Source organism: Delftia sp. WSY_10 (assembly GCF_043104705.1).
Taxonomy (GTDB): domain Bacteria; phylum Pseudomonadota; class Gammaproteobacteria; order Burkholderiales; family Burkholderiaceae_C; genus Comamonas; species Comamonas tsuruhatensis.
Map to the genome: position 1 here is coordinate 1 of NZ_JBICKY010000050.1, position 56,055 is coordinate 56,055.

The 56,055-nt window shown below is 64.6% G+C and carries 53 protein-coding genes and 1 pseudogene (1 of these 54 only partly in view); 27 read left to right on the forward strand and 27 right to left on the reverse strand.

Translation table 11 applies throughout. The features are described from left to right. Positions 1–519 (forward strand): HD-GYP domain-containing protein (locus ACF8ML_RS19375; protein WP_392407694.1); only part of this gene is annotated, 519 nt, incomplete at its 5' end. 42 nt (positions 520–561) lie between these two features. Here ACF8ML_RS19375 and ACF8ML_RS19380 read toward each other — a convergent pair. Further along, on the reverse strand, positions 562–1,089 hold the full coding sequence (locus ACF8ML_RS19380; protein ID WP_392419712.1) for a hypothetical protein: 528 nt from the start codon (positions 1,087–1,089) through the stop codon (positions 562–564). A gap of 130 nt (positions 1,090–1,219) precedes the next feature. On the opposite strand from ACF8ML_RS19380, the gene ACF8ML_RS19385 reads away from it, so the two are divergent. After that, entirely contained in the window at positions 1,220–1,498 is a 279-nt protein-coding gene (locus ACF8ML_RS19385; RefSeq protein ID WP_047327777.1) for a hypothetical protein, read from the forward strand. 60 nt (positions 1,499–1,558) lie between these two features. Here the strand turns inward: ACF8ML_RS19385 and ACF8ML_RS19390 are convergent, their stop codons facing one another. After that, a complete protein-coding gene (locus ACF8ML_RS19390; RefSeq protein WP_392407714.1) occupies positions 1,559–3,025 on the reverse strand; it encodes an IPTL-CTERM sorting domain-containing protein in 1,467 nt (488 codons plus the stop codon). 57 nt (positions 3,026–3,082) lie between these two features. Further along, positions 3,083–3,493 (reverse strand): annotated as a pseudogene (locus ACF8ML_RS19395) (hypothetical protein); the annotation flags it as partial. 188 nt (positions 3,494–3,681) lie between these two features. On the opposite strand from ACF8ML_RS19395, the gene ACF8ML_RS19400 reads away from it, so the two are divergent. After that, positions 3,682–3,813 carry a hypothetical protein gene (locus ACF8ML_RS19400; protein WP_392407697.1) on the forward strand — a complete coding sequence of 44 codons (132 nt, stop codon included), beginning with the start codon at positions 3,682–3,684 and terminating at the stop codon, positions 3,811–3,813. Between the two features lie 413 nt (positions 3,814–4,226). Then, the gene (locus ACF8ML_RS19405; protein WP_392407698.1) at positions 4,227–5,366 is read left to right on the forward strand and encodes a hypothetical protein; all 1,140 of its coding nucleotides are present in this window, start codon (positions 4,227–4,229) and stop codon (positions 5,364–5,366) included. A gap of 212 nt (positions 5,367–5,578) precedes the next feature. Here the strand turns inward: ACF8ML_RS19405 and ACF8ML_RS19410 are convergent, their stop codons facing one another. From ACF8ML_RS19410 to ACF8ML_RS19440, 7 genes are all read right to left on the reverse strand, one after another. Further along, on the reverse strand, positions 5,579–6,268 hold the full coding sequence (locus ACF8ML_RS19410) for an ANTAR domain-containing response regulator (RefSeq protein WP_017405053.1): 690 nt from the start codon (positions 6,266–6,268) through the stop codon (positions 5,579–5,581). Positions 6,269–6,270: 2 nt separating this feature from the next. Beyond that, positions 6,271–7,419 carry a transporter substrate-binding domain-containing protein gene (locus ACF8ML_RS19415; RefSeq protein ID WP_017405054.1) on the reverse strand — a complete coding sequence of 383 codons (1,149 nt, stop codon included), beginning with the start codon at positions 7,417–7,419 and terminating at the stop codon, positions 6,271–6,273. Between the two features lie 80 nt (positions 7,420–7,499). Beyond that, a complete protein-coding gene (locus ACF8ML_RS19420) occupies positions 7,500–9,230 on the reverse strand; it encodes a nitric oxide reductase activation protein NorD (RefSeq protein ID WP_392407699.1) in 1,731 nt (576 codons plus the stop codon). 12 nt (positions 9,231–9,242) lie between these two features. Beyond that, positions 9,243–10,100 (reverse strand): CbbQ/NirQ/NorQ/GpvN family protein, encoded by an 858-nt coding sequence (locus tag ACF8ML_RS19425; RefSeq protein ID WP_392407700.1) that lies wholly within the window; start codon positions 10,098–10,100, stop codon positions 9,243–9,245. Positions 10,101–10,172: 72 nt separating this feature from the next. Then, positions 10,173–11,210 (reverse strand): aliphatic amidase, encoded by a 1,038-nt coding sequence (locus ACF8ML_RS19430; RefSeq protein WP_012205469.1) that lies wholly within the window; start codon positions 11,208–11,210, stop codon positions 10,173–10,175. 307 nt (positions 11,211–11,517) lie between these two features. Next, positions 11,518–12,927 carry a GntP family permease gene (locus ACF8ML_RS19435; RefSeq protein ID WP_016445958.1) on the reverse strand — a complete coding sequence of 470 codons (1,410 nt, stop codon included), beginning with the start codon at positions 12,925–12,927 and terminating at the stop codon, positions 11,518–11,520. 21 nt (positions 12,928–12,948) lie between these two features. Further along, the gene (locus ACF8ML_RS19440) at positions 12,949–13,461 is read right to left on the reverse strand and encodes a hypothetical protein (RefSeq protein WP_212645778.1); all 513 of its coding nucleotides are present in this window, start codon (positions 13,459–13,461) and stop codon (positions 12,949–12,951) included. A 110-nt stretch (positions 13,462–13,571) separates the two neighbouring features. Between ACF8ML_RS19440 and ACF8ML_RS19445 the strand changes: the two genes are divergently transcribed. Beyond that, on the forward strand, positions 13,572–15,806 hold the full coding sequence (locus ACF8ML_RS19445) for an NADP-dependent isocitrate dehydrogenase (protein ID WP_016454629.1): 2,235 nt from the start codon (positions 13,572–13,574) through the stop codon (positions 15,804–15,806). Positions 15,807–15,961: 155 nt separating this feature from the next. Here ACF8ML_RS19445 and ACF8ML_RS19450 read toward each other — a convergent pair whose 3' ends face one another. Continuing rightward, positions 15,962–16,309 carry an RNA-binding protein gene (locus ACF8ML_RS19450; RefSeq protein WP_016445960.1) on the reverse strand — a complete coding sequence of 116 codons (348 nt, stop codon included), beginning with the start codon at positions 16,307–16,309 and terminating at the stop codon, positions 15,962–15,964. Positions 16,310–16,420: 111 nt separating this feature from the next. Beyond that, a complete protein-coding gene (locus tag ACF8ML_RS19455; protein WP_016445961.1) occupies positions 16,421–16,630 on the reverse strand; it encodes a hypothetical protein in 210 nt (69 codons plus the stop codon). Positions 16,631–16,945: 315 nt separating this feature from the next. Between ACF8ML_RS19455 and ACF8ML_RS19460 the strand changes: the two genes are divergently transcribed. The 6 genes from ACF8ML_RS19460 (at position 16,946) to fur (ending at position 20,831) form a co-directional block, all read left to right on the forward strand. Continuing rightward, positions 16,946–17,389, forward strand: coding sequence for a Fur family transcriptional regulator (locus ACF8ML_RS19460; RefSeq protein ID WP_017405058.1), 444 nt, complete (start codon positions 16,946–16,948; stop codon positions 17,387–17,389). Between the two features lie 66 nt (positions 17,390–17,455). Beyond that, the gene (gene zigA, locus ACF8ML_RS19465) at positions 17,456–18,676 is read left to right on the forward strand and encodes a zinc metallochaperone GTPase ZigA (RefSeq protein ID WP_392407701.1); all 1,221 of its coding nucleotides are present in this window, start codon (positions 17,456–17,458) and stop codon (positions 18,674–18,676) included. A 46-nt stretch (positions 18,677–18,722) separates the two neighbouring features. After that, positions 18,723–19,613, forward strand: a complete 891-nt coding sequence (gene folE2 / locus ACF8ML_RS19470; RefSeq protein ID WP_047327783.1) for a GTP cyclohydrolase FolE2 — start codon at positions 18,723–18,725, stop codon at positions 19,611–19,613. A gap of 44 nt (positions 19,614–19,657) precedes the next feature. Further along, positions 19,658–19,807 (forward strand): type B 50S ribosomal protein L36, encoded by a 150-nt coding sequence (gene ykgO / locus ACF8ML_RS19475; RefSeq protein ID WP_013802515.1) that lies wholly within the window; start codon positions 19,658–19,660, stop codon positions 19,805–19,807. Further along, on the forward strand, positions 19,804–20,364 hold the full coding sequence (locus ACF8ML_RS19480; RefSeq protein ID WP_016445965.1) for a hypothetical protein: 561 nt from the start codon (positions 19,804–19,806) through the stop codon (positions 20,362–20,364). Before ykgO ends, ACF8ML_RS19480 begins: the two co-directional genes overlap by 4 nt. A gap of 17 nt (positions 20,365–20,381) precedes the next feature. After that, the gene (gene fur, locus ACF8ML_RS19485; protein WP_016445966.1) at positions 20,382–20,831 is read left to right on the forward strand and encodes a ferric iron uptake transcriptional regulator; all 450 of its coding nucleotides are present in this window, start codon (positions 20,382–20,384) and stop codon (positions 20,829–20,831) included. Here fur and ACF8ML_RS19490 read toward each other — a convergent pair. The 7 genes from ACF8ML_RS19490 to ACF8ML_RS19520 all read right to left on the reverse strand — a co-directional run bounded on the left by ACF8ML_RS19490 (position 20,818) and on the right by ACF8ML_RS19520 (position 27,241). Beyond that, a complete protein-coding gene (locus ACF8ML_RS19490) occupies positions 20,818–21,603 on the reverse strand; it encodes a DNA alkylation repair protein (RefSeq protein ID WP_016445967.1) in 786 nt (261 codons plus the stop codon). The genes fur and ACF8ML_RS19490 overlap by 14 nt on opposite strands. Next, the gene (locus ACF8ML_RS19495) at positions 21,600–22,091 is read right to left on the reverse strand and encodes a MarR family winged helix-turn-helix transcriptional regulator (protein WP_012205483.1); all 492 of its coding nucleotides are present in this window, start codon (positions 22,089–22,091) and stop codon (positions 21,600–21,602) included. Before ACF8ML_RS19495 ends, ACF8ML_RS19490 begins: the two co-directional genes overlap by 4 nt. Before the next feature lie 23 nt (positions 22,092–22,114). Continuing rightward, positions 22,115–23,647 (reverse strand): PepSY domain-containing protein, encoded by a 1,533-nt coding sequence (locus ACF8ML_RS19500; RefSeq protein WP_392407703.1) that lies wholly within the window; start codon positions 23,645–23,647, stop codon positions 22,115–22,117. 14 nt (positions 23,648–23,661) lie between these two features. Then, the gene (locus ACF8ML_RS19505; protein ID WP_392407716.1) at positions 23,662–25,875 is read right to left on the reverse strand and encodes a TonB-dependent receptor; all 2,214 of its coding nucleotides are present in this window, start codon (positions 25,873–25,875) and stop codon (positions 23,662–23,664) included. Positions 25,876–25,973: 98 nt separating this feature from the next. Continuing rightward, complete coding sequence (locus tag ACF8ML_RS19510; RefSeq protein ID WP_013802509.1) at positions 25,974–26,345, reverse strand: DUF2946 family protein; 372 nt, start codon at positions 26,343–26,345, stop codon at positions 25,974–25,976. A 9-nt stretch (positions 26,346–26,354) separates the two neighbouring features. Then, a complete protein-coding gene (locus ACF8ML_RS19515; RefSeq protein WP_392407717.1) occupies positions 26,355–26,804 on the reverse strand; it encodes a DUF192 domain-containing protein in 450 nt (149 codons plus the stop codon). A 215-nt stretch (positions 26,805–27,019) separates the two neighbouring features. Then, a complete protein-coding gene (locus ACF8ML_RS19520; RefSeq protein ID WP_016445972.1) occupies positions 27,020–27,241 on the reverse strand; it encodes a hypothetical protein in 222 nt (73 codons plus the stop codon). A gap of 209 nt (positions 27,242–27,450) precedes the next feature. Between ACF8ML_RS19520 and icd the strand changes: the two genes are divergently transcribed. Beyond that, positions 27,451–28,713 (forward strand): NADP-dependent isocitrate dehydrogenase, encoded by a 1,263-nt coding sequence (icd, locus tag ACF8ML_RS19525; protein ID WP_012205489.1) that lies wholly within the window; start codon positions 27,451–27,453, stop codon positions 28,711–28,713. Between the two features lie 66 nt (positions 28,714–28,779). Here icd and ACF8ML_RS19530 read toward each other — a convergent pair whose 3' ends face one another. After that, positions 28,780–29,547 (reverse strand): DsbA family protein, encoded by a 768-nt coding sequence (locus tag ACF8ML_RS19530; RefSeq protein WP_016445973.1) that lies wholly within the window; start codon positions 29,545–29,547, stop codon positions 28,780–28,782. A gap of 137 nt (positions 29,548–29,684) precedes the next feature. Between ACF8ML_RS19530 and ACF8ML_RS19535 the strand changes: the two genes are divergently transcribed. The 3 genes from ACF8ML_RS19535 to mnmH all read left to right on the forward strand — a co-directional run bounded on the left by ACF8ML_RS19535 (position 29,685) and on the right by mnmH (position 32,727). Continuing rightward, positions 29,685–30,272, forward strand: a complete 588-nt coding sequence (locus ACF8ML_RS19535; protein ID WP_392407704.1) for a TIGR02281 family clan AA aspartic protease — start codon at positions 29,685–29,687, stop codon at positions 30,270–30,272. A gap of 39 nt (positions 30,273–30,311) precedes the next feature. Further along, entirely contained in the window at positions 30,312–31,436 is a 1,125-nt protein-coding gene (locus ACF8ML_RS19540) for a serine hydrolase domain-containing protein (protein WP_392407705.1), read from the forward strand. 226 nt (positions 31,437–31,662) lie between these two features. Beyond that, positions 31,663–32,727: a tRNA 2-selenouridine(34) synthase MnmH gene (mnmH, locus tag ACF8ML_RS19545; protein ID WP_392407719.1), complete on the forward strand. Its 1,065-nt coding sequence runs from the start codon at positions 31,663–31,665 to the stop codon at positions 32,725–32,727. 27 nt (positions 32,728–32,754) lie between these two features. Here mnmH and ACF8ML_RS19550 read toward each other — a convergent pair whose 3' ends face one another. Further along, positions 32,755–33,390: a LysE family translocator gene (locus ACF8ML_RS19550; protein WP_016445977.1), complete on the reverse strand. Its 636-nt coding sequence runs from the start codon at positions 33,388–33,390 to the stop codon at positions 32,755–32,757. A gap of 126 nt (positions 33,391–33,516) precedes the next feature. Between ACF8ML_RS19550 and ACF8ML_RS19555 the strand changes: the two genes are divergently transcribed. Next, on the forward strand, positions 33,517–35,046 hold the full coding sequence (locus ACF8ML_RS19555; RefSeq protein ID WP_047327791.1) for a PLP-dependent aminotransferase family protein: 1,530 nt from the start codon (positions 33,517–33,519) through the stop codon (positions 35,044–35,046). Between the two features lie 112 nt (positions 35,047–35,158). Next, positions 35,159–35,956, forward strand: coding sequence for a hypothetical protein (locus ACF8ML_RS19560; protein ID WP_373681058.1), 798 nt, complete (start codon positions 35,159–35,161; stop codon positions 35,954–35,956). A gap of 11 nt (positions 35,957–35,967) precedes the next feature. Here the strand turns inward: ACF8ML_RS19560 and ACF8ML_RS19565 are convergent, their stop codons facing one another. Continuing rightward, complete coding sequence (locus tag ACF8ML_RS19565) at positions 35,968–36,303, reverse strand: cupin domain-containing protein (RefSeq protein WP_016445980.1); 336 nt, start codon at positions 36,301–36,303, stop codon at positions 35,968–35,970. 100 nt (positions 36,304–36,403) lie between these two features. Continuing rightward, positions 36,404–36,856: an SRPBCC family protein gene (locus ACF8ML_RS19570; RefSeq protein ID WP_126312245.1), complete on the reverse strand. Its 453-nt coding sequence runs from the start codon at positions 36,854–36,856 to the stop codon at positions 36,404–36,406. A gap of 221 nt (positions 36,857–37,077) precedes the next feature. Here ACF8ML_RS19570 and ACF8ML_RS19575 point away from each other — a divergent pair, with 221 nt between their 5' ends. The 7 genes from ACF8ML_RS19575 to ACF8ML_RS19605 all read left to right on the forward strand — a co-directional run bounded on the left by ACF8ML_RS19575 (position 37,078) and on the right by ACF8ML_RS19605 (position 44,683). Next, the gene (locus ACF8ML_RS19575; RefSeq protein ID WP_183017983.1) at positions 37,078–38,061 is read left to right on the forward strand and encodes a tripartite tricarboxylate transporter substrate binding protein; all 984 of its coding nucleotides are present in this window, start codon (positions 37,078–37,080) and stop codon (positions 38,059–38,061) included. A gap of 11 nt (positions 38,062–38,072) precedes the next feature. Beyond that, positions 38,073–39,377 carry a CaiB/BaiF CoA transferase family protein gene (locus ACF8ML_RS19580; protein ID WP_392407707.1) on the forward strand — a complete coding sequence of 435 codons (1,305 nt, stop codon included), beginning with the start codon at positions 38,073–38,075 and terminating at the stop codon, positions 39,375–39,377. Next, the gene (locus ACF8ML_RS19585; protein WP_392407708.1) at positions 39,362–39,757 is read left to right on the forward strand and encodes a cupin domain-containing protein; all 396 of its coding nucleotides are present in this window, start codon (positions 39,362–39,364) and stop codon (positions 39,755–39,757) included. The genes ACF8ML_RS19580 and ACF8ML_RS19585 overlap by 16 nt, the downstream gene beginning before the upstream one ends. Before the next feature lie 57 nt (positions 39,758–39,814). Next, positions 39,815–40,978 carry an acyl-CoA dehydrogenase family protein gene (locus ACF8ML_RS19590; RefSeq protein ID WP_013802491.1) on the forward strand — a complete coding sequence of 388 codons (1,164 nt, stop codon included), beginning with the start codon at positions 39,815–39,817 and terminating at the stop codon, positions 40,976–40,978. A 167-nt stretch (positions 40,979–41,145) separates the two neighbouring features. Then, positions 41,146–42,078 (forward strand): LysR substrate-binding domain-containing protein, encoded by a 933-nt coding sequence (locus ACF8ML_RS19595; protein ID WP_209672935.1) that lies wholly within the window; start codon positions 41,146–41,148, stop codon positions 42,076–42,078. A gap of 186 nt (positions 42,079–42,264) precedes the next feature. Continuing rightward, positions 42,265–42,759 (forward strand): discoidin domain-containing protein, encoded by a 495-nt coding sequence (locus tag ACF8ML_RS19600; RefSeq protein ID WP_152683574.1) that lies wholly within the window; start codon positions 42,265–42,267, stop codon positions 42,757–42,759. Positions 42,760–42,904: 145 nt separating this feature from the next. Continuing rightward, positions 42,905–44,683, forward strand: coding sequence for a hypothetical protein (locus tag ACF8ML_RS19605; RefSeq protein ID WP_392407709.1), 1,779 nt, complete (start codon positions 42,905–42,907; stop codon positions 44,681–44,683). 108 nt (positions 44,684–44,791) lie between these two features. Here the strand turns inward: ACF8ML_RS19605 and ACF8ML_RS19610 are convergent, their stop codons facing one another. Next, positions 44,792–47,284, reverse strand: coding sequence for a PAS domain S-box protein (locus ACF8ML_RS19610; RefSeq protein WP_392407710.1), 2,493 nt, complete (start codon positions 47,282–47,284; stop codon positions 44,792–44,794). 598 nt (positions 47,285–47,882) lie between these two features. Here ACF8ML_RS19610 and ACF8ML_RS19615 point away from each other — a divergent pair. The 3 genes from ACF8ML_RS19615 to ACF8ML_RS19625 all read left to right on the forward strand — a co-directional run bounded on the left by ACF8ML_RS19615 (position 47,883) and on the right by ACF8ML_RS19625 (position 52,966). Next, positions 47,883–48,983: a porin gene (locus ACF8ML_RS19615; RefSeq protein WP_392407720.1), complete on the forward strand. Its 1,101-nt coding sequence runs from the start codon at positions 47,883–47,885 to the stop codon at positions 48,981–48,983. A gap of 133 nt (positions 48,984–49,116) precedes the next feature. After that, entirely contained in the window at positions 49,117–50,697 is a 1,581-nt protein-coding gene (locus tag ACF8ML_RS19620) for an esterase-like activity of phytase family protein (RefSeq protein WP_392407711.1), read from the forward strand. A gap of 505 nt (positions 50,698–51,202) precedes the next feature. Next, positions 51,203–52,966, forward strand: a complete 1,764-nt coding sequence (locus ACF8ML_RS19625) for a DEAD/DEAH box helicase (RefSeq protein ID WP_392407721.1) — start codon at positions 51,203–51,205, stop codon at positions 52,964–52,966. Positions 52,967–53,115: 149 nt separating this feature from the next. Here ACF8ML_RS19625 and ACF8ML_RS19630 read toward each other — a convergent pair whose 3' ends face one another. From ACF8ML_RS19630 to ACF8ML_RS19640, 3 genes are all read right to left on the reverse strand, one after another. Then, complete coding sequence (locus tag ACF8ML_RS19630; protein ID WP_047327797.1) at positions 53,116–53,574, reverse strand: sel1 repeat family protein; 459 nt, start codon at positions 53,572–53,574, stop codon at positions 53,116–53,118. Between the two features lie 136 nt (positions 53,575–53,710). Next, complete coding sequence (locus tag ACF8ML_RS19635; protein WP_126312249.1) at positions 53,711–55,159, reverse strand: DUF1501 domain-containing protein; 1,449 nt, start codon at positions 55,157–55,159, stop codon at positions 53,711–53,713. Between the two features lie 43 nt (positions 55,160–55,202). Beyond that, positions 55,203–56,055, reverse strand: partial view of a DUF1800 family protein gene (locus ACF8ML_RS19640; RefSeq protein WP_392407712.1) — the 3' end only. 1,037 nt of this gene lie beyond the right edge of the window; 853 of the gene's 1,890 nt are visible here — the last part of the coding sequence; its start codon lies off the right edge, out of view — the gene reads right to left on this strand; its stop codon occupies positions 55,203–55,205.

A 56,055-nucleotide genomic window follows, 5' to 3' on the forward strand; every position in this document is an offset into this window, starting at 1 on the left:
TATAGAAACCATAGCAGTTTGGGAGAGCAACTGCTTCTGTCGATAGATGATGCGCATCTTGTCGCTACTCTCGTCAGGTCTCACCATGAGCGATTCGATGGAGCAGGTTACCCTGATGGCCTAAAGGGGAAGGATATTCCAATAGGTGCTCGCATAATTGCGGTTGCTGATTTTTACGATGACCTGATGGTGGGGCATTTGAGCAGTAAGCCGCTAACTTGCGCAGAGGCAAGAACGCTCATTTCGCATAGTAGAGGAGCACAATTTGATCCAGAGGTTGTGGATGCTTTCTTGCAAATTGTGATTCAGGCGACCCCTGCTCCCGACCCGGCTCCAATTAATGTCCCCTGTTCGGAACTGAGGCCAGGGATGACTTTAGCTCAAGACTTCGTATCGAGGGAAGGCTTGGTCTTGCTTACAGCAGGTCGAGTTTTGACGCCAGAGTTGATACGCAGAATGCAATTGCGTGTTGATCTTGGTCGAAAGTTTCCAATTCGTGCTGTAGCGACGGCTGTTTGATTGGATTGAATAATTATTTTGGTCTGGACTTGATCCAGTTTTTTATAGCCTTCGCTCTCTGGTTGTTTTTGAGAATTTGAGTAGAATTTCTCCATTGGTTGTAATTGCTTGTTTTTCTGATATGTCAGCTATAAGTGAAGGCGGTACTTCTGTTGAATACAGCTTGTTTTTGCTTATTCTATATAAAATCCTCGTTTTTCCGACTATGAATTCATCTCCTTCGATTATTCCTATATACCGGCCATTTTTTGTATAGGCTTTCCACCATCCGCCTTCGATCATTTTATGCCTCGCTGTGCTGTGATTTATTATTGGCGCCACCATGCCAATTCTTGAGCATGAAATGTTATTATGAAAGCCGCCCGATATTTCAATTGATGCAAAATTTGACAAAGTAATTGATTTTGATAATTTATTATCAAAATCGCGCCTGGCAAGAGTAATATCTGGATATACGTGGAAACACGGATGGTCACTTGGCGTAAATCTCGACGTCGTGCCTACCAAGGCTGCCACCTCCGGCAGGATGAGCAAGGAACACATGCAGGCGCCGCAGTGGGAGCGCATCAAGCGGGATTGCTGGGGCCGGTCCTCGCTGCGCGTCCGTAGGACTCTCGCCACCGGAATCTTGCCCAGGGACCGACAGCCTGCAGCCTGTTGCTGGCACACCATGACAGCTCTGAAGCAACAGGAGCAATGAATGGCGATTTCAGAAAAGATCCAGGACCTGCGCAAGTGGGATGCCTCTCGCAAGGGATTCACGGGAGAGCATTGGCTGGTGCTCGGTGCCGGCCTCTTGGCGCTGCGCCATGCCCGGCGCGCGGAAAGTGGCATGGGCCGCCTTGTGAGTGGTGCGCTGGGCACGGCATTGATAGCGCGCGCGGCCACGGGCCGCGACGGTGTATTGGGAACGGCAGGACGATTGGCTGCAAAGCCCACCCTGGCCGAGCGCCTGCTGATCGCCGCGCGCCGCCTGTAGACGCCCGGACAAAGGAAAGGCCTGCAGTTGCGGGCCTTGCTTTTTCAGGTCAGGCCTGCATCAGCGCTGGCGGCGCATGCGGCGCAGGCCGAATATTGCCAGCAGGGCAGACATCAGAATGGCGCCCCATTCGCTGAGCGTGGGAACGGCTGCTGCGCCGCCTGCTGGGGCTGCTGCCATCACGGGCACGAGCGGATCGGCGATCACGCCCACGGCAGGGTTGGTGTCACCAGGGCCGTTGTCCGTGATGGTGTAGGTCACCGTGGTGCGCGCGCTGTCCACGATCACGTTCAGCGCGGTCGCAGGGTCAAACCAGCCGCCGACACCATCGGGCTTGCGGAACTGCACGCCTTCGGGGAGAGCGCTGGGATAGGTGAGAGTCATCGTCACAGATCCGGTGCAGTTTTCGGCGCTGAAAGCGAATTGTCCGCTGGGCGCTTGCAGGTTCGGTGGGGTGGAGGTCACAGGTCCGAAGCCGCCGCCAGGTTGCAGCGTGCAAGTGGTGCCGCCGCCGGACATCGTGGCAGACGGTATGCCGGTCATGCCAGGCACGCTGCCGGGCGCGCTCACCAGTTGCAGTTTGCGTGGCGTGGCTTGTGTGCTTGCAGAGGCTGCACCGGTTGTCCCGTTGGAGGCTGCGACCGTGAAGTTATAGGTGAAGCCATTGCTCAGGCCAGCCACGACGATGGGGGATGTCGTTCCTTGCTGAGTGATCACGCCAGGCGCACCGGGCACGGCCACGGGGGTCGCGATCACGGTATAGCCTGTGATGGGCGCGCCGCCATTGGAAGCAGGTGCAGTGAAGGTTACCGTAGCCTGCCCGTCGTCTGCAGCGATGTTGCCGATGGTGGGGGCTCCGGGTGCCGCTGCATTCACCATGAAGGTTTGAGACGCCTGTGATGCAGGCAGGTAGCTTGCGTTACCACTTTGGTTCGCATCAACGGTGCAAGAGCCTGTGTTCACAAAAGTCAGCGTGCCGCCCGTGGTGACCGTGCACACCGCAGTTGTGTTTGCGCTGAAGGCCACCGGCAGGCTGGAGCTGGCCGTCGCGGTCAGTGTTGGCGTTGTGCCGAAAGTTTGGTCGCCGGGGTTTGGGAACGTGATGTTCTGGTTTTGCTGTCCATTCACCAGTACGCCGGTCGTGGCGCCTACGTTCGCCAAATTCAGCACAACGTTGGCGCCACCGCTCGTCATCGTGCTCCCGTTGAGATCGATAGCGGTTCCTAACGACACTCCATTTGCGTCAACATCACCTGGCTGCACGGTATATATGAAGGTCAGGGCGGAGCTGTTGCTGCCACCGACGAAGTTCGCTTGCCGCAGAGTTGAACCAATCGTCAAAGGAATTGAGGGCGTGCCGCCAGCTGTGACGGCCACGGGAGCGCTGTAGGTCACAGTGAACTGCAGGTTCTGTCCAGCACTATAGGTTCCGTCGGGGGGGACGCTTACTGATTGCACTGAGGCGGCAGGAGCTACAAGCGTGTAGCTCAGCGTGGTTTCGCAGGCTTTGGAGTCTGTGATGGTCACCGAATATTGACCGGGAGCCAGTCCTGTCGCGGTTGCCGCTGCGCCACCGGAGGGGGTCCATGAGTAAGCGTAGCCAGGAGTCCCCCCTGTCGCGACAACTGTTGCGCTACCGTTGTTGCCTCCAACGGGATTGATCTGCGACTGTGTGCCTGACAATGTTTCAGGCTGTCCAACGGTCGTAGAAGCTGTTCCTTGCAGGCCGTTATTGTCAGTAACCGTAACTGTATAGGTGCCTGCTGTGAGCCCTGTTGCGGTAGCGTTTGTGCCTCCAGAGGGGCTCCATGAGTAGCTGAAGGGCGCAACACCGTTCTGGGTGATTTGGGCAGTGGCCGTGCCGTTGTTTGCCCCGTTACAAGAGGCATCGGTGTGGGACACGGACAAGGTCAGCTGTGCGCTTGCAGAGCCGGTGTAGGTGACAAGAGCAAAGATGCCGCCTAGCACCCATGTGCGGAAAACCCCAGAAGACATGTTGTTCCCTTACTTTGGAGATCGGCGCAATCTCTCTAGCTCTGTTTGCTGAACTTTTGTTTGATGACCAAACGCGCTGCAAATTGTATGAATTTGTGTATATTGTGTCTATCACTGAAACTTGGTAGTTACTCCGGCTAGGCGGCCTGGCCCTGCGGTGGTCGTCCCAAGCCTGCCAGCTTCGAGGGATGAGCACGGAATACAGGCAGTTTCCGCAGTGGGAACGCATCAAGCTGGACTACAGGGCCGGCATCAAGGGCCTGAGGCAGATCGCAGCAGAGGAGGACATCAGCCAGGGGGGCGATACGCAAGCGCGCTAAGCGTGATGACTGGAGCTGGGTGCTGTCGGAGCGCATCCAGGACAAGGCCGAGCAGTCGGTACGCAAGGAGGCGGTACGCAGCGAGGTCTGCGCGGAACGCAGGGCGTCCGAGCGGCCCACGGCCCTTGTGCGCTCACTGCGACGGCCAAGAAATACGGCAGGACTGAGAGCCATTATTCGAACTCTTCGGCGCCCGAGGAATGATCGTTTCTGAATGGCAGGCTTCGCTTGAGAATAGATCCGCAGGTGGTGATGACTGGACAAAGCGTCAACTTCCGGAGGATGCTCTGAGGCTATATTCCGTCTGCGGGAAGCTGCGTTCGTAACTTGAACGCATGCGCCTGGGAGGGGGTTTCATGCGTGCGCCTGAAGCTGTGTCAAGGCTTGCGATAAATATTCAGAGGAAATTGGCAATGGGTATCGCTTTTCGTCAGACTGAAATCAACATCAAGATTGCCAAGAAGCAAGGCAAGGAGATTTCCAAGCTTCTGCAGGACAAGGGATGGATTGCAGAGGATATGCCGTTGGATGCCGCAATGGCAGCTATTGGCTGGCATGGAAAATATCAAAAAACTCTGCTGATAATTGATGGGATTGATGTTGATAAAATAACCAAACAGGTATCCGAACAGTTCGAGGCTCTGGCTTCTTTTGTGCGAGATGGAAGCTTCGTCCGTTTTGAATCAGAGGAGAGCAGTAAAGACTACGCTCTATGTGTTTTCGAAGGGGGCAAGGCTCATGGCTATGGATGGTTGGGAACCCATGAAAAGACCGCAGTGGTTGCCGCCATCGGAACTGTGCCCAGCGGTCCATGGAATGAGTATATTCATGACGAATCGCCTTCCCGAGAGAAGCTGACAGATCATCGCTATTGGGCAGTGGTGGCTTGGGAAATGGCAGAAAATATTCAGTTCATTGCCCGGAGTTCCACGAGCTTCAGTGCCAAAGACAAGGATCAATCTTACTGGATCATCCGGGCTTGTGAGGAGGCAAAAACCTCCCTGATAGGGAAACGCCCTCTCCTTGTTCAGGATATCCAGATGTATGAGAAAGGTGTGAGCCAGGTTCCGCAGCGCATTACGAGCGATGTACATGAAATGAAGCTGCGCTGGCTAAAAGTGCCGCGCAAGAAGTTGGCAGCGCTGGATTTTGACATCAATGCTGATGAGCTACAGGAGCTTCTCCGTTATCGTGATACTTTTGCGCCTGGGAAAGAGTTTTTGGTTGATGGGCAGGAGGGTGTATATCAACCTGAAGTACTTGAATTCCTAGAATACCTGCGTCGAGCATCTTGGTTTCAGCAGCTTTGCAAGCTGGCGAAGGATGGCGAGAAACGTATGGAGATCATTACGGAATTTCATGGGCTGATGTCTGATGTAATGGAGTCTGCCGATATGAAGGAGCTTTTGTTTAATCTGCATTGGAGCGCTTCCGCTGAGAAGGGAAGCGCTGCCCTCGTTCCTGGCGTGAGCAGTCAAGTGATTTCTTCGTATATGGCTGGCGAAATCTACAACGCAATGCAGAGAATCAGCCAGCTGGCCGCGACAAAGTAAGGTTGCTGAGAGGCTTCTCTTGTAGGCGAAAGCACTCTGCTATCAACCGACCATGTAAAGCCTCAGTTAGCGGGCATCAGCACGTCGTGCCGAGCCCGACAGCCTCGGCGTCGGGGGCACTTTTCTTGACACGTTGCATGCGTTCAAAAGAAAGAGGGCCCTGGTTCCCCGGGGTCAAGCCATGGCTGCTGGCGGCAGGAGTCCTGCGTGATTTACCCGCCCACGCCCTTGCCCAGCGACAGTATTTCGCTCGCATGCACGATGGCTTGGGCAATCTCCTCCACCGAGCTGCGCCGGCTCATGGCCTGGGCGCGGATCATGTCGTAGGCCTGGTCTTCGTTGATCTGGTGGGTCTGCATGAGGATGGCCTTGGCTTCGGCCACGCGGCGCTGGCCCAGCAGCTTGGCCTGGAGCTTGGCGATGCGCTGCTGCTGCTGGCGTGATTCCTTGTGGTTTCTGCGCGCCAGCACCAGGGTGGACAGCAGGCCGAAGGAGCGGATGGGCGTGGGCAGGATGGCCTGCACTTGCAGTTCCAGCACGGCGGAGACGATGGTGGGGTTCTCGTAGTTGACCACGGCGATGGCGGTGGGCGGGCTCTCTCCCTCGCCCTGGGTCCAGGTGTAGTTCAACTGCAGGTGGTCGGGGCGAACGGCCAGGAAGACCACGTCCGTGCCTTCGGGCAGGCTGGGCTGGGGCGGCCAGATGGCCTGGACCTGGCAGCCTATGCGCTGCAGTTGCTGGGCCAGCAGTCGGCCGTCCGCGTCGTCGGGGTGGACGACGGCAATGCGCAGCTGGCGCAGTTCCTTGAGCTGGGGCGAGGTGGCGCGCAGCAGCGGCTTTCTTTCCAGCAGCGGCCGGCCTGTGGCAGCGCTGCCGGTTTCCTTGTTCGGTGCGGCATCCACGCTCAGTTCTCCAGGGCACCGAGGCTGGCAGTCCAGTCGCCCAGTGAATGGGTCACCAAATAGGGGTCGGGCGAGACGGCCCGGGTGGCTTGGCGCACGATGGTGAAGCCGCCTTGGGCATTGGCGCGGCCCACGCGCGGGTACAGCCAGGTGTGGTGGTTGCCGGGATCGAGCCGGATGCGGCCCTGGGGCGCGTCGAACTCGCTGCCCAGCAGATGGGGCAGCAGATCGCCGATGCGGTCGCTGCCGGCCTGGCGGAAGGCGTTGGCGAACAGGTGCATCTGAAAGTAGGCGGCTTCCCAACACAGGTTGGGCCGGCAGTCGTCGCCCAGGCGCTGGCGCAGCCGGGCCAGGCAGCGCGCATTGGCCGGTGAATCGATGGACTGGAAGTAGGGCGCGGCCGTGAAGTGGCCGGCCGCCACGTCGGCACCCATCTGGGCGATCTCGGCCTCGGAGGTGGTGAGGCTGGCAATCGGCATGGTCTGCGGATTGAAGCCTGCCTCTGCATAGGCGCGGTAGAGGCTGGCCGTGGAGTCGCCGACCACGGTGGAGAAGATGAAGTCCGGCTGCCTTGCGCGGATGTCCTGCATGATGGCCGCGTAGTCGCGCTCGGTGGCGTCCAGCGGCAGGTAGTGTTCGCCCAGCTTGTCGCTGCCCGGGTGCTGCATGACCAGCTCGCCCATGATGCGGTTGGACTCGTAGGGATAGATGTAGTCCGAGCCGATGAGGTAGACCCGCGCGCCGAAGCTGCTGGTCATGTAGTCGGCCAGTTGCACGCTGTTCTGGTTGGGCGCGGCGCCCGTGTAGATGACATTGCCCGAGAACTCGAAGCCTTCGTAGAGCGTCGGATAGAACAGCAGCCGGTTCCACTTCTCGACGATGGGGATGACGGCCTTGCGGCTGCTGGACATGTAGCAGCCGAAGATGACGTTGATGCCGTCGCGCACGATGAGCTGCTCGGCCAGGGCCGCATAGCGGGCCGGCGTGGAGGCCGGGTCGTAGCGCACGGCGACCAGTTCACGCCCCAGCAGGCCGCCCGACTCGTTGATTTCGTCGATGGCCAGCTGCGCGCCCTGCAGCTGGGACTGGCCGATGGTCGATGTGGTGCCGGTGGCCGAGTAAAGAATGCCGACTCTGACGGGGTCGTTCATGGGTTCCTTGTATGCCAGGTGCTGGCGTGCGTTCGTTGCAGGCTTCAGGTTAATCGAGATTTCCGTGGCGCTTGCCGTGGTCAGCGGCCGGCTGCGAGCCTTGCGCCCATCTGGGACAGCCGCCTTGGCAGATGCCGCGCGTCGTCGGCAATGCCGTAGTTGCGCCCGCCAAAGATGTGGCGCACATAGCCGTCGGCCTGGCTGTCCACGGCCAGGCAACTGATGCGTATGCCTGCGGCGCGGGCCTGCTGCACGGCATGGCGCGCGTCTTCGATCAGGTAGCGGTCGTCATGCACGTCGATGTCGGCGGGTGCTCCATCGGTGATCACCAGCAGATGGCGCTGGCCGGCAGGCTCGGCCGCCAGCAGGCTGCTGGCGTGGCGCAGGGCGGCGCCCAGGCGGGTGGAATGGCGCCCCTGCAGTGCCTGCAACCGGGTGGCCGCTGCTGCGGCAAAGGGTTGGCCGAAGTCCAGCAGGCGCAGGTAGCGGACTTCGGCGCGCGTGTTGGACGAGAAGGCGTGGATGGCCAGGCGGTCCACGCCGGTCCTGCGGCCTGCGCGGGACTCGGCCAGCATGAGGGCCGCCTGTTTCTCCAGCTCCAGCAGGCTGGCGCCGTGGAGGCCGGGCGTGTTGACCGATTCGGAAGCGTCCATCAGCACGAGCACGCTGGTGGGGCGCGGGCCTTTGCCGGCCCGCATGAAAAGGCGAGGTTCCGGTCGCAGGTTCAGGCGGCGGTCCACCTGGACCTCGATGGCGGCATTGAAGTCCAGGTCGTCGCCCTCCCACTGGCGGCGCAGGCGCTGGCGCCGGTCCAGCTGGCGTGCGGGCGGCAGCGGCAGGGGCGGCAGTGTCTGTCTACCGGCCTGGGAGCCTTTGCCGGCCAGAGCCTCGGCCTGCCATGCGGGCAGGGTGTCGATGACGGTGCACCAGTCCGTCTTCAGGCGCTCCGACCTGCGGTCCCATTCGGGATAGCTGTGGCGCGACAGTTCCAGGCCTAGGTCCAGCGACTGGCCTTCCTGTGCATCGGACTGCTGTCCTGCGCCGGCCGATGGAGGAGGGGCCGCGCGCGCAGCGGACTGCTGCAGCGCGAGTGTGTCTTCCTCGCCCTGAGGCGGCTCCGGATGCTGCCAGAGATAGCTGTTGTCATCACGGTAGGTGCTGGGCACGGCATGGTGCTGAGGGTCCATGCGCACGCGCATCTGTCCCAGGTCGTTGGCCAGGATGGAGGCAATGGCCCGGAATGCGGCGTAGTCCTCCAGCCCGTGGCGCGTGGCGGTGTCCTCGAACAGGTCACGGGCCTTGTGGATCCAGTGGTTGCCGTCCATGCGCTCTGGCCACAGCAGCATGCGGTCCAGCCGGGCCATGAAGGCGGCAAAGCCCAGGTCGGATGGGTCGGGCTCGGGGGCGATGCAGGCCTCAAACCAACGGCGCACGCCGGGGTGCTGCAGGCACAGCAGCCGCTCCACGCGCGCATCTTCCAGTGCGCCCACCACGGCCTGGCCCATGGGCTTGAGGGCGCTGCTGTCCTGGCGGGCGGGCGAAAAGCGCAGGTGGGCTGCGGCATGGGCCATCGTCGCTGCGTGCAGGTGTGCCTGAATGGGCAAGTTGGCGGGAATCAGCAGCCGGGCAGGCTGGCTGATCAGCACGGCGCGCGGCGGCAGGGCGTGGGCCTGGCCCGGCGCCGGGGCACTGGCCGGCGCCCTGGCCAGCGCCTGCACGGCGACAGGCTGGCGCGCGAGGCCGCTGGCCAGCAGGCCCAGCGTGTGCAGCAGACGGGACTCTTCGGGCAAGGCAGCGGAGACGATGGCCATGGCGCGCGGCCCTCAGGCGCCGAACTCGGCTTCGACCAGCTGGCGCAGCGCGGCGGCGGTGTCGGGGTCGTCGGTCAGGGCGCTGGTGATGGTCATGTCGCAGCTGTCATGCACCGAGACGCCGTCGCGCATCAGCAGGCCCGCGTAGATCAGCATGCGGGTGGAGGCGCCTTCATCCAGGCCCCGGTGGCGCAGTTCGCGCGTGCTGCGCGCCAGACTGACCAGGCTGCGAGCGGTGGCCGGGGCAATGCCGGTCTCGTGGGCCACGATGTCGGCCTCGATCTCGGGCGCCGGGTAGTCGAAGTCCAGCGCCGCGAAGCGTTGGCGCGTCGATGGCTTCATGTCCTTGGCGCTGCTCTGGTAGCCGGGGTTGTAGGAAACCACCAGCTGGAAGTCGGGGTGCGCGTGGACCACCTCGCCCTTCTTGTCCAGCGGCAGGGTGCGGCGCGCGTCGGTCAGCGGGTGGATGACGACGGTGGTGTCCTGGCGGGCCTCCACCACTTCGTCCAGGTAGCAGATGCCGCCGTGGCGCACGGCCAGGGTCAGCGGGCCGTCGTGCCAGGCCGTGCCGTCGGCATCCAGCAGGTAGCGGCCCACCAGGTCGGAAGCCGTCATGTCCTCGTTGCAGGCCAACGTGACCAGGGGGCGCTTGAGCGCCCACGCCATGTACTCCACAAAGCGCGTCTTGCCGCAGCCCGTGGGGCCCTTGAGGATGAGCGGCATGCGGTGCTGGTAGGCCTGCCGGTACAGCTGCACTTCGCGGCCCGAAGGGCGGTAGAAGGGCTCTTCCTCGATGCGGTAGGCCGCCAGCGGGTCGGCGGCCTGGCTGGCAGGAGCGTGCAGCGGGCCTGTGGTTGTTGTCGTGCTCATCTTCACTCTTCACCTTTCCGTGTTCATGGGCGGGCCTGCCCCCGGGCCTGCAGGCTCGGAGGCAGGACGCTGTCAGCGGTGTTTGGGCGCCTCGTGCGGAATGCCTTCGATGGGGCATTCGGGCGTGCCTACGGTGGTGCGCGTGAAGGACTCCACCATCTCGCGCGTGCCCTCGGGATCGTTGACCCACTGGCTGTAGAAGTTGTAGGGGCAGGCGGCCACGCCCTTGTCGCCGTCGCCGGAGTTGATGGTGCCGGTGTAGCCGCGGTGCACGAGCTTGAACAGATGGTTCTGAGACTGGCCGTTCTTGCGCGCATCGCGGATCAGGTGCTTGGACAGTTCGGCGTACTGGATGCCCATCTCCTCCTCGCCGGTCTCGCCCAGGGTGCGGCCGTCGAAGCCGATGATGGCCGAGTGCCCGAAGTACGAGTACACGCCGTCGAAGCCCGCCGCATTGGCCACGGCCACGTAGCAGTTGTTCATGAAGGCCATGGCCTTGGAGACCATGATCTGCTGCTCCTTGGCCGGGTACATGTAGCCCTGGCAGCGCACGACGAGCTCGGCGCCGCGCATGGCGCAGTCGCGCCAGATCTCGGGGTAGTTGCCGTCGTCGCAGATGATGAGGCTGATCTTCAGGCCCTTGGGGCCCTCGCTCACATAGGTGCAGTCGCCCGGGTACCAGCCCTCGATGGGCACCCAGGGCATGATCTTGCGGTACTTCTGCACGATCTCGCCCTGGTTGTTCATGAGGATCAGGGTGTTGTAGGGCGCCTTGTTGGGGTGCTCCTCATGGCGCTCGCCGGTCAGCGAGAACACGCCCCAGACATTGGCCCTGCGGCAGGCGTCGGCGAAGATTTCTGTCTCTTCGCCCGGGATGGCGCTGGCCGTGTCGTACATCTCCTTGGCGTCGTACATGATGCCGTGCGTGGAGTACTCGGGAAAGATCACCAGGTCCATGCCCGGCAGGCCGCGCTTCATGCCTACCAGCATGTCCGCGATCTTGCGGCAGTTGTCCAGCACCTCGGCCTTGGTGTGCAGGCGCGGCATCTTGTAGTTGACCACTGCCACGCCGACGCAATCGTTGCTGCTGGAAATATCTCCGTGTCTCATGCTGCTGCTCCTGAAGGGGTTGAGGGGGCGGCGTGCGGCATCGCTGCCCCTTCGATTCCCGGCCAACAAAAAAAGGCCCGAACCGCTCCAGGTCAGGGAGCGGTTCGGGCCTTGTTGCCCGACATCGGCGCTGGCAGCTTTGGCAGCGGATGTCGTCTTGTCGGTGATGCGGGAATGAACCGGGGCGATGCCTTATCGCCGTGCATGCATTGTTGCCATGCACCCGCCCCGCGCATATACGTCATATGCCGGTTGTGGCGGGCGCGATGCCGTGGTATTTCCCGCGCGCGCTCTGCGCCCTGGTCCCTCAGAAGGACCCGAACATGGTGCCGAGCGTGATCACCAGCACCAGGGCCAGCAGTGGCGCGCCAATGGTCATGATGGCGATGTTGCCGTACGACTGGCGGTGCGTGAGGCCGCAGATGGATAGCAGCGTGATGATGGCGCCGCTGTGCGGCAGGGTGTCGAAGCAGCCGGCCGCCATCACGGCCACGCGGTGCAGCAGCTCGGGGCTGATGCCCAGCTGGGCGGCCATGGCCAGGTAGTCCTTGCCCAGCGTGGACAGTGCAATCGACAGGCCGCCGGACGACGACCCCGTGATGCCTGCCAGCACGTTCATGGCCACGGCCTCGGAGATCAGCGGGTTGTGGGGCGCCACGTTGAGCACGGCCTCGCGGATGATGGCAAAACCGGCCAGGCTCGCGATGACGGCGCCGTAGCCCACTTCCGAGGCGGTGTTGAAGATGGGCAGCATGGAGCCCAGCACGCCCTTGTTCACCGATTCCTTGAGATTGCGCCAGCGGCCCAGGCCCAGCAGCACCAGTGCGGCGCAGGCCACGGCCAGGGACAGGATCAGCGCCCACAGGCCCGTCTGCTTGGCCGGGTTCACGGCAGGAAAACGGTCCTTGAGGAAGCCCAAATCCATTTGCGGGAACACGCCGTAGGTCAGCAGCGCGTTGACCGCGATCACCAGCACCAGCGGCAGCAGGGCCAGCAGCAGCGGCAGGTCCCGGCGGCTGTGCAGGGCGGGGCCGCTTTCGTCATGCAGGCCCTGCTCGACGGCATCGTCATGGTCGCCGTAGCCTTCGCCGGCCACGCGCGCCTTGGCCGCGCGCGACTGCAGCCACCACAGGCCCAGGGCCAGCATGGTCATGCCGCCGATGATGCCCAGGCCCGGCGCCGCGAACACGTTCGTGCCGTAGTAGGGAATGGGAATGGCGTTCTGGATGGACGGCGTGCCCGGCAGCGCCGTCATGGTGAAGGTGAACGAGCCCAGCGCGATGGTGGGCGGTATCAGCCGCTTGGGCACATGGGCCGCGCGGAACAGCGACTTGGCAATCGGATAGATGGCAAAGGCCACCACGAACAGCGACACGCCGCCATAGGTGAGCACGGCGCAGGCCAGCACCACGGTGAGGATGGCGTGCTTCTCGCCCAGCACGCGCATGATCCAGTGCGATATCGCGGTGGCTGCGCCCGAGTCGGCCATCAACTGGCCGAACAGCGCGCCCAGCAGGAACACCGGGAAGAACTGCAGCATGTAGTTGCCCAGGGCGCCCATGAAGGTGCTGGTGTACAGCGGCAGCATGTGGCCCAGGTCGCCGGACAGCAGCACGGCCACGGCGGCCATCAGGGGGGCCAGCAGCAGCACGGAGATGCCTCGATAGGCCAGGAACATCAGTCCCGCCAGTGAAATCACGATTGCCAGGGTACTCAAATCGTCTCCAGTCCAGTAGTTCTAGTCAAAAAGACAGAATAAAGGTGGATGGATGACAATTTGGCGTAATTGGCGTGCTTTGTAGATGACTTGGCGCAATATGTCGCCACGTTTACCCGTGTTCCCAGGCATTGGCGTGCGATTGCTGCCCCAGACGCCGGTGCTGGCCGGGGGCGTTTCCGACCCGGCCTGTGTGTGCCGTGAACAGCGCTTGATCAGCGCCTGATCACGGGGTTTTCGCCGGGGGTGTTTGCCCGCCGCTTCGCGCACGATGAATCGTTGTGGATGTATCGGCTCTGGGTGTGGCCCGGTGCTCTGCCATGCTTGCGTGTTCGTCACGCCACAGCATTTTTTGCATGGCAGAAAACGCAGGGGCTCCAAGCCGTTTCCCTGTGAAAACAGGGCCTGAATGCCGCTGTAAAACCCTAAGTCTTCTACAAGACTTAAAAAATCCGGCAGGTTCCGCTTAGAATTTTGTATTGTGGGATCGCATTGCAGAAAACGCCGGGGCAGCATGCTGGCGCGACGGGGCATTGCGTGACGGTCCTACAGCGTCAGGCTGCACCGGCCCGTTTCCCCTAGCGGATGCCCGGTTCGACGGCCTGCGGCGCGACCCCTACCTTTTTCACTACCTGAGACAAGAGATGAGCACGCAGCAACCCACCATCATCTACACCCTGACCGATGAGGCCCCGCGCCTGGCCACCAGTGCCTTCCTGCCTGTGGTGCGCGCCTTTGCAGCACCCGCCGGCGTGAATGTCGAGACCGCCGACATCTCCGTGGCCCACCGCATCCTGGGTGAGTTCTCCGAATTCCTGGCCGAAGACCAGCGCGTGGCCCACACCCTGTCCGAGCTCGGCAAGAAGACGCTGGAGCCCGATGTCAACATCATCAAGCTGCCCAACATCAGCGCCTCCGTGGCCCAGCTGACGGCTGCCATCAAGGAGCTGCAGGGCAAGGGCTACGCACTGCCCGACTACCCCGAGAACCCGTCCAACGACCAGGAAAAGGACATCAAGGCGCGCTACGGCAAGTGCCTGGGCTCGGCCGTGAACCCCGTGCTGCGTGAAGGCAACTCCGACCGCCGCGCTCCCGCCGCCGTCAAGAACTACGCCAAGAAGCACCCGCACTCCATGGGCGAGTGGAAGCAGTGGTCGCAAACCCATGTCTCGCACATGGAGCACGGCGACTTCTACCACGGCGAAAAGTCCATGACCCTGGACAAGGCCCGCGACGTCAAGATGGAGCTGACCACCAAGAGCGGCAAGACCGTGGTGCTCAAGCCCAAGGTCGCGCTGCAGGCCGGCGAGATCATCGACTCCATGTTCATGAGCAAGAAGGCGCTGTGCGACTTCTACGAAAAGGAACTGGACGACTGCCGCGACGCCGGCATCCTGTTCTCGCTGCACGTCAAGGCCACGATGATGAAGGTCTCGCACCCCATCGTGTTCGGCCACTGCGTGAAGATCTACTACAAGGAAGCCTTCGAGAAGCACGGCAAGCTGTTCGACGAGCTGGGCGTCAACGTCAACAACGGCATGTCCACGCTGTATGAGAAGATCGAGACGCTGCCCGCCTCGCTGCGCGAAGAGATCATCCGTGACCTGCACGCCTGCCAGGAACACCGTCCCGCGCTGGCCATGGTGGACTCCGCCAAGGGCATCACCAACTTCCACTCGCCCAACGACGTGATCGTCGATGCGTCCATGCCCGCCATGATCCGCCAGGGCGGCAAGATGTGGGGCGCCGACGGCAAGCCCTACGACTGCAAGGCCGTGATGCCCGAGTCCACCTTTGCCCGCATCTACCAGGAGATGATCAACTTCTGCAAGTGGCACGGCAACTTCGACCCCAAGACCATGGGCACCGTGCCCAACGTGGGTCTGATGGCGCAAAAGGCCGAAGAGTACGGCTCGCACGACAAGACCTTCGAGATCGAGGAAGACGGCGTTGCCAACATCGTCGACCTGGCCACCGGTGAAGTGCTGATGAGCCAGAACGTGGAGCAGGGCGACATCTGGCGCATGTGCCAGGTCAAGGATGCGCCCATCCGCGACTGGGTCAAGCTGGCCGTCACGCGTGCCCGCAACTCCGGCATGCCTGCCGTGTTCTGGCTGGACCCCTACCGTCCGCACGAGGCCGAGCTGATCAAGAAGGTCAACACCTACCTCAAGGACTACGACACCACGGGCCTGGAAATCCACATCCTGTCGCAGGTCCGCGCCATGCGCTACACGCTGGAGCGCGTGGCCCGCGGCCTGGACACCATCTCGGTGACCGGCAACATCCTGCGCGACTACCTGACCGACCTGTTCCCCATCATGGAACTGGGCACCTCCGCCAAGATGCTGTCCATCGTGCCGCTGATGGCCGGTGGCGGCATGTACGAAACCGGTGCCGGCGGCTCCGCTCCCAAGCACGTGCAGCAGCTGGTGGAAGAAAACCACCTGCGCTGGGATTCGCTGGGCGAGTTCCTGGCACTGGCCGTGTCGCTGGAAGACCTGGGCATCAAGAACGGCAACGACAGCGCCAAGCTGCTGGCCAAGACCCTGGACGAAGCCACCGGCAGGCTGCTGGACGAGGACAAGTCGCCTTCGCGCCGCACCGGCGAGCTGGACAACCGCGGCAGCCAGTTCTACATCGCCCTGTACTGGGCACAGGCCCTGGCTGCCCAGACCGAGAACGCCGAGCTGGCCGCCAAGTTCGCTCCCCTGGCCAAGCAGCTGGCGGACAACGAGTCCAAGATCATCGAAGAGCTGCGCGCCGTGCAGGGCAAGGCCGTGGACATCGGTGGCTACTACCAGCCCGACGTGGCCAAGATGGACGCCGTGATGCGCCCCAGCGCCACCTTCAACGCCGCCATCGACGCGCTGCGGTAAGCCACTTCGCCTTTGCCGGGGCCAGACCCCGGCAGGCTTGAAGCATGACCGGCCGGCCCGCAAGGGCGGCCGGTTTTTTCATGCCGACATCGGCAGAAAACCGCAGGCGAAAAAAAACCGGCCCAGAGAGCCGGTTTTCTTGGAATTGGACGCTATCAGTAGCGACCGCCGCCGTGGCCGCCATTGCCATAGCCGACGTCGGCACGCTTGCCTGCATAGCCTTGCGGGCTGTAGCCACCCGAGCTGCGGCCTTCTTCGCGAGGACGCGCCAGGTTCACGACAATCGAGCGTCCGTCCACGGACATGCCGTGCAGGCCGGTGATGGCGGCCTGGGCGACTTCGGCAGAAGCCATCTCCACAAAACCGAAGCCCTTGGAGCGGCCGGTTTCGCGGTCCATCATGACCTTGGCGGAAGCCACGCTGCCGAATTCGGCGAAGTTGCTTTCCAGGCTGGAGTCGGTCACGGAGTAGGGCAGATTGCCCACGTAGATTTTGGTGGTCATAGGAAAACCTCTTTGCTTAGATGTGCGCAAACGGGCGCACCGTTGGAATGCAGGCGGAGGACTGTGCAATCCGCCGCAGGAAATGGATAGGGGTTCGCAGCAAGCGGGCCATCAGCACGCAGGCGGGTGCTGCATGCAGGTCTGAAGCCAGCCTTGGGTGACGGCAAACAGCCGTGCCGCTTCGCTGGAGGCGAATGCCTTGTCGAAACGGAATACGCGGCAGTAGCTGCCGTTGCCCTGGGAGCGATGGACCGAGAAGGAGGCACGGAAGCGGCCGCAGTCGGTCGGGTGTGTCGAGGGCGAGACGACGTACTTGCCCATGGGAATGCCGGTGTTTGAAATGTGGTTCAGTCAGGTTCGCAGCCTTGAAAAGGCCTGCGTGAGCATCTAGGAACTCGGTTGGCTGCAGCTCTACAGACCAACTGGGCGACAAAGGTCGCGAAACACATCCTGCAGGAAGCGGCTGGCAAGCCGTTGCGCGGGAGATGTGGTTGCCGACTCAGGTACTGGGTACGGGTCTCGACAACGGTGCTGACTATATCCTGTTGAATATTTAAACGCAACTTAATATTCTTTTTAATTGTAAAAACCTGCCTGACAGCCGTCGTTTTGTTATGTTATAACGTCACAATTCTGATGTGGCGCAACATCGCCAACCGTTTTCTGGAACAGGAAATCACCATGCCCACCCCTTTGACCGCCAACCAGCAACGGGTGCTCGACGCCCTGCGCCAGGCCGGTGCACCGCGCACGGCCTATGCACTGCTCGACCAGCTGCGTGACCACGGGCTGAGCGCCCCCACGCAGGTCTACCGCGCGCTGGACAAGCTGGCCGAGCAGGGCGTGGTCCACCGCCTGGAGTCGTTGAACGCCTATGTGTGCTGCTCGCACCCGGATGAGGGCAGCCATGACTTCTCGGCCTTTGCGATCTGCGACAGCTGCGGGCAGGTGGACGAGTTTGTCGACGACGCGCTCAACCGCTGCCTGGGCAGTTGGGCGCATGGCCATGCGTTCGCGCTGGCCCATTCGAACATCGAACTGCATGGCAAGTGCTCTGCCTGCACTGCGCTGCACGCCTGAGGCCCTGCCTGCCGCACGCGGCTGCAGTGCCAGCAGCGTGCTCCCTTTCCCTGCTTGAGAGATTCCATGATGCATACCGTAGCGCCGGTTCAGCCGCCGCATGCCCGATTGCCGGTGACCGTACTGTCGGGCTTTCTGGGCGCGGGCAAGACCACCTTGCTCAACCACATCCTGCACAACCGCGAAGGTCGGCGCGTGGCCGTCATCGTCAACGACATGTCCGAGGTCAACATTGACGCGGCCCTGGTGCGTGATGGCGGGGCCGACCTGTCGCGCACCGACGAAAAACTGGTGGAGATGAGCAACGGCTGCATCTGCTGCACGCTGCGCGAGGACCTGCTGGTGGAGGTGGCGCGGCTGGCGGGCGAGGGCCGCTTCGACCAGCTGGTCATCGAGTCCACGGGCATCTCCGAGCCGCTGCCGGTGGCCGAGACCTTCACCTTCGCGGGCGAGGACGGACGCAGCCTGGGCGATGTGGCGCGGCTGGACACCATGGTGACCGTGGTCGATGCCTTCAACTTCCTGCACGACTATGGCTCGCGTGACAGCCTGCGCTCGCGCGGCGAATCGCTGGGCGAGGAGGACCGCCGCACCGTGGTCGATCTACTGATCGAGCAGGTGGAGTTCTGCGATGTGATCGTGCTCAACAAGATCGACCTGGTCACCGATGAGGACTGCAGCCGGCTCATGGCCATCCTGCGCGGGCTCAACCCGCGTGCCAGGCTGGAGATCGCGTCCTTCGGCCAGCTGCCGCTGGATCGCGTGCTCGATACGGGGCTGTTCGATTTCGAGGAGGCTTCCAGGGCGCCGGGCTGGCTGCAGCAGTTGCGTGGCACGCACCAGCCCGAGACCGAGGCCTATGGCGTTGCCAGCTTTGTCTACCGCGCCCGCCGCCCCTTTCATCCCCGGCGCTTCTTCGGCCTGGTGCAAAGCGAATGGCCGGGCGTGGTGCGCTCCAAGGGGTTTTTCTGGCTGGCCAGCCATCCGGCGCTGGCCGGCTCCTGGTCGCAGGCCGGCGCCGTGGCCCGCCATGGCCCGGCCGGGCACTGGTGGGCCGCCGTGGAGGCCGAGCGCTGGCCGCGCGACCCCGAAAGCGTGCAGCGCATCCTGGACAAATGGGTCGATGGCGTGGGCGACGCGCGCCAGGAACTGGTGCTGATCGGCATGGGCATGGACGAGCAGGCGCTGCGCGCACGCCTGGACGAATGCCTGCTGACCGATGCGGAAATGGCCATGGGCCCGCAGGCCTGGGTGCAATGGGACAACCCGTTTCCCGACTGGAATTGAACGAATACCGCGCCGGCCTGGGTCGGCGCGGCCACTGGAGCCCCGAATGCTTGCACCTCTTCCCGATGTTTCCCTGACCGATCCCGCGCCCAGCCTCAGCCCGCTGCAATGGGTGGGCATGCAGGGCATAGACCTGCCCGTGACCGTGGCCGAGCCCGGCTACTGGCGCGAGCTGCATGCGCGTGCCGATGTGCAGGTCGATCTTCCTGCGGCCCATGTCAAGGGCATACACATGTCCCGGCTGTACCGCCAACTGGACAGCCTGGCCGAGGAATCCGCGCTGTCTGCCCTGGCGCTGCGCCATGCGCTGCAGGCCATGATCGACAGCCACCTGGACTGCCAAAGCCGCAGCGCCCGGCTGCGCCTGTCGCTGGACCTGCTGACCCAGCGGCCCGCCCTGGTCACCCACGATCTGTCGGGCTGGAAGTCCTATCCCGTGCGCCTGGACGCCACGCTGGCGCAGGGCGTGTTCCAGCTGCGGTTGCAGGTGGGCGTGGGCTATTCCTCGACCTGCCCCTGCTCGGCGGCACTGTCGCGCCAGTTGCTGGAGCAGGGCTTTTTGCAGGCCTTTGCGGGCGAGCCGCTGGTGGAGCCGGACCAGGTGGCTTCCTGGCTGCGCCGGCACGGCACGCTGGCCACGGCACACAGCCAGCGCAGCGAGGCCCAGGTCAGCGTGGACCTGGCCTGTGATGCGCCCGACCTGGGCATCCTGCCCCTGATCGCCCGCGTGGAGCAGGCGCTGGGCACGCCCGTGCAGACCGCCGTCAAGCGCGCCGACGAGCAGGCCTTTGCCGCGCTCAACGGCCGCAACCTGATGTTTGTCGAGGATGCGGCGCGCCGCATACAGGCCGCGCTGGAAGGCATTTACGCCCGGCCGCGCGTGCATGTGCGCCACATGGAGAGCCTGCATCCGCACGACGCCGTGGCCTGGGCATGACCGGCGAGCCGGCACCCGTTTCTCTTCAACCCAAGGAGTTTTCCATGCAAGTGCTCTCGTCCCTCAAGGAAGCCAAGCTGCGCCATCGAGACTGCCAGGTGGTGCGCCGCCGCGGCCGCATCTACGTCATCTGCAAGAGCAACCCGCGCTTCAAGGCCCGCCAGGGCGGCGCAAAGAACAGGCGCAAGGGATGATTCGCAAGAACCCGCGCGGCGACCTGCCGCGCATCCATGCCAGCGCCTTCGTGGACCCCACGGCCATCCTGTGCGGACTGGTGATCGTGGAGGAGAACGTCTTCATCGGCCCCTATGCGGTGATCCGTGCCGACGAGATGGATGCGGACGGCCACATCGACCCCATCGTGATCGGTGCGCACTCCAACATCCAGGACGGGGTGGTGATCCACTCCAAGTCCGGCGCGCGCGTCAGCGTGGGGCAGCACACCTCGATCGCCCATCGCGCCATCGTCCACGGGCCCTGCACCGTGGGCAATGGCGTGTTCATCGGCTTCAACAGCGTGCTGTTCAACTGCGTGGTCGATGACGGCTGCGTGGTGCGCTACAACGCCGTGGTCGATGGATGCCACCTGCCGCCAGGCTTTTATGTGCCGTCCACCGCGCGCATAGGCCCGGAGACCGACCTGTCCACGCTGGCCCAGGTGCCCGCCGACGCCAGCGATTTCTCCGAGGACGTGGTCCGCACCAACAACGAACTGGTGCGCGGCTACAAGGCCATCCACAATGAGTTCTGACCGGCCGGGAGGGCTGCATGTCCGATTCCGCTGACCTCAAGAACCTGGGGCTGAAGGCCACGCTGGCGCGACTGTGGGTGCTGGACATCTTTCGCCACGGGGCCGACCGGCATCTGGCGGCGGAGGAGGTCTATCGCCAGCTGCATGACCAGGGCCGGGGCACCAGCCTGGCCACGGTCTACCGCGTGCTGGCGCAGCTGGAGCAGGCCGGGCTGCTGCGGCACCAGCGCTTTGCGGCGGGCAAGGCGGTCTATGAACTCGATGACGGCGAGCACCATGACCACCTGATCTGCACGCGCTGCGGCCTGGTGCAGGAGTTCCACGATGCGGTGATCGAGCAGCGCCAGAAGCTGCTGGCGCGCTCGCATGGCTTTGCCATCGTGGAGCACTCCCACATCCTCTACGGGCGCTGCGTCAAGCCCGACTGCGAGCGGCTGGCGGGCCGGCAGGCGCCTACCGCTCCTTGAGGCTGCGCTGCGCACGCTCGCAGATGCGGCGCGTGGCGGGCACGGGCGATTCCTGGAGCCATTGCGCACACAGGGCGCGCACCCAGTCAGGCCGGCTCTTGGCCGCGTCGTTGAGCCAGTTGGCCACCGAGTCCTGCACATAGGGCGAGGCATCGGCGCGCAGCCGCTGCAAAAGGGGCAGGGCGATCTCCGGCTGCTGCTTGAGCGCCGCGATATGGCTGCACCAGACGCCGCGCGGCCGCAGGGCCTCGCTGGCGAAACGGCGCAGGCGGTCGGAGGGCCGCCTTGTCCACCGGGACAACTCGGCCACAGCCTGCGGCAGATCGCTGGCCAGATGCGGGCGCACGCCCATCCACGACCATTCGCGCACGCCGAAATGCGGGTCATCGGCCAGCGGCTGCAGCAGCTCCAGGCGCTGGCTCAGGGTCAGGCCCGGCTGCGCACCGGCCATGAAGCAGGCCCAGCCGCGCACCGTGTCAGAGCGGTGCGTGAGGCAGCGCTGCCAGCCGGCCTGGCCCAGCGCCTGCCACAGCAGGCCGCCAATGCACTCCATGCGCTTGAGAATGCCCAGCTGGCCCAGCGCCTGCGCCGTGTCCTCCAGTTGCGGCCACGCGTCGGGAAAGACGGCCTGCAGCAGCCGGGCCTGGTCCACGGCCAGGCTTTCGGTCAGCGTGGCGGTCTCGATCTCGCCCAGGGACAGGGCCTGCAGCAGTTCGGGAGTGATATCGACCTTGCGGTTGGCGCCCTTGCGCCGGGGGGCGGGCGCCTTCATGCGCTGGCCTCCACGCCTGCGGCGGCCTTGGCCAGCAGCTTTCCCAATTGGCCGCGTTCGGCGGGCGACAGGTTGGAAAACAGGCCGGCGATCCATTGGCTGTGCCGGGCAAACAGCTTGCGCGCCAGCTGGCGCCCCTTGGCGGTGAGCTGCACGCGCAGCGCGCGGCGGTCGGCCGGGTCGGGCAGGCGCTCGGCCAGGGCCTCGCGTTCCAGGCCGTCCAGCAGGCCGGTCACGGTGGCGCGGGTGATGCCGGCCTGCTCGGCCAGGTGGTTGGGGGCCAGCCCTTCGCTGGCGGATTCCAGCAGGAACAGCAGCACGAAGCGCCCTTCGGACAGGCCATGGGGCGCCAGCAGCGCGGCGCAGTCACGGTCGATGCGCGCAGCCAGGGACAGGGTCTGGAAGCACAGCCGCATGCTGTCCACGTCGTCCAGCTTGCGGCGCTCGGCCTCGGCCAGCAGGGCCTGGTATTTCTGTTCGAGTTGCATGTGGCAAGCATACAGTATGGCGGCTAACCATGTGGCTGCGCCTCCAGGCAAGCAGTGGTCTGTGCGCGATGGCTGCGCTTGCGGCGCAGCCTGCGCACGCCTATGAGCACGCCCGTGGCGCTCATCAGCAGGCCGCCCAGGCTGAAGGCCAGCAGCAGCGCATCCCACAGCGGCCGGCGCTGCAGCAGCGGCAGCCAGTCCCAGCTGTGCAGCATGGCGAACAGCCAGCGCTTGAGGCGCTGGGTGCCGTCCAGCCGGCCCAGCACCTGGCCCGTGTGCGGGTCGATGTGCACCCAGCTGGCCGCGGCATCGCCAAAGACCACGCGCAGAACGGGCAGGGGCTTGTCATGGCCGCCCATCATGGTGTGCTCGGCGCGCTCGTACCAGTACAGGTCGTGCGCGGTCAGCCATTCGCTGCGCAGCACGGGTGCGTCGATCAGCACGGCCGCGCGGTCCAGCAGGGCCTCGCGCGAATGGGCTGCGGGCGCGGCGCTGGCGCTGTCCAGCACCAGGGGCGTGCCGGCTGCGGGCTGGGCCAGCACCTCGGTGCGGCCTGCGGTGCGCAGCCAGCGCAGTTCGCGCACGGGACCGCCCGCCGCGGCGATCAGCGACTGCGGCGTGGCGTCGTCCCCGGTCAGGCGCAGCGGGCCCTGTTGCCACCGGGCCATGTGCAGTGGCGGCGTGCCCGTGTCGAACAGGCGCCAGGGGTTCATGGACATCAGGCCGCTGAAGATCCAGGCCAGCGTGGTCAGCGCGAACAGCAGGCCCGCCACATGGTGCCAGCGCATGGCGCGGCCCGGGTAGGGCGTGCGCAGGCCGCTGCGGTAGGGCTGCCTGAACCGCCAGCGCATCACCCCGACCACGGTGCCGGTGATGGCCACGGCAATGCCGACCAGCGACAGCACGTTGACGATGTCGGCCCAGGCGCCATCAAAGGCATTGCCCCTGAACATGTACAGCCAGTGCAGCCAGGCGCCCAGGTAGTTCCAGCCGCGCTCGGTGCGCGTGGCATCGCGCACCACCTCGGCCGTCCGGCCGGAGATGTACAGCAGCGTGCCCTCGGCATCGTCGAGCTGCACGCGGTGCAGGGGGCGGTGGATGTCCAGCGCGCGCGAGTGGCTGAAGGCATCCTCATCCACCGTGCCCAGGTAGTGCAGGCCCGTGCCGTCCCCCGCGAAGGCGCGGGCACTGGCCAGGGCCTGCGCCTGGCTGGTGGCGGGCAGCACCTGGCCGCTGGCCGCATCGATGGCCACGGGCTGGCGCCGCCCCTCGGGCGTGACCAGGTAGCTGGCACGGCCGGCGCTGCCGGCATGCAGGCGCAGGTCCTTGAGCGGGCCGTCGATGCCGGCCGCGCGCAGCGCCTCGGCGGGCGCGAGCAGGGCGGCGTTGCCATTGAGCGGGGGCAGGTGGCGCAGCCGCTCGGCCTGCGTGAGCTTGGGGTAGCCCACGTACATCATCACCATGCCCGAGACAAACCACAGCGCAAAGAACAGGCACAGGGCAATGCCCAGCCAGCGGTGCAGCAGGAACAGCCAGCGTTTGAGGTGAAGGCGCATGGTGCGTCTCCTGCTCAGAAGGCCACGCGCAGCGAAATGTCTGCCGTGCGCGGCGCGCCCAGGTAGGCCATGGTGCTGGTCAGGCTGGCGGCGTAGACGCGGTCCGTGGCATTGCGCAGCCGTGCAACCACGGTCATGCGCGGGTCGATGCGGTAGCTCAGGCCCAGGTCCAGCAGGGTGTAGGCGGGCCAGGACAGCGTGTTGGCCGCGTCGGCATAGATACCGCCCACCCGGCGCAGCCCGGCGTTGACCTCCAGCGCCGGCGTGATGCGGTAGCTGGTCCAGAGGTTGAGCACGCTGGCGGGCGTGTTCGTGGGTCGCTTGCCCGCCAGGGACACGCCGCCTTGCTGGTAGTTGTCATAGCGCGCGTCCACATGGCTCCAGTTGCCCTGGATGGACCATCGCGGCGTGGGCGCCAGGCCCATGGACAGCTCCACCCCGCGCGAGGACTGCTGGCCCACCAGCACCGTGCGCGTGCTGTCCTGCGGGTCCTGGGTGGAGATATTGCGGCGCGTGATGCGATAGACCGCCAGCGCCGCCGTTCCCTTGCCCCGCCAGAACGACAGCTTGCTGCCCGCCTCCACCTGGCGGCCCGTTGTCAGCCCGGTGTTGTTGATGGCATCGGCAAACGAGGCGCCCATCAGCATGCCCGACGGCGGATCGGCCGCCGTGGAGAACTGGGCGTAGAGATTGGCCTCGGGCGTGGCATCCCAGACCAGGCCCACGCGCCCGGTCGTCGGGCTATAGCTGCGGCTGTAGCTTGCGGGCAGCGCGGGCGTCACATCGCGCCGGTTGGTCAGGTCCACCTCGATGCGTTCATGGCGCAGCGCCGTCAGCAGGTGCAGGGCAGGAGTGAGGGCCGTGCGGTTTTCCAGGTAGAGCGCGGTGGTGGTGACCTTGTTGTCGCGGTCAGGCCTGAAGCCGGGTGCCATGCCGGGAATGTCGTAGAAGTTCTCTGTCGTGAAATCGTAGGGATTGATCGTGCTCACCGTGCCCGACAGGCTGTTCGGAAAGCGTGTCTGCCGGTTCACGCTCACATCCAGCCCAAAAGCCCATTCGCTGCGCCGGCCGGCCAGCTCGCCCAGGTAGCTGCCTTCGATGCGGTCACCCACCATGCGCTGGTCATGGCGCTGCAGCAGCGCCGCCGAGCGCACCACCGCGCTGTTGTCGGGCGTGAAGCGGTAGGTCTCCACGTTGCGGTAGTCGCGCAGCGCGTCATAGGCGTAGAAGGTGTTGCTCAGCTTGAGCCGGTCGCTGGCCCGCCATTCGGTGATGGAGCGCAGCCACTGCACGCGCTGGGCATACAGGCCGTCGGCGCTGTTGTAGTTCTTGCCTAGGGTCGCCTCGTCAATGCGCGCCTGGCCGCGCAGCGGGTTGAGCAGCGGCGTGCCCCAGTAGGGGCGGTCCACGCGCTCATGCTGGGCCTCGTAGGCCAGGGTATGCGTCAGGCCGCCACCCAGGTCGGACAGCAGCGAGGCCGCCAGCTGCGTGGAGCGCGACTGCGTGCCGCCCACCCAGCTGCCGGCGTCGCGGTGGTTGAGGTCCAGGCGCAGGTAATGGGTCGTGCCCTGGCTGTCAGTGGCATCGCCCAGGCGGCGGTTCAGCCCGACGGAGGCTTCCTTCAGCCCGTAGCTGCCCAGGCGCAGCTGGCCTTCGGTGAAGCTGTCGCGCTGGGCCAGCTTGGTGATGTAGTTCAGCGTGCCGCCCACGCCGCCTGCGCCGTAGAGAAAGCCGGAGGCGCCGCCCACGGCCTCCACCCGGTCGTAGATCCAGCTGTCCACGGGCCGTGCCGCAATGGAGTACTGCAGGTTGATGCCGTTGAACAGCTGGCTGACCGACCCCGTGCCGAAGCCCCGGTAGCTGATGCCGATGTTGCCGGGCGGGCTGTAGGCCGTGACGCCCGGAATGGAGCGCAGGATCTCCTGCGTGTCCTGGGCGCCACGCGCCTCGATGGCTGTGCGGTCCACGATGTGCACCGAGGCCGGCGTCTCGCGCGCCGTCAGGCCCAGGCGGCTGGCCGTGCCCACGGTCTTGTTCAGCGGCAGCAGGCCGTTGGCATCGGCCGTGGCCTGGTCAGAGACCTCGACGGGGGCCAGCGGGATATCGGCCTGTGCCTGCGCTTGCGCTTGCACGCCAGGCGTCCAGGCCGTGCCCAGCGCGCAGCACAGCGCTACGGCCAGGGGATGGGGGCGAAAGAGGGGTGCAGGCAGGCGCAGAGGCGCTGCCATCGCGGGGAAGGGGAAGGAATTCACGAACTGACTCCGGGTCTTGCGCCGCGCATGCGGCGCAGGCGGGCCGGGCGCGCATCAGCAGGCCCGGCGGCGATTCAAGAGAACACGGCAGTCAGCGGGGGAGGGCCGCGCGCCGGCAGCGGCGCGCGTGTGACGGAGGCAATGTGCGCCGCCACCAGCGGCAGCAGCGCGTGGGCCAGCGGCTGCTGGTGGGGCACGGCCATCTGCGGCAGGGCCGGCGGCGGTGCGCCAGCGGGCAGGCACATGGGGCAGTCGAGCTGGTGGTGGCCCATGCCCGGGGCTGCGCTGTCGCCCAGCGCCACCAGCTTGACGTCGCCGCTGGCCGTGCAGACCAGCTCGAATCCCTGGGGATGGACCAGGGGCGAAGCCACGGCAACGCCCAGCGTCACGGCAAACCAGGCCAATATCAGCCGGGTGAGCCAGAACGAGGAGCGAAGCGCTTGCATGGGCCGTGATTATGGCTTGGCGGGCGCGGGCGTGAACAGGCTGCCGCCCAGCTTGACGCCGGCCTTCAGGCCGCGCTTGGCGAACCAGCCCTGGTTCATCTCCAGCACATAGCGCACGGGCTTGGCCGAGCAGTGCGAGTCCTCGGTCATGGGCTTCATGTCTGCCAGGTTCACGATGGTGCCGTCATCGGCCACGAAGGCGGCGGTCAGCGGCAGCAGGGTGTTGCGCATCCAGAAGCACTGCACGGCAGGCACCTCGAAGACGAAGATCATGCCCTCCTGCTGGGGCATGTCCTGGCGGAACATCAGGCCGATGGCGCGCTCGCGGTCCGAGGCGGCCACCTGTGCGTCGATGCGGTGGATTCCGGCCGTCAACTCCACGCGGCGCAGGTTCATCTGGGGGCTGCCCTTGGGCTGTGCGCCTGCCGATACGGCGGCGCCGGCCAGGCAGGCGGCCATGAGCAACCGCTGCAGCGCGCGGCGGGAAAGGGATGTGTGGAGGGGTGTCGAAGGCTTCGTCATCTTGCACATTCTGTCGCAGGGGGCGCGTGGCCGGACGCAAAAATCGGCCTGGCCGGGCCATCAGGGCCGGGCGGGCGGCAAAAAGCCCGCAGGGCATTGCTGACTTGCGGGCTTTTTTTGAGGGGATGCCAGCGGGCATCCCGGCGCCTGGATCAGGCCACGGCCTTGTGTGCCTTCTTGGTGGAACGCTTGGCGTGCTTCTTGCCGGAATGCTTGCCGCTCTTGGCGACCTTGGCCTTCTTGGCTGTGTGAGCGGGAGCAGCTGCGGAAGCGGCCGTGGGAGCCGACATCGGCGTTTCGGGTGCTGCGGCGGCCTGTGCAAAGGCGCCTGCGGCAAACGAACCGGCGACCAGGACAGCGAGGAGTTTTTTCATATATGCCATTTCCTAGAAAAGCGGTAGAAGCCAAGTTGAACCAGACAGCGGTGCGAAATTGTTGATGCACCGCAGATGCTCAACGCACTGACTGTATCGCCGTTGACAGGAAGGCGACCCGATTGTCGTTAGAATTTTCTGCACCAAATTTGTGCCCATTCCGGGCATTCACTCTTGCCTCGTGCACCAGCCAACGGAGACCCGTCCCCATGAACCGCTTCCAGCACATCCAGGTGCCGGCCGAGGGCCAGAAGATCACTGTCAACGCCGACATGTCGTTGAACGTGCCAGACCAGCCCATCATTCCTTTCATCGAAGGCGACGGCACCGGCGTGGACATCACGCCCGTGATGATCAAGGTGGTGGATGCCGCCGTGGCCAGGGCCTATGGCGGCAAGCGCAAGATCCAGTGGATGGAGGTCTTCGCGGGCGAGAAATCCACGCGCATCTACGGCCCCGATGTCTGGCTGCCCGAGGAAACCATGCAGGCCCTTCGCGAGTACGTGGTCTCCATCAAGGGCCCGCTGACCACGCCAGTGGGCGGCGGCATCCGCTCGCTGAACGTGGCGCTGCGCCAGGAGCTGGACCTCTACGTCTGCCTGCGCCCCGTGCAGTATTTCAAGGGCGTGCCTTCGCCGTTGAAGGAGCCCGAGAAGACCAACATGGTCATCTTCCGCGAGAACTCCGAGGACATTTACGCGGGCATCGAGTACGAAGCGCGCAGCGACAACGCCAAGAAGCTCATCGACTTCCTGGTCAAGGAAATGGGCGTCAAGAAGATCCGCTTCCCCGAGACCTCGGGCATCGGCGTCAAGCCCGTGTCCATCGAGGGCACGGAGCGCCTGGTGCGCAAGGCCATCCAGTACGCCATCGACAATGACAAGCCCAGCGTGACCCTGGTCCACAAGGGCAACATCATGAAGTTCACCGAAGGGGGCTTCCGCGACTGGGGCTACGCGCTGGCCGCGCGCGAGTTCGGCGCCCAGCCCATCGACGGCGGACCCTGGCTCAAGTTCAAGAACCCGCGCACGGGCCGCGACATCGTCATCAAGGACTCGATTGCCGACGCCTTCCTGCAGCAGATCCTGCTGCGCCCGGCCGAGTACTCGGTGGTGGCCACGCTCAACCTCAACGGCGACTACATCTCGGACGCGCTGGCGGCCCAGGTTGGCGGCATCGGCATTGCGCCCGGCGCCAACATGTCCGACTCCGTGGCCTGCTTCGAGGCCACGCACGGCACGGCCCCCAAGTACGCGGGCAAGGACTATGTGAACCCGGGCTCCGAAATCCTCTCGGCCGAGATGATGCTGCGCCACATGGGCTGGCGCGAGGCGGCCGACCTGGTCATCAGCGCGCTGGAAAAGGCCATCCAGAGCAAGCAGGTGACCTACGACTTCGCCCGCCTGATGGACGGCGCCACCCAGGTGTCATGCTCCGGCTTTGGTGAGGTGATGATCTCCAAGATGGATTGACGGGCGCCCGCGCTCCATGAAAAAACCGCGCCAGGGAGCGGTTTTTCTTTGACGGGCGTTGACGGGTCAGCTCTTGGGTAGCGCACAGCCATCGGGCCCGCAGTCCTCGCCTTGGGGCGCGGTCTGCTCGCCGGCGGTGATGGCCGCCACCTGCTGCACCCACTCGCCCAGCTGCGTTGCCCAGCCCTGTGCATCGCCCAGCCAGGGACCGATGTCGATGCGCTGGATGGCGCGCTGGCCCGGCTGCTCGGCCTCGGGGTGGTCGAACTCCAGCGCGAAGGTCGGGAAACCCTGGCCCTGTGCCAGGTTCAGCCATTCGCGCGCCTGGGTGATATGCGCCTGGGTGGCAGCGCCGGACAAGCGCTGGAAGGCCTGGGCAAAGGCCTCGCCGTCCAGTCCCAGGTCACGGGCCAGTTCCTGCAGCACGGCGGGGTCGCTGATGCGGCGGCCTTCCACGTAGTGGGCCTGCTGCTGGCGCGCCAGCATGTCCAGGCCCCGGCCCGCCAGTTCCTCGGCGGCCAGCAGCGCCGTGGTGGGCGGCTCCGAGTCCAGCACGGCGCCCAGGTCGTTGAGCAGGCCGTCGAAGTAGGCAGGGCCGAACGGCTGGCCCGTCATCTCGGCAATGCGCTGGTCGTGCGGCATCACATGGCCGCGCCAGTCGGCCGTGATGGTGCGGGTGTGGGCGCCCGTGAGCATGCCGCCGCCATGCCATTGCAGCGTGACGCCGGGCACGCTGCGCGCGGCCTTGACCAGGGGCGCGGCGGCATAGCACCAGCCGCACAGCGGGTCGAAGATGTAGTGAAGGACAAAGGGCGGCTGCGCGGTCGTGGTCATGGCAGGAGCGGGCTGTGATGAAGGCGCCCACTGTAGCGGCTATTGGCTTGCCCGTGACGGGGCAGGGCCGCAGGCAGAATGGGCGACTGCCGCCGTGCAGCCACCGTGCTGCCATCGTCGCTCCTGTCTGCATTGCCATGCGCCTCAAGTCCACGCCGCCTCCGTCCGATCCGTCCGACCCGTCCGCTTCCTCTGCACCGGCCGCCGAGCCCAGTGTCCAGTCCGTCGCCCGGCGCGGCATGCTGGGTTTTCTGCTGTTCTGGCTGCTGGTCATGGGCGTGCTGTACTGGGCCATGCAGATGTACCTGAAGCCGGCCGGCGTCAAGGTCCAGGCCGATGGCACGGTGGCCATTGCGCGTGACCGCGACGGGCATTTCCGCGTGGAAGGGGCCGTCAACGGGCAGCCCGTGCTGTTCCTGGTGGACACGGGCGCCAGCATGGTCGGCGTGACCGAGCCGCTGGCCGAGCGCGCAGGCCTGGACGGCGGCGAGCCGGTTCGCTTTCGCACCGCCAATGGCGAGCGCGACGGCCGCATGGTGGTGGCCGAGCAGGTGCGCGTGGCCTCCCTGGTGGTCAGCGGCCTGCGCGTGGGCACGGGCTATACGGGCAGCACGGACAGGGATGCGCTGCTGGGCCAGAACTTCCTGCGCCAGTTCGATGTGGAAATACGCGGCGACCGCATGCTGATCCATCCGCGCGGCAGCGGGTCTTCGCCCAAGCAGTAAGCAACCAACTAACTAAGTAAGTAAGTAAGGGAGAGGGACATGACAAACAACGGCTTTCGCACCGACAGGCGCAGATGGCTGCAGACGGGCGCAGGCCTGGCGGCGCTGGGCTGCACGGCCTGCGCCAGCGTGGGGCAGGGCGGTGCCTTCTCCACCGGCACCGGCACTGGCACCGGCCTGGCCGAGGACCTGGGCGAACGCCTGGACCAGGGCGTGCAGAGCGGAGAACTGGCGAACCTGCACGCCGTCGTCGTGATGCGCCACGGCCGGCTGGCGCTGGAGCGCTATTTCGAGGGTGAGGACGAACGCTGGGGCGAGCCGCTGGGCAAGGTGGCCTTCAACGCCGACTCCCTGCACGATGTGCGCTCGGTCAGCAAGAGCATCGTCGGCCTGCTGTACGGCATGGCCTTGGCCGAGGGCAAGGTGCCCGCGCTGGACACGCCCCTTGTCCAGGCTTTTCCCGCCTACGGCGATCTGGCGGCCGATGGGCGCCGGCGCGCCATCCTCATCTCCCATGCCCTGGGCATGACCATGGGCCTGCAATGGGACGAGGACCTTCCGTATTCCGACCCGCGCAACAGCGAAATCGCCATGGAGCGCAGCAGCGACCGCTACCGCTACGTGCTGGAACAGCCCATCGTCGCCCCGCCCGGCGAACGCTGGTGCTACAGCGGCGGGGCGACGGCCCTGCTGGGCCACCTGATCGCGCAGGGCAGCGGCATGCCCCTGTTGGACTATGCGCGGCACAAGCTGTTTGCTCCGCTGGGCATCGACAAGGCCGAGTGGACGCCTGGCACCAACGGCGAGGCGGCCGCCGCCTCCGGCCTGCGCCTGCGGGCGCGGGACCTGGCCCGCATCGGCCAGCTGGTGCTGCAGCAGGGTGAATGGCAGGGACGGGCGCTGGTGCCCCGGCATTGGATTGTGCAATCCATTCAGCCGCGCGTGGACGCCTGGCCCGGCCTGCGCTACGGCCACCACTGGTACGTGGGGCAGACCCGCGCCGGCCTGGCGTACTACATGGCCATCGGCCTGGGCGGGCAGCGGCTGGTGGTCGTGCCCCAGCATTCGCTGGTGTATGCCGTCTTCATGGGCAACTACGACAGCCCCCAGCAGGTGCAGCGCGTGGCGGCCGTGCAGGGCCTGGTCGCCGCTGCCTTGCGGTGACTGCCTTGCCCTGACAGCCGTGCGCGGGCACGGCGGGCGTGCGAGAATCCCCGCTTCCAAGGTCGGCCGCATGCCCGGCTCGCGCAAGCAGGGCGCGAAGCGGGGCGGGCCGGTGCGTGTCGAGGCTCGATCCACTTTCCTGGTTCCGGTGCCGGCCCATGAGCCCCAGAGGCCATGGCGCCGGTTGTTTCTGCCTCCCGCATGATCGCCAGATCACCGTTTGCCCGTGTCCCACCGCCAGCCCATCCGCATCGCCGACCGCCACCAGTTCGACACCCTGATCGACGCCCGTTCGCCTGCCGAATTCGCGCAGGACCACATTCCCGGTGCTATCAACTGCCCCGTGCTCGACAACGAGGAGCGCGCCCGGATCGGCACGATCTACAAGCAGGTCAGCCCCTTCGAGGCCAAGCGCCTGGGCGCGGCCATGGTCTCGGCCAACCTGGCGCGCCATCTGCAGGAAACCTTCGCCGACAAACCGGCCAACTGGAAGCCGCTGGTCTACTGCTGGCGCGGTGGCCTGCGCAGTGGTTCCATGGTCACCTGGCTGCGCCTGGTCGGCTGGGATGCCCAGCAACTGGCCAACGGCTACAAGTCCTATCGCGGCCATGTGATCGAGCTGATCGACCGCCTGGTGCCCCAGCTGCGCCTGCAGGTGCTGTGCGGCGCCACCGGCAGCGCCAAGACCCGCGTGCTGCATGCCCTGGCCGAGGCCGGCGAGCAGGTGCTGGACCTGGAGGGCTATGCCAGCCACAAGGGCTCCTTGCTGGGCAACCTGCCCGGCGTGGAGCAGCCCAGCCAGAAATACTTCGAGACGCTGCTGGCCCAGCAGCTGGAGAGTTTCGATCCGTCGCGCACCGTGTACGTGGAAGGCGAGAGCGCCAGGATCGGCCGCGTGTCCCTGCCGCTGGTGCTGGTCGAGCACATGCGCCAGTCGCCCGTGATTGCGCTCGATGCCACGCCCGAGGCACGCCTGGCCTACCTGCTGCGCGACTACGCCTACCTGGGCGACGATCCGCAGATGCTGGCCGACAAGCTGGGCTGGCTCAAGGAGCTGCAGGGCAAGGAGACCATCTCGCGCTGGCAGGCCTGGGCGCATGAGCGCAGCCTCTCGCCGCTTTTCTCCGAGCTCATGGCCCAGCACTACGACCCGCAATACGAGCGCTCGCAGGAGCGGCATTTCACGCAGTGGCGCACGCGCCGCAGGGTGCAGGCCGACGACCTCAGCGAGGCCGGCATCACCGCGCTGGCGCGCCAGATACTGGCGCTGGATGGGGCATCGGCCGCATGAAGCAGCCGCGTGAATCAGGCGTTTGAATCAGCCGTGTGAGTCGGCCAGCACCGGATACAGCGACAGCAGCAGCAGGGCCGCCATGCACCAGTTGAAGCGGCGCAGTGCCTGCGGCGAGCGCAGCGCGCGCCCCACGGCGCTGCCGAACAGCGTCCAGACGCTGACGCTGGGATAGTTCACGATGCCCAGCACCAGGGCGGCCAGCACCAGGTTGATGAAGAAATCCTCGCGCGGCGTGTAGGTGGCAATCACGCCGATGGCCATGATCCAGGCCTTGGGGTTGACCCACTGGAAGGCCGCCGCCTGCCAGAACCCGAAGGGCCGGGCACCCGCGTTGCCGCCGTCGATGCCGCCGCTGCCCGCGATCTTCCAGGCCAGCCAGACCAGATAGGCCGCGCCCAGGTACTTGAGCGCGGTGTAGATCACCGGCAGGCGCTCGAACACCGCGCCCAGGCCCGCGCCCACCAGCAGCACCATGACCACCACGCCCACGGTGATGCCCAGCATGTGGGGCACCGTGCGGCGGTAGCCGAAGGTGGCGCCCGAGGCCGTCAACATCACATTGTTGGGGCCGGGCGTGACGGAGCTGACGAAGGAGAACATGGCCAGCGGCAGCAGGAACGAGGTGTGGGCGGTATCGAAGGGCATGGTGGCAACAGGCATGACAGGGAATCCGGCGCCCTGTCTGCGCATGCCGCAGGCCGCGGCGCCGTCAGGCCATGCTAATGGCAGTGTTCGGTACAGTAGCAGTACACTTTGCCAGAACAATTTGCCAACTGGCCTGCCCACATGACCCTGACACTTGATCCCGCAGCCACGCCGAAGCAAGCGCAGGCACAGCAGACACCGCAGGCACCGCGCGCATCCTCAGATACGGCTTTCCAGGCCGCTGCGCCCTGGCGTCCGCTGCGCTCCTCCGATCTCTCGCTGGTCGAGCAGCTCGTGGACCACTACGGCGGCCTCATCCGCCACCATGGCCTGCGCGCGGGCTCGCGGCTGCCCTCGGTGCGCGCGCTGGCGCAGCAGGCCGGCGTCAGCCGCGATACCGTGGTCCAGGCCTACGACCGGCTGGCCGCCCAGGGCCTGGTGCATTCGCGGCGCGGCTCGGGCGTCTTCGTCAGCGCCCGGCGCGCGGCCCAGGCCGTGCCGCGCGCCAGCCAGGGCCTGCCCACGCTGGAGCAGGGCGCAGCCTTCGATACCGCCTTTCTGTTGCGCAGCATGTTCCGCGAAGGCACGGAGCATTCGGGCGACGCCGGCATGCTGCCGCCGGAATGGCTGGACCAGGAGATGCTGGCCTCGGCCCTGCGCGCCGTCGGCCGCAGCACGGGCACCAGCCTGCTGACCTATGGCGTGCCCCAGGGCTATCTGCCGCTGCGCCAGCAGATCGCCTCGGTGCTGCAGGCCCAGGACGTGCCAGCCCACCCCGAGGCCCACCTGATGACCGTGGCCGGTGTCACGCAGGGGCTGGACCTCATCGTGCGCAGCCTGGTGCGCCCTGGCGATACCGTGCTGGTGGAAGACCCCGGCTGGTTTCTCATCTTCGGCCGGCTCAACGCCCTGGGGGTGAACGTGGTCGGCGTGCCCCGCCTGCCCGGCGGCCCCGACGTGGAGGCGCTGGAGCGGCTGGCCCGCCAGCACCAGCCCCGGCTTTTCATCCTGAACACGGCCGTGCACAATCCCACGGGCCAGACCCTGTCGGCCGGCGTGGCCCATGAGGTGCTGCGCATTGCCGAGCGCCACGACTTCTACCTGGCCGAGGACGACACCTACTCCGACTTCCTGCCCGGCGTGCCCGTGCGCCTGGCCGCCATGGACCGGCTGCAGCGCGTGCTCCTGGTGGGCGGCTACTCCAAGACCCTGGCCGGCAGCCTGCGCGTGGGCTATGTCGCGGCACACACCGACCTGATACGGCGGTTGACCGACCTCAAGCTGCTGGGCGGCCTGACCACGGCGCTGCCGGGCGAGCAGGTGGTGCACCGCGTGCTGGCCGACGGCCAGTACCGCAAGCATGTGGACCGCCTGCGCGAGCGCGTGGACCGCGCGCGCAACCGCTGCCTGCGCATGCTCGAAGCCCTGGACTGCCGCGCCCCGCACGAGCCGCAGGCCGGCATGTTCGCCTGGGTGGACTGCGGCGTGGACTCGGAGGTGCTGGCCCGCCATGCCGCGCCGCAGGGCCTGCTGCTGGCGCCGGGCCTGCTGTTTTCGCCCAGGCAGGCCGCGGGCAGCATGCTGCGCATTCCCGTGCCCATGGTGGAGCAGCCCCAGACCTGGAAGATCCTTGGCCACCTGCTGGCGCAGCACCGGGGCGGTGGTGGATGAGTGGACAGTGCAGCAACACTGCCTGACGGGAGGTTGACGCTGCCGGCGCCAGGGCGTGTAAGACAGGGCATCGGGCCTCGGCGCCCCGGTAGTGCGCTGCTATCGTTCCGGGATGACTATTGAGCTTGTCTTGCCAGGGGAGGCCGGCCGAAGAGCCGGGGTGAACGACAGCCAGCCCCGGCCGGGAGGTGGCGCTGCGCGCCGCCTGGCGCCCGTGCTGGCGCTGCTGCTGACGGCGGGCTGCGCCGACACGCCCGCGCCGCGCGGCAAGGTGGAGGGCGCCTCGTTCGAGCCCAGCGAAATCGTGCAGTCCGACAGCAACCGCATGGCCACGCTGGCCATGAAGGAGAACCTGGACAGCCTGATGCGCATCATGGACAAGCTCTACCTGCGCAACCCCGCCGAGTGGAAGAAAACCGCCGAAAGCCGCGAGGCCGCATCCGCCTACGTGCGCATCGCCATCACCGAGCGCCAGCCCTGGGCCGACCTGCGCGGCGCCCAGGATGTGGCCGCGCTCTCGCTGGCGCTGCAGCCCGACTTCAAGGGCGACCGCGTGGCCGCCTTCGTCCATGCGCTGGCCGACACCATCATCACGGCCCACGGCGGGCGCACCAGCTTCACCCTGGTCCATGGGCTGGACCCGCAGCTGATCTACAACGCCGCGCGCAACGTGGAAGTGGCCAACTGGATACTCAACTCACGGCGCAATGCCGCAGGCGGGCCGCTGCTGCTGTCCAACCACCTGGGCGACGACGCGCGCAACCTGAGCTTCGAGCGCGAGATGGGCAAGATCATCGGCCGGCTGGACCTGATCGCCAACTACACCACCGAGCGCTACAGGCGCTCCTTCATCGGCTACGGGCAGGGACTGGTGGCGGGACCCTTCATGCAGTTCCTGCCTGTGCGCTGAGGCGGCAGGCGTCAGGACTCGTCACACAGAACGATGGTAACCAGAGCGGAGGTGTCTTCGATGGCGCGTACCGCATGCGCCATGTTGGCCGGCAGGTGCATCAGCTGGCCGGCCTGCAGGGACTGGCGGCTTTCGCCGAGCATCACCTCCAGCTCGCCTTCCAGGCAATGCAGGCTGACGCTGCCAGGCACCTTGTGCGGCGGCAGCGACTGGCTGGCGCGCAGCACCACGCGGATGACCTCCATGTCCTGGGACTTGAACAGGGCACAGGTCCGGGCGCCCGCCAGCCGCGCACCAAACGGCAGGACATCGATGGCTTGAGCGGTCAGTGCAAAGGGGGTGGCCATGGCGGACCTCCAGGCGTTGGCGGGCAATACTGCCATTGTCCTCCGAAGCACCGCAATCCATCAACCGCAGCTGTGTGACAGCAGGGGCTTGTGCAGGGTCTCAGCCCGGCACGCTGGCCTCCACCAGCAGGGTCAGCAACTGCAGCGACTCCTGCCAGCCCAGGTGACAGGCCTCGGCGGGAATGACGGCGGGCACGCCTTCCTGGGTCACATCCATTTCAGTGCCGCAGAACACCTCGCGCAGCGTGATGGTGGTGATCATCTCTCCGGGCAGTTGCGGGTCGTCGAAGCGGTCGGTATGGCGTACCAGCCGGCCAGGCTCCAGGTCCAGGAACTCCCCGCCGAAGCCGCTGCGCCCGCCCGTGGACAGATTGACGAAGGCCATGCGGTAGCGCCCGCCGACCCGGGCGTCGAACTCGGGCACCTCGCAGATGTAGCCGTGGGGCGGCAGCCATTTTGCAAGGGCAGCGGCCGTGGTGAAGGCCTGGTACACGCGCTGCGGCGGCGCCTTGAGGACGCGGTGCAGCCGGATGGTGTGGACGGTGTGTGGCATGCGGAACTCCTTGGCGTGGTGTCGTGCAGGGCTGCCAGCCTCGCACCGATGCAGTCCTTGCGCAAGAGGCGGGACCTGGAGCCTGGCGCAGGATTCAATGATTCATAAATCGAATCCTTGCTTGGTTTTAAAGAATTGGACTTGAATCATTGACGCCCGCACCATGGCGGCGAGTGCTGGACACACAGCGCCGCTTTCCATAGGAAACAGGAGACAAGCAAATGAAGCATTCCCCGTTGCGCAGGGCCCTGGCCCTTGGCGCTATCAGCACCATTGCGGCCGTGGCCGCGCCCTCTGTGTCGGCGCAGGGGGGGTACCCCTCCAATCCCATCACCCTGGTCGTGCCGTTCGCGGCCGGCAGCGGCACGGACGCCGTGGCGCGCCTGGTGGCCACCCGGCTGGGCGAGCGGCTCAGGCAGCCCGTGATCGTGGACAACAAGGCCGGCGCCAATGCCCAGATTGCCGCCAACCATGTGGCCAAGGCCAGGCCGGACGGCTACACCCTGTTCATGACCACCAACACCTCGCACTCGGCCAACCCCTGGCTGGTCAAGGGCCTGAAGTACGACCCCGTCAAGGACTTCACACCCGTGGCGCGCGTGGGCGAGCTGCCGTTCGCGCTGCTGGTCCACCCCTCCGTTCCGGCCAAGACCGTGCAGGAACTCATCGACTACGCCAAGGCCAATCCCGACCGCCTGTCCTACGGCACGCCCAACAGCACCTCGCTGGTCGCCTCGGAAACCTTCAAGTACGTCACGCACACCCAGATCACTTCGGTGCCCTACAAGTCCAGCCCGCAGGCGCTGACCGACCTCATGGGCAACCAGATCCAGGTCTACGTGGCCGACCTGGGCTCGGCCTGGGGCACGATCAAGACCGACCGCGTTCGCACCCTGGCCGTGACGGCGGCCAAGGGTTCGACCCTGCTGCCCAATGTGCCGGCCATCGGCAAGACGCTGCCGGGCTTCGACATCACGTCGTGGAACGGCATCTTCGGCCCGGCCGGCATGCCCGCCGAGATCACCGAGCGGCTGAACACCGAGCTGCAGGCCATCCTCAAGGACAAGGCCGTGCAGGAGCAATTGGCCCAGGTCGGCTTCGAGGTCTGGCCCACGGCCACGCCCGCCGAGTTCGCCACCTATGTGAAGGACCAGATGGCCCGCTGGGGGCAACTGGTCAAGCAGGCGGGCATCGAGGCGCAGTGAAGGAGAGCCGCATGGAACAAGCGCAGCAAGGGCAGCAAGGGCAGCAAGGCCCTCTTGCCGGGGTGAAGGTGCTGGACATGACCTCGGTGGTCATGGGCCCCTTTGCCACCCAGATCCTTGCGGGCCTGGGGGCCGAGGTGATCAAGGTCGAATCGCCAGAGGGCGACAACATGCGCCACGTCGGCCCCATGCGCAACCCCGCCATGGGCCACATCTTCCTGCAGGCCAACCAGGGCAAGCGCTCCGTGGTGCTGGACCTCAAGCAGGGCGCTGCGCGCGAGGCCCTGCTGCGCCTGGCCGAAGGCTGCGACGTGCTGGTCAGCAACGTGCGGCCCCAGGCCATGGCGCGCCTGGGCCTGGCCTACGAGGACGTGGCGGCGCGCAACCCGCGCATCATCCACGTGAGCTGCTGCGGCTTCGACCAGCGCGGCCCCTACGCAGCCCGGCCCGCATATGACGACCTCATCCAGGGCGCCACCGGCGTGCCCTGGCTGGCGCAGCAATACGGCGGCGGCGAGCCGGCCTATGCCCCCATGACCCTGGGCGACCGCGTCACCGGCCTGCACGCGGTCTACGCCGTCACGGCCGCCCTCTATGCGCGCGAGAAGACCGGCAGGGGCCAGGCCGTGGTCGTGCCCATGTTCGAGGCCATGACCCAGTTCATCCTGGGCGACCATATGGCGGGCCTGTCGTTCGAGCCGCAACTGGGCGGCCCCGGCTATGCGCGCCTGCTCACGGCCCACCGCAGGCCCTATCGCACCAGCGACGGCCACCTGTGCGTTCTCATCTACAACGACAAGCACTGGCACAGCTTCTTCAACGCCATAGGCCAGCCCGAGCGCATGGCCGAGCCCATCTTCGCCACCCACAGCCAGCGCGCGCTGCACATCGATGCCGTCTATGCCGAAGTCTCGCGGCTGATGGCAGGGCGCACCACCGCCGAATGGCGCACGCTGCTTGACGCGGCCGATGTGCCCAACATGCCCATGGCCTCGCCCGAGGACCTGATTGCCGACCCCCAGCACCAGGCCACCGGCTTCGTGCACGAGATAGACCACCCCAGCGAAGGCCGGCTGCGCACCACGGCCAGCCCCACGCGCTGGAGCGCCACGCCGCCCGCAGAACGCGCCGCCCCCGCGCCGCGCCTGGGCGAACACACCCTGCAGGTGCTGCGCGACGCGGGCCTGACCGAGGCCGAGCTGGCCGCCCTGCAGGCCAGCCGCGCCTGCAGCCAGGCTGCCGCGCTGCAAGACGCCCCACCACAAACACAAGCACAAACACAAACAGAAGGAAACCGCCCATGCCCCGCTATCTGATCCGTGAACAAGACGCGCCCGGCTACAGCCCCGCCAACCACCACGGCACCGTCAACCGGCGCCTGGTCAGTGCCGCCAACGTGGGCGCGCGCCACATGGAGCTGGTGCTGGGCACGCTGGAGCAGGGCGGCGGCGCGCTGCCCCATGCCCACCCCGGCATGGAGCAGGCCTGCTACCTGCTGGCCGGAACGGCCGAAGTGGAAATCGACACCCCGGACGGCAAGGAACGCTTTGCCATGCAGCCCGGCGACACCTGCTTCTTCCCCGAGGACTGCATGCACATCTTCCGCGTGACCAGCGCCGAGCCCGTGCGCCTGCTGGTCTTCTACAGCCCGCCGTACGGCGAGAACCCGGAGCGCGTGCGCCGGCCGGCAGCCTGAGCGCCGTCACCCCACAGACACAACAAGCGAACAGCTACAAGCAACGGAGAACACACCATGGACTTTCTGTGGAACGAAGAACAGGAACAGATACGCGACGCCGTCGAACGCGCCTGCGCTCCCTTTGACGCCGACTACTGGCTGCACAAGGACCACGAAGGCGGCTTCCCGCACGACTTCCACAAGGCCCTGGCCGACGCGGGCTGGCTGGGCATTGCCATGCCCGAAGAATTCGGCGGCGCGGGCCTGGGCATCAGCGAGGCGGCGCTGATGATGCACACCATCTCGGCCACGGGCGCGGGCCTGTCGGGCGCCTCGGCCGTGCACATGAACATCTTCGGTCTGCACCCCGTCGTCGTCTTCGGCACGGACGAGCAAAAGCGCCGCTGGCTGCCCCCCCTGATCGCGGGCACGGACAAGGCCTGCTTCGGCGTCACCGAGCCCAATGCCGGCCTCAACACCCTCAAGCTGCAGACCCGCGCCGTGCGCGATGGCGACGTCTACGTGGTCCATGGCCAGAAAGTCTTCATCTCCACCGCCCAGGTCGCCAACAAGATCCTGCTGCTGGTACGCACCAAGCCCGTGGAAGAGTGCAAGGGCACGGAAGGGCTGAGCCTGTTCTACACCGACCTGGACCGCGAACGCATCGAGGTGCGCGAGATCGACAAGCTGGGCCGCAAATGCGTGGACACCAACCAGCTGTTCATCGACGGCCTGCGCATCCCCGCCGAGGACCGCATCGGCGAAGAGGGCAAGGGCTTCTCGTACATCCTGCACGGCCTCAACCCCGAGCGCATCCTCATCGCCGCCGAGGCCGTGGGCCTGGGCCGCGCCGCCCTGGCGCGAGCCACCCAGTACGCCAAGGAGCGCGTGGTCTTCGACCGCCCCATCGGCCAGAACCAGGGCATACAGCACCCGCTGGCCCAGGCCTGGATGGGGCTTGAGGCGGCCCACCTCATGGTGCAAAAGGCCGCCTTCCTCTACGACAGGGGCCTGCCCTGCGGCGCCGAGGCCAACGCCGCCAAGTACCTGGCAGCCGAAGCCTGCGCCAAGGCCTGCGAAACCGCCATCTTCACGCACGGCGGCATGGGCTACGCCAAGGAATACCACGTGGAGCGCTACATGCGCGAATCCTGGATCCCCCGCCTGGCGCCCGTCAGCCCCCAATTGATCATGTGCTTCATCGCCGAAAAGGTATTGGGCCTGCCTAAATCGTATTGACCCCCTGAGTCGCTCCGCGCCTTCCCCCTTCTCGCTGCGCGGAGGGGGACGACACCCTCGGTGCGGGGCGGCCCTTCCTCGGTGTCTCAAAGTTGAGGTGCGCGGGTTTTGTGGCTGCGAACCATCTGAAGTCCCATGATTTATCAATCTGTATTTCAGAGGTAGCCATGGTGCAAGATGCCATCTCGCTTGCTCCCCATCCGCCGCCTCTCATGAAGACCCACCTGCTGCGCTATTTCGTCGCCCTGGCCGAGGAACGTCACTTCGGCCGCGCGGCCCAGCGCCTGTGCATCACCCAGCCGCCGCTGAGCATGGCGCTCAAGACCCTGGAGCAGGACCTGGGCGCCAGCCTCATGGACCGCGACGCCAAGAACGTGCGCCTCACCCCTGCGGGCGAGGCCTTTCTGGTCGAGGCACGCAAGGTGCTCGCCCAACTGCAGCATGCGGCCGACGTGGTGCGTGGCGTGGCCGAAGGCATGCAGGGCCGGCTGGACGTGGGCATCACCGGCTCCATGGTCTACCGCCAGGTGCCCGACTTCTGCCGCGCCTTCCGCGCAGAACGCCCCCTGGTCGAAGTCTGCCTGCATGAAATGTCCACGCGCGAGCAACTGCAGGCCATTGCCAGCGGCCAGATCGACTGCGGCTTTCTCAACATAGCCAACCCGCCAGACGGCCTGCAGACCCTGTCGATCGGCGAGGAACCCTTTGTCTGCTGCCTGCCCGCCACGCATGTGCTGGCGCAGCAGCCCGACATCGACCTGCGCGAACTGGCCCGCGACACCTTCGTCATGTTCGCCCGCGAAGTGGCACCGGCCAACTACGACAACGTCATCGCCTGCCTGCAGCAGGCCGGCATCCACCCCCACACACGCCACGCCGCGCGCCAGTGGCTCACCGTCATGGCCCTGGTCTCGGCAGAGCAGGGCGTGGCCCTGGTGCCCAGCTGCATGCAGCGCGTGGGCATGAACGGCGTGGTGTTCGTGCCCCTGCGCGGTCCGCAGCAGGCCATGACGCCCGCCGTTATGGCCTGGCGGGCGGACCAGCCTGCGGCGGTGCTGCAGGCTTTCATTGAACGTGTGCGTCGGCTGGCGTTGAGTTGAGAGATCCGGCTGTCTTTGGTTCAGACGGCGCTCTTTTTGAGGGTCTGACGAAAATTTGCTGTGCTTGCAGCGATGGTTTTCAGGCACATGGCTGATTAAAAACAGGAATCGTCTGATTGTCGTTTCCATTCCCGTGGCATAGCATTGTATTGCGCAAACTCGCGCAATACTGAAGGAGATGCCATCATGAGATATTCTTTCATCAGATATGTTCTTTTTGGTTTGCTTTTTGCAATTGCTTGGCCAACCAGTGCGGAATTAATCTCAGAGGAAAAAACGGTATCTGCGAACAGCTACGGGACCAAAATTCCAGTTGGTGTCTTTGGTGCTTCAGGGAACTATGGAGATTCGCTCAAAGCAATTGATGGGAATTCGAGTACCTACTGGAATTCAAATGGATTTCCGACGCAATGGATTGCTCTGGATCTTGGGTGGGAAAGAAATTTCTCTCTTATTCGCCTGTTGACCACGCAAAGTCCAGCAGGAGATACAAATCACAGGATATGGGGTAGAACCAATGGAGGGAAAATGATTTTCCTCGGTGCAATCACAAGTTATACAAGTGGAGGTATTTGGCTGGAATTTAAAAATCGCCGACCAGACCCGGTGCGACTTGTCTACGTTGAAACAATATCATCACCATCCTGGGTGGCATGGGCTGATATTGAAGTCTATCAATAAGCATCGAAGCCTGAAAAGCCTGAGATTACAGAATTTCTCTCGCATTGATATTTTGCGGGGAGGAATCGTGGCTTTTTTGCTATTGCGATTGTGATCATTCGGTCAAAAATACCCACGATGAAAAAAACATGTTCAATGGATCTGTGTGGTCTCTGCTTACCTGTTTTGTGATGATACTATTTTCCACATCTTGATGCCATATCGGAAGAAGAAGCCCAGGGGTAGTGATATCTCTGCATCTGAGTATGCAGCAATTGCATGCATTGGAATCTCCTTTGCTGCAGGTCTCGCGCTCTATGGCGGAAAGATTGAATTTCCCAGGGCGCTATACATATCCGCATGGGTTGTGGTTTTCTTATTTTTGGTGCTTGCTGTTGCTCGTGTTATTTTAAGGGTGCTGGATAACGCAAACCCGCCTTTGCTTCTATTTGCCTCGCTGTTGGTATGGGGTATTTATTTCTTTGCGCTGAAGCCGACAAGTACAGGATTCATCAGGCATGATGAAGTATATAGCTGGGGTATGTGGGGTGTACAGCATTTTCTGGGGATATCCTACGACACCTACTACACTCAGGCGCCTTATCCCCAGCTTTTTGCGTATGAACTGGGTTCTGTATTCCTGGCCCAAGGCAATCATGTCTCGCATTTTGCCGCGAAGCTCGTGTGTGGCATACCAGCGCTGGTCATTGTCATTGCATTTTTCGACCTTGTAGCCAGGAGTTCCAGCCAGTTCATCAATTGGCTGACACTGGTGCTTGCTGTGGGCACCTTGGTGAGTTTTGGAAACCTGCTGTTTTGGGCCTATGCCGACCCTTTGGCGACAGCATTGATTCTATTGAGTTTCAATCTTTTGCTGCAGTATTCCGTGAGGCCTGCAAATTTGCGTCCCTTGATGCTTTCGCTGTTCTGCGGTTTTTTGGCCTCTCTTACCAAACAACCCGGATTGTTCTGGTGCCTTGTCACGCTTCCGGCATTGATAGCCCATGGCGTGTGGCGTTGGAAATGGCGGCCTGCGGCACTGGCGGCGTGCATTGTGGTGATGCTGTTTGCAGCCATCTGGCCCTTCTTTGTCGCTCCGGAATTCACAGGAAATCAAGGGGTGCTTGATATCGTGGAGAAAAATGGAGGCTTGATATCATCAGCTCTGATATCCCTGGAAAAGTACATTATCGATACCCCGGAAATAGGCGTACTTCTCATTGGGACCATGCTGATTTCCTTGCTGTCCGCCAAGGGAAGGGTGCTATGGATTCTTTGTGTATTGCCATTTCTAGTGATTTGGTTCACCGTGGGTGCTTATGAACAGCGCCACGGGATTCATGTGCTGCTTGTGTCCACGGCTATCGCAAATCATCTGTTGATCAACCGGTATCCATCTATTGATACTCTTTCGAGTGAGGGAAAAATCTTCAATTTCGATGAAAAAAATCCAATTTATTTCCTCTGTACTGCAGTGTCTGCAGCGCTGTTGGCTTCATCGGTATACCTTGCATATCATCGGAACTATTCGAAACTTGAAGATGGAAATAAAGCAATCTTCATATCTCAATTCGGAAAGAAATCAATTGAAATATATCGAGATATCATAGAAAATCAGCGTAAGATTTTCCTTGTCAGCAACTATCAATATGGCATGTTCTTCAACAGAACCATTATTGGCCGTCCAGAGCTGCACAAGGCTCCGCTGACAACCAAGGATTTCCTGGACGAACTTGTTCAATTCAAGCCCGACTACATTTTTAATGCGGGTGAATGGACGTACGGTCCTTACTCGTCGCACTTGCGGGCGCTGATTGAGTTGTGTCCTGCTGCCTTCTTTCTGAAAAAGAAAAATGACTTTCCGCCTTACTCTGCAATCTATAGGGTAGACAGTCAGGTGCTGGGTGCTGAGTGTCCTTCCCGCGTCGGCAGTGTCCCTCTCTAGTCGGCTATCGACTTGCTTATGTACTGGCTATGTTGGCAGAGGAGCACGGCTCGCGCTGCGAGACAGGCGCCCGGAATCTGCCGGTCACCACGGCCCCAGCCACACGACTCAGTCCAATGGCACAGCGTCTGTACTGCCCAGAATCTCCGCCACCTTGAGCGCCAGCGCCTCCAATGTGAACGGCTTGGTCAGAAGCTGCGTCCCGGGGTGCAGGTTTTCCTGGCTGAGGGGCGATGCCTCGGTGAACCCGGTGATGAAGAGCACCGGCAGGTCGGACCGGGCCAGGCGTGCCTCGTCGGCAAGCTGCTTGCCGTTCATTCCGCCGCGAAGCCTCATGTCCGTGATCAGCATGTCCACCCGGGTTCCGGCACGCAGCACCTGCAGCGCGGCGGCTGCATCTGCCACGGCAAGCACCGTGTAGCCCAGGTCGACAAGCGCCTCGTCGATGAGATGGCGGATCGGGGCTTCGTCATCCACGACCAGCAAGGTCCTTTGGGCAGGAACGACCACGTGCCTTGCCGTATCGACCGCGCGTTCTGCAACGGGCGCGGCGTCGCACCTGGGCAGATACAGGCAGACCGTGGTGCCCTGGCCCGGCTGGGAGAAGATCCTGACCGCTCCTCCCGATTGCCGCGCGAAGCCGTAGATCATCGACAGCCCCAACCCTGTTCCATGGCCCACCGGCTTGGTGGTGTAGAACGGCTCGAAGGCGCGCGCAATGGTCTGCTCCGACATGCCGGTGCCCGTATCGGTGACGCACAGCGACACATAACCGCCCGGCGGAAGGTCCCACTCCCGGGCTGCCGCCTCTTCAAGCTCGATATTGGCTGTCCTGATGGTCAGCCGGCCGCCTTCGGGCATGGCATCGCGGGCGTTGATGCACAGGTTCAGGATGGCGTTCTCCAGCTGCGTTCCATCGATTTGCGCATGCCACAGATGGGCTGCCGGCACGATGTCGATATCCACGCTGGCGCCCACGGTCCTGCGCAGCAGGTCCTCCCAATCGGCCAGGAGCGCGGCCATATCGGTGGGCTTGGAGTCCAGGATCTGCCGGCGCGAGAACGCAAGCAGCCGCTGCGTGAGCGTGGCGGCGCGCCGCACCGCCCCCTGCGCTCCATGGATGAAGCGCGTGAGGTTGTCCACCTGGCCGCGCGCCAGCATCCGCTGCAGCAGCTCCAGATTGCCCATGACGGCCGCCAGCAGGTTGTTGAAGTCGTGCGCAAGGCCGCCCGTCAACTGGCCCACGGCCTCCATCTTCTGCGACTGGCGCAGTTGCTCCTGCACCTTGGCCAGCGCTTCGGCCTTGGCCATTTCGGAGGTGATGTCGCGGCCCACGGCATTGATGCGGCCTGCCGCCGAACGCGTGGACCAGGAGATCCAGCGGTAGCTCCCGTCCCGATGGCGATACCGGTTGTCAAACCGGGCATGCGCCATGCCTGTGGCCAGCTCCTGCGTGTCCTGGACGGTGCGCGCCAGATCCTCTGGATGGATGAGATGAAAAAGCGTCGTGCCCAGCAGCTCGTCTTCACGCCAGCCCAATACCTCGGTCCAGGCCGGGTTGACCGCAGTGATGATGCCCTCGAACGTGCAGCGCATCATGATGTCGGAAGACAGCTGCCACAGCGCGTTGCGGTCGGCCGTGCGCTCTGCCACCTGTTCCTCCAGCGTGGCATTCAAGCGCTCCAGCGCGGCCTGGGCCTGCTTGCGCTCGGTGATGTCGGAGGCCGCTCCCAGCCAGCCGGTGATGGCGCCTGCGGCATCGAACAGCGGCACGGCGCGCGAGAACGCCCAGCCCACGCTGCCATCGACTTGGTTCACCCGGTGCTCGATCACATAGTCGGTCTTCGTGCTGATGGCCCGCGCGATCTCCGCGCGCACCAAGTCGCGGTCCTCCGGGGGGATGTAGTCTTCCAGCCAGTTCGTGTTGGACGCCTGCGTGTCGGGGATGAACCCGCCGCCTGCCAGCTGGTGCAGCTCGCTCCAGTCCGCACTGATGGAGTAGCGCACTTCCGAGGAGGAGCGCACCAGCGCATCCAGCCGCTCCTCGCTCTGGCGCAACATGTCCAGCGCCCGCCGTTCCGCATCGATGTCCAGAATGGCGATGGCCGTGGCCACGACTTCCTTTTCTGCATTGCGCAGCGGCACACCGAACACGCGCGTCCATACCTCAAGCCCCTGGGGCGTGTCATAGACACAGTCAACGCCCGGCACCACCAGCTCACCGCGGAACGCGCGGGCGGCCACAAACTGGTCGCGGGGAACGGGCCTGCCGTCCTTGTCCCAACTGCGCCAGCGCCCCCGGTCTTCCTCAGCCGACAGCAGCGAAGGGATGGGGGTGTCTGGCAGGAAATGGCGGTAGGCCGGGTTGGACATCAGCACCTTGCCACCCTTGCCCACCAGGCACAGGCCTATCGGCAGATGCTCGATGAAATCCGAGAACAGCGTCTTCTGGTCCGCCACTTGTGCATCGAACGGGTCCTGATCGCTGGCGCCCGCGCCCTGTACGGCGCTGGCATGGCCCGCCGTGGCAATCGCCAGCTGCGCCCGCAGCCTGGCGTTTTCCTCGCGAAGCAGGGCAATCTCTTCGGACTCTTGGATCATGGGGGGATGGAGCGGGGCGTTGGGTGGAGGAGAGGGGGCAACTCGCCGCTGGCGGGGACGGCGATGCTGCTTGGGGATCATAGCTGTGACTGCTGGTGCGACCGATGTTGAGGCTGCAGTCCTCGGTGCGGCAATTCTTGTGGGACTTCGCCCTCCCAGGGACTATGGGGTTGAACTGGCCGTGCAATGGGCTGAATTTGGGTCCCCAATGACCGATGAATCGGTCGACGAACGCTCGAAATGTGCCATTGAAAATATGGAAGTCGAAAATCTTATTGAGAAAATGGCAAAAGGATGCATATTTCCGCCAATTTCTCGAATATGAATCAAACAAATCGGCAATGAATGATCTGCCCCGTCGTGCAGGCCATGGCTGAAGGGTGGCGGCGAGAGGGCTTCCCTGCAGGAAACGTGCCGCAGGCACCGCCGCTGCTGTGACTTTCATGTCACACAGCACATCTGTCACGAAGAATACTTATGTGTTGCCTAGAGTTACCGCAGCGGTGGCAGGAGGCTACCGTCATTCTCATTAATAAGTTCAGTTCGTATCTTGCCAATGAAAAATCAAAAAACGTGCTCGCGCATTCTGGGACTCGCGATGGGCACATTCTTCGCCTCTTCTTCCAGCTTGGCCCTGGCACAATCTTCCGTCACCATTTTTGGTGTGGTGGACGTCGGTGTCACCATTGCCAAGTCCGGCAGCAACAGGCTCAATGCACTGAACTCCAGCCAAGGCAAGACCAGCTTGCTTGGCTTGCGCGGCACGGAGGACCTCGGCGGCGGCAACCGAGCTCAGCTCTGGCTTGAAGGCGGCCTCAACCCCGATCTTGGCACTGGCGGCAGCAGCGGCTCCCTTGGCTTCGAGCGCCGCTCCACGATCGGGCTGAGCAACAATTCCTGGGGTGAAATCCGGCTGGGTCGCGACTACACCCCCAGCTACAACATCTTCACCGCTTTCGCGGGCCCCGACACCACCACCGGTGTGCAGGCCAATCTGTTCCAGACGATCCGCCAGACTGCCTACAACGCCGCCAGCCAAAGCGGCGTGGTCGACCGCACGCGCATCAGCAACGCCGTGGGCTACTTCCTGCCGAGCGACCTGGGCGGTATCTATGGCCAGTTCTCGGTTTCCTTTGGCGACGAGAACGCCTCCGGCTCTGGCGCAAGCAAGGCCCGCAGGTACATAGGCGGCAACCTGGGCTATCGCTCTGGCCCGCTGAACGTGGGTATCGGCTACGGCAGGATCGACGGTACCGCGGCCGTGGCTTCGCCCAGCGCCATCGCTGCAACCAGCGATCTGGAAGACCTGGTGCTGGGTGCCTCGTACAACTTCGGCAGTTTCCTGCTCAATGGCGGATACAACAGCCTGAAGTGGGAGCCCGTCAACGGCGCAACCTCCGGGAAGGTGGACGGCTTCTACCTGGGCGCGACCATCCCCATGGGGCCAGGCAGCTTGCGCGTCAAGTACGCCAGCGCCAAGTTCAGCGGCAACGCCTCTGCCCTCACGCGCAGCGGCGGCAAGGCCGACAAGTATTCGATCGGATATGTCTACGACTTCTCCAAGCGCACCTCTCTGTACGCAGGGCTGGCGCGTGTGAACAACAAGAACGGCGCCAGCGTCGGCCTGATCGGCGGCCCTGCGGGTGTGGCCAACGCCGGCTCGACCGGTGTGGATCTGGGTATCAGCCACTCGTTCTGAGCGGCACAGCGCCTTTTTCCATAGACAAAGCCTTCAAGGTGGGGCAGGCCCTTGCCCCACGCAGGGCCTGCCGATCTGCCTATCTGCCGATCTACCTATCAGGCTTGCCTCTTCTTCTCAAGACCTACTCGCCATGCGACCCCCCACTTCTTCTTCCTGCCTGGTGGCAGTGATCGCCGCCGCGGCTGCCTTGCTGAGCGCCTGCGCCGACACCCGCCCGCTCCAGGCCGCCGGCTCCGAGACGGTGACGCAGACCACCGGCGTCGGCAGCATCCGCGCCATCGTCACGCGCCAGGACGTCCAGTTCGACGACAGGTTCTATTTCCCCTACGAAGGCCAACATCCCGCCACCAAGGCCGATTTTCCCAAGGGCTTTCTGCCAGCCTACGGTTCGGGCCTGGCCTTGAAGGGCAGGCGTGCCGACGGCACGCTGGAGTTCTACGCCATCACCGATCGCGGCCCGAACGCGACCACCGGCCCGGTCACGCAGATCACCGACGGCTCCAATCCCGCGGGCTTTGCCAGTTCCACGGTGTTTCCTTCGCCCAACTTCACTCCGTCCATCGGCGTGATCGCCCTCGGAAAAGACGGAGCCAGGCTCGTCTCCACCCTGCCGCTCAGATTCAGCGCCACACAGAATGCCAACGGCCGCGTGCAGCCACGGGGCATCACAGGCAACACGGGCGAGCAAGTCCTGGACGACACCTTCACCTATCCCGGCAAGGCCAAGGGCTACAGCGAATTCGGCCTGGACACGGAATCCGTGGTGGTGGATGCCGCACGCAATGCGCTGTGGGTGTCCGACGAATACGGACCCTTCATCGTGAAGATCGACCCGGCGACCGGCATCATCCAGAAGAAATACGGGCCCGGCACCGGCGCGGCCGATCTGCCGGCCATTCTCGCCAAGCGCCGCGCCAACCGTGGCATGGAGGGGCTGAGCATCGATGCGGCCAGCGGCAAGCTGCACGGCTTCCTGCAAAGCCCCCTGGACGACGGCAAGGCCGACTACAGCACCGCTGCCGTTGCCGACGCAACTGGCAAATCGGAGAACGTGCGCGACTACGCTCGCTTTGTGCGCTGGGTGGAGTTTGACCCGACCACCGAGAAAACCCGCCTGTTTGCCTTGCCCGTGGACAGCCGCTGGTACAACCAAGGCAAGACCGGCAATGCCAAGCTGGGTGATGTGGTCTCACTGGGCAAGGGGAAATTCATCGTCATCGAGCAAGGCACGGGCAAGGACAAGAAAGTCTTCAACGACCTGGTTCTGATCGAGTTTCCGGCCAACGCCACCGACATCACCGCGCTGGGCTCCGACCTGGAAAAGAGCAGCCTGACTGGCAAGCCGGTCAATGGCTCGGACTATTCCAAGGTCGTGACGCTCAAGAAGACCCGGCTCTTCAACCTGAACGCCACCGGCTGGGTGGCCGAGAAGGCCGAAGGCCTGGCACTGGTCGATGACTACACGCTGGCGCTGACCAACGACACCGACTTCGGTGTTTCGCTGGCCGTGCTGGACGCCAGCGGCAAGGAAATCGAAGGCTCGAACGTCACCAAATGCATGGTGGACGCCGACGGCAAGATCGTGAACGACGGCCAATGCGCCAAGGGCGCGGCGAGCCTGCGCTTTACCACCAATGACGTCAACGATCGCACGCAGCGACTGTGGACCTTTAGGTTCAGCAAGAAACTGAGCGAATACGGCGCTCCCTGAACGACTGCGACTGCTTGGCATAGGCAAGACAACGGGGCCAAGGCGATCCAGGGCGGTTCGTCCAGCGCGAAGGCGCTGCGACGGGCCGCAACGCTGATGTCGCCTCCTATGGCATCTGCACGGAGCAGCGCCGCCGTTGCAGCGAAAGTGCGGGGTTGCCGCAATGGCTGGACCTTTCGACCTCCAGCAGTCTTACGGCATTGCCCAAAGCGGTAGTCGTCGAGTGCGTAGATGGCAGGCATACGTCCGAGCCAAGCACTTTCACAATCAAATCCTCCTCTGCTTGGTCATTTCAGAAGCGCCTTCAAATTCCATGCTGGTTTCCGCGTGAGTCGAGGAAATTCAACAGAGAGCCGTTCAGAATCCAATTCCGGATTTTCGATGGCTTGGGATTGGCCAGTCATCGAATTCCTGAAGAGATAGTGCGTGCGGTATCCTCAGCTGCTCTGTGGAGGAGAAGAAAGTGGCGGTACTGATTCCTGCGATGGGCGCGTGCGTTGGGCGCATGACGCCTGGCGAGCGACGCCTGGCCGAGCGGTTGGAGCAAAAGCTCGAAGACGATTACATGCTCTGGTATGACGTACCCATCGGTCCCAAGCAGACGCATCCTGACTTCGTCGTCATTCATCCACGCAGGGGCGTTCTGATTCTTGAGACCAAGGATTGGCGGCTCGAGACGGTTCAAGAGGCGACCAAACAGGCCTGGACGCTCATCGTGGATGGAAGGCCCAAGGTCGTCATCAATCCGGCAGCCCAGGCGCGACACTGCGCCATTCAAGTGGTCAATGCGCTGGAGCGAGATCAGCAACTCATTCACGGCGAAGGCCCTCATCAGGGAAAGCTGGCATTTCCCTGGGGCAGCGGCGTGGTGTTCACCAACATCACGCGCAAGCAGTTCGAAGAGTCTGCACTGGACCAGACGATTGATGCGCATCTGGTCATCTGCAAGGATGAGATGCTGGAATCCGTTGATGCGGAGGCTTTTCAGCAACGCCTGTGGAACATGTTCCCCCACGCTTTCGGGAAAGCCATGTCGGTGCCGCAGCTCGAGCGCACGCGGTGGATCATGTTCCCGCAGGTGCGTGTTCCGGTGCAAGGCAGCCTTCTGCCGGAAGACGCGGACGAGCTGCCGGACATCATGCGCGTCATGGACTTGCAGCAGGAGCAACTCGCGCGCAGCCTGGGCGATGGGCATCGCGTGATCCACGGAGTTGCCGGCTCAGGCAAGACCATGATTCTTGGCTATCGTGCGGAACACCTGGCCAAGACCGCTTCGACCAAGCCCATCCTCGTGCTCTGCTACAACGAGCCCTTGGCAGTGAAGCTCAATGCCTGGTTTGCGGCCAAGGGCCTGGCCGATCGGGTGCATGCCCGCAACTTCCACAAATGGTGTCGCCAGCAGTTGGTGGCCTATGGCCAGACGCTACCCGCTCAGGGCCCGGGCATGTTTGATCAGATGGTGGAGTTTGTGATTCGCGGCGTGGACCGGCAACAGATTCCGTCCGGGCAGTACCAGGCCGTGATGGTCGACGAGGGGCACGACTTTCAGCCTGAATGGCTCAAGCTCGTCACCCAGATGGTGGACCCCGAAACCAACAGCCTGTTGATCCTGTACGACAGCGCCCAGAACATCTATGGCAAGAGCAAGGCGCGTGGCTTCAGCTTCAAGAGCGTGGGAATCCAGGCCTCTGGGCGCACGACCATTCTCAAGATCAACTACCGCAACACCAGGCAGATTCTGCAAATCGCCAACCGCGTCGCCGCCGAGTTCCTGCAACCCAATGCCCAGGATGAGGACGGTGTTCCGCTGGTGCAACCCATCAGCTGCGGCCGCGAAGGGCAGGAGCCGCTGATCGTGCGCCTGCCGAGCTTGCGGGACGAGCCCACCAAGATCGCCGAGCTGCTGGCTGCGGCGCATCAGGAAGGCCACGCCTGGGGTGACATGGCCATCCTGTGCCGCGATCACGACTCCATGAACCAGTGCGCCATGGCACTTGGCCGCCGAAAACTACCGCATCGCGTGCGACATCGTTCAGGTGACTTCGATCCACTGGCCGACACCATCAAAGTGATGACAATGCACGCCAGCAAGGGATTGGAGTTTCCGGTCGTGGCCGTTGCAGGAGTGGGGCAGATGCCGCGCGAAGGCGAAGATGCGGCGGACGAGGCCAAACTGTTCTATGTGGCTGCGACTAGGGCGACACAGAAACTGGTATTGACTGTGGCGGGTGAAGGGGCGTTTGCGAAGGCGCTGGTGAATGCTGGGTGAGGGCGGGGTGAATGCGGGTTGAGGGCAGGGCGAGGACGGGCACAAGTCCGTGGTGCGGTGGTCAGGGCTCCAGGCGTGGTACCAGTGGCGTTGCACCCGCAGCGCATTCTTGAGGATGGCGCTGCGATCCGAAAAGGATTTTGCGCATGTCACCCTTCCCACTCGGATGCGCACGCCATCTTGCCACTCGGCGCATTGCGCAGGCGGTTCAGGAAATCCAACTGGTTTTTGGCCGTTTGATTCCCTTTTGCAACGGCTTGCCGCAGCCAGTGCACTGCTTCGCAGCGATCCGCTTTCACCGCGGTGCCATACAGGGTTGGGCCTGCCAGAAGAATCCATGCCAGTGTTTCCTGGGCTTGTGGCTCGCCATCCCGGGCCGCCTGGCGCAGCAACGCGAGCATGGAGGCGTAGTCACCCGCAGTCTGCGCCTCCAGGGCCAGTTGAAACCGCTGCTCGGAAGTCGTGGCCATGTCCAACGGCAGCGGTGCCGCCTGCGCCAGCGCGCCGGACAGGGCCGCTGCGATGAACAAGCCATGCCGTGCATGCCGGGCCAGCGTGGCAATTGGGGTGGCAATTGGTGTGGCAATTGGGCGGAATTCGAATCGCATTTTTGTCTCCACTTGAACTGAGTGGCCCCATCGTCTTCGCAATCCCGATCCCTGAAAATTCGGAATTGTCAAAGGCGCCCTCAGGGCCACCCAGAGGCTGACTCGAATCGGCCGTGCAGGCCCGGCGCGCACGGCTTCAGCCCATGAACCCCAGATCGATGGGATACGCCGAGCCGCCGAAGTTGCCGATGTGCGGCAGCACCCCCGCCAGCTCGGTATTCGCCACGCCGAACCAGCGCGCCAGGGTGGCGGCGTACTGGTCCACGGCAGTGCTGGGCAACAGGCGCCCCTGTCCGACATGCCACTGGTCCTCGCTGCCGCTGCCGTTTCCCACGCTGATGGGCGGCGGCGCGCCATAGAAGGACGCGCCACGCACCGCGCCGCCCACCACGAAGTGGTGGCCCCCCCAGCCATGGTCCGAGCCGTCGCCGTTGGACGTCAGCGTGCGGCCGAAGTCCGACGCGGTGAAGGCCGTGACCTTGTCGGCCACGCCGAGTTCGGCCGTGGCGTTGTAGAAGGCCGTCATGGCGCTGCTCACCTTGTCGAGCAGCTGCGGCTGGTTGGCGATCAGGTTGTCGTGCAGGTCGAACCCGCCCAGCGAGACGAAGAACACCTGCCGGCGCGTGCCCAGCGCGTTGCGTCCGGCGATGAGCCGGGCCACCACCTTGAGCTGGTCGGCCAGCGGGTTGTTGGCAGGGAAGGCGGTGGACAGGCTGGCGCTGGAGAGGGCTGAAGAGATCTGCCCCTCGGCACTGATGGAGCGCTGCGTGACGCGGGCGTACTCGGCCTCCATCGCGTGGCTGCCAGCCGTCTGCACCAGCTCGCTCAACAGGCCGCGCACGGCGGTCGATCCATAGACGCTGGTGCCCTTGACGGCGTTGATGGGCACGGCGCCGCCCGGGCTGATCTGGTACTGCAGCGCCTGGTCGCCCGAGAGAAACACGGCGTTGCCCGTGGCCGAGATACAGGTGAAGAGCGACGTGGCGTTGGACGACAGCGCCAGGTCGCCCAGGTTGCCGCCCCAGCCCAGGGTGGAGCCTTCTGCGCCCTGCGACTGCCACACCGACTGCTGGTCGTTGTGCGAGAAAAGCTTGGGCGGCAGCGGGTAGCTGCGCCGGTCGCCGGTGGCATATTGGGCCCGCGTGAGCGGCACCAGCAGCGGGCCGACGTTCAGTTGCACCGCAGCGCGGCCCGCGTTGAAGAGGCCGGCCAGGCCCGTCATGGATGGGTGCAGCGCGTACTGCATGCCACCGGCCAGCGCCGTGCGGGGCTGCAGCAGCGTATTGCCCAGCGCGGCGCGGGCCAGGGCAATGCCACCGGCCGTGCCATCGCTGTTGCCGCCGCGGATGGCGGAGTACTGCCCGTAGCGGGTGCTGTCGTAGGGCACGACGGTGTTGGCGTAGTCGCAGCCGCCATAGAGGAAGACGCAGACCAGCGCCTTGTAGTCGCTTGCCTCGAAGGCGGCGGCCTCGCCCAGCGCGGCAAGATTCAGGGCGAAGGGCAGGGCGGTACCGGCGGCGGCCAGTTGCGTGCTGCGGCGCAGGAATGCGCGGCGCGTGTGGCGGGCGGGGTCGATGAAATTCATGGAGATGTCGCTTTGCTTTGCAGACGTTCGGTCACTTGTTCGGTCACTTCTGCACCAGATATTCGGGGCTGGCCATCACCAGCAGCACGGCGGCTGCCACGCGGTTGAGCTGGGTGGCGGTGTTGCTGGTGGCCGTCACCGGCGTGGCATTGAGCGCTGCCACGATGCGCGCCTGCGTGGCGGCCGATACCTGCCCTGCCGACAGCAGCAGCGCCACCTTGCGCACCAGCGCGGCGGCGTCGGCCACCAGGGCCAGCAAGTTGGCGTAGCTGCAGGTGATGTCGAAGCCGTTGGCCGCGCTGCTGCCGCCCTGGGGCAGGTCTGGCGCGTTCACGTAGTAGCCGAAGCGGATCACGTTCTGCATGAAGTTCAGGTAGCCGCTCACGCTGGTCTCGGTGACGATCTGGAACTCCGGCGCCACCTGGCCCGTCGTGGCCAGGGGCGTGGAGGGCGGCACGTAGCCCGGGCGGAAGAAGTTGAACACCGAGCCCGAGCGCAGCGGGCTCTGGCCCAGGCGGGTGGCCGGGTCGCTCAGGTTGTCGATCTTCCAGGTGCCGCGTGCCGACCGCAGCCCGAAGGTGCGGCCCCACTGCACGAAGCGCACCATGGGCTCGCGCAGGCGGCCGTACTGGGGGCTGGCAAGCCCTGCCGCGCCGCGCGCCTCCGGGTCCAGCAGCACGGTGGCGATCACGGCGCGCAGGTCGCCCCGCGTGCCGCTGCCGTTGTCGGCGAAGGCGGCGGCCACGCGCCCCACATAGGCGGGGCTGGGGTTGCTGGTGACCAGGCGCTGGATCAGCTGGCGCCCGATGAAGGGCCCCACGTTGGGGTGGTTGAACAGCGTATCCAGCGCCGCCTTCAGCGCCGCTGGCCCTGACGTGCCCGCAGCCACGGTGGTG

Coding starts and splice junctions, on each gene's coding strand:
- ACF8ML_RS19385 (WP_047327777.1), top strand. CDS start 1,220: ATGGCGATTTCAGAAAAGATCCAGGACCTGCGCAAGTGGGATGCCTCT.
- ACF8ML_RS19400 (WP_392407697.1), top strand. CDS start 3,682: ATGAGCACGGAATACAGGCAGTTTCCGCAGTGGGAACGCATCAAGCTG.
- ACF8ML_RS19405 (WP_392407698.1), top strand. CDS start 4,227: ATGGGTATCGCTTTTCGTCAGACTGAAATCAACATCAAGATTGCCAAG.
- ACF8ML_RS19415 (WP_017405054.1), bottom strand. CDS start 7,419: ATGAACGACCCCGTCAGAGTCGGCATTCTTTACTCGGCCACCGGCACC.
- ACF8ML_RS19420 (WP_392407699.1), bottom strand. CDS start 9,230: ATGGCCATCGTCTCCGCTGCCTTGCCCGAAGAGTCCCGTCTGCTGCAC.
- ACF8ML_RS19425 (WP_392407700.1), bottom strand. CDS start 10,100: ATGAGCACGACAACAACCACAGGCCCGCTGCACGCTCCTGCCAGCCAG.
- ACF8ML_RS19430 (WP_012205469.1), bottom strand. CDS start 11,210: ATGAGACACGGAGATATTTCCAGCAGCAACGATTGCGTCGGCGTGGCA.
- ACF8ML_RS19440 (WP_212645778.1), bottom strand. CDS start 13,461: ATGCCCCGTCGCGCCAGCATGCTGCCCCGGCGTTTTCTGCAATGCGAT.
- ACF8ML_RS19445 (WP_016454629.1), top strand. CDS start 13,572: ATGAGCACGCAGCAACCCACCATCATCTACACCCTGACCGATGAGGCC.
- ACF8ML_RS19450 (WP_016445960.1), bottom strand. CDS start 16,309: ATGACCACCAAAATCTACGTGGGCAATCTGCCCTACTCCGTGACCGAC.
- ACF8ML_RS19455 (WP_016445961.1), bottom strand. CDS start 16,630: ATGGGCAAGTACGTCGTCTCGCCCTCGACACACCCGACCGACTGCGGC.
- ACF8ML_RS19460 (WP_017405058.1), top strand. CDS start 16,946: ATGTGGCGCAACATCGCCAACCGTTTTCTGGAACAGGAAATCACCATG.
- zigA (WP_392407701.1), top strand. CDS start 17,456: ATGATGCATACCGTAGCGCCGGTTCAGCCGCCGCATGCCCGATTGCCG.
- folE2 (WP_047327783.1), top strand. CDS start 18,723: ATGCTTGCACCTCTTCCCGATGTTTCCCTGACCGATCCCGCGCCCAGC.
- ykgO (WP_013802515.1), top strand. CDS start 19,658: ATGCAAGTGCTCTCGTCCCTCAAGGAAGCCAAGCTGCGCCATCGAGAC.
- ACF8ML_RS19480 (WP_016445965.1), top strand. CDS start 19,804: ATGATTCGCAAGAACCCGCGCGGCGACCTGCCGCGCATCCATGCCAGC.
- fur (WP_016445966.1), top strand. CDS start 20,382: ATGTCCGATTCCGCTGACCTCAAGAACCTGGGGCTGAAGGCCACGCTG.
- ACF8ML_RS19490 (WP_016445967.1), bottom strand. CDS start 21,603: ATGAAGGCGCCCGCCCCCCGGCGCAAGGGCGCCAACCGCAAGGTCGAT.
- ACF8ML_RS19495 (WP_012205483.1), bottom strand. CDS start 22,091: ATGCAACTCGAACAGAAATACCAGGCCCTGCTGGCCGAGGCCGAGCGC.
- ACF8ML_RS19500 (WP_392407703.1), bottom strand. CDS start 23,647: ATGCGCCTTCACCTCAAACGCTGGCTGTTCCTGCTGCACCGCTGGCTG.
- ACF8ML_RS19505 (WP_392407716.1), bottom strand. CDS start 25,875: ATGGCAGCGCCTCTGCGCCTGCCTGCACCCCTCTTTCGCCCCCATCCC.
- ACF8ML_RS19510 (WP_013802509.1), bottom strand. CDS start 26,345: ATGCAAGCGCTTCGCTCCTCGTTCTGGCTCACCCGGCTGATATTGGCC.
- ACF8ML_RS19515 (WP_392407717.1), bottom strand. CDS start 26,804: ATGGCCGCCTGCCTGGCCGGCGCCGCCGTATCGGCAGGCGCACAGCCC.
- ACF8ML_RS19520 (WP_016445972.1), bottom strand. CDS start 27,241: ATGAAAAAACTCCTCGCTGTCCTGGTCGCCGGTTCGTTTGCCGCAGGC.
- icd (WP_012205489.1), top strand. CDS start 27,451: ATGAACCGCTTCCAGCACATCCAGGTGCCGGCCGAGGGCCAGAAGATC.
- ACF8ML_RS19530 (WP_016445973.1), bottom strand. CDS start 29,547: ATGACCACGACCGCGCAGCCGCCCTTTGTCCTTCACTACATCTTCGAC.
- ACF8ML_RS19535 (WP_392407704.1), top strand. CDS start 29,685: ATGCGCCTCAAGTCCACGCCGCCTCCGTCCGATCCGTCCGACCCGTCC.
- ACF8ML_RS19540 (WP_392407705.1), top strand. CDS start 30,312: ATGACAAACAACGGCTTTCGCACCGACAGGCGCAGATGGCTGCAGACG.
- ACF8ML_RS19550 (WP_016445977.1), bottom strand. CDS start 33,390: ATGCCTGTTGCCACCATGCCCTTCGATACCGCCCACACCTCGTTCCTG.
- ACF8ML_RS19555 (WP_047327791.1), top strand. CDS start 33,517: ATGACCCTGACACTTGATCCCGCAGCCACGCCGAAGCAAGCGCAGGCA.
- ACF8ML_RS19560 (WP_373681058.1), top strand. CDS start 35,159: ATGACTATTGAGCTTGTCTTGCCAGGGGAGGCCGGCCGAAGAGCCGGG.
- ACF8ML_RS19565 (WP_016445980.1), bottom strand. CDS start 36,303: ATGGCCACCCCCTTTGCACTGACCGCTCAAGCCATCGATGTCCTGCCG.
- ACF8ML_RS19570 (WP_126312245.1), bottom strand. CDS start 36,856: ATGCCACACACCGTCCACACCATCCGGCTGCACCGCGTCCTCAAGGCG.
- ACF8ML_RS19575 (WP_183017983.1), top strand. CDS start 37,078: ATGAAGCATTCCCCGTTGCGCAGGGCCCTGGCCCTTGGCGCTATCAGC.
- ACF8ML_RS19580 (WP_392407707.1), top strand. CDS start 38,073: ATGGAACAAGCGCAGCAAGGGCAGCAAGGGCAGCAAGGCCCTCTTGCC.
- ACF8ML_RS19585 (WP_392407708.1), top strand. CDS start 39,362: ATGCCCCGCTATCTGATCCGTGAACAAGACGCGCCCGGCTACAGCCCC.
- ACF8ML_RS19590 (WP_013802491.1), top strand. CDS start 39,815: ATGGACTTTCTGTGGAACGAAGAACAGGAACAGATACGCGACGCCGTC.
- ACF8ML_RS19595 (WP_209672935.1), top strand. CDS start 41,146: ATGGTGCAAGATGCCATCTCGCTTGCTCCCCATCCGCCGCCTCTCATG.
- ACF8ML_RS19600 (WP_152683574.1), top strand. CDS start 42,265: ATGAGATATTCTTTCATCAGATATGTTCTTTTTGGTTTGCTTTTTGCA.
- ACF8ML_RS19610 (WP_392407710.1), bottom strand. CDS start 47,284: ATGATCCAAGAGTCCGAAGAGATTGCCCTGCTTCGCGAGGAAAACGCC.
- ACF8ML_RS19615 (WP_392407720.1), top strand. CDS start 47,883: ATGGGCACATTCTTCGCCTCTTCTTCCAGCTTGGCCCTGGCACAATCT.
- ACF8ML_RS19620 (WP_392407711.1), top strand. CDS start 49,117: ATGCGACCCCCCACTTCTTCTTCCTGCCTGGTGGCAGTGATCGCCGCC.
- ACF8ML_RS19625 (WP_392407721.1), top strand. CDS start 51,203: ATGACGCCTGGCGAGCGACGCCTGGCCGAGCGGTTGGAGCAAAAGCTC.
- ACF8ML_RS19630 (WP_047327797.1), bottom strand. CDS start 53,574: ATGCGATTCGAATTCCGCCCAATTGCCACACCAATTGCCACCCCAATT.
- ACF8ML_RS19635 (WP_126312249.1), bottom strand. CDS start 55,159: ATGAATTTCATCGACCCCGCCCGCCACACGCGCCGCGCATTCCTGCGC.